This is a genomic window from Amycolatopsis sp. FBCC-B4732, from assembly GCF_023008405.1.
Taxonomy (GTDB): Bacteria; Actinomycetota; Actinomycetes; order Mycobacteriales; family Pseudonocardiaceae; genus Amycolatopsis; species Amycolatopsis pretoriensis_A.
The window spans coordinates 10,100,908-10,157,268 of record NZ_CP095376.1; the positions used below are offsets into that span (position 1 = coordinate 10,100,908).

Below are 56,361 nucleotides of genomic sequence, written 5' to 3' on the forward strand. Positions count from 1 at the left end.
CCCGCAGACGATCCGGGCCCGCTTGAAGAAGCTGTCGGAGCTGTTCGGAGCGCGCCTGGACGACCCGGGCGAGCGCCTGCGGCTGGAGTTGGCGCTGTTGGCGGAGCGGGCGTTGCCGGGTCGCGACTGACGCGGTGCTTGCCGCGCCGGATGGCTTGGTCCGGGGCGCGGGATTGGTGCTGGGTCGGATCCGGGGGAGCGGCTGCGGATGGAGCTGGCGCTGGTGGCGGAGCGGGCTCTCCCGGACCGCGACTGGCGAGACGTCATGAACGACTCTTTCCTGTCGTCAGGCGTGGTGAACGACTCGTTCATGACGTTGTCGCGCCGAGTGGTCTGGCGCGGGGCTGGGGCGGACCCGGGAGAGCGCCTGCGGCTGGATCTGGCCCGCTGGCGGAGCGGGCGTTGCCGGGCCGCGAATGGCGAGACGTCATGAACGACTCTTTCCTGTGGTCAGGCGTGGTGAACGACTCGTTCATGACGTCGCCGCGCCGAGTGGTCTGGCGCGGGGCGCGGGGCTGGGCTGGGCCCAGGGGAGCGTCTGCGGCTGGAGTTAGCCCGCTGGCGGAGCGGGCGTTGCCGGGCCGCGACTGGCGAGACGTCATGAACGACTCTTTCCTGCCGTCAGGCGTGGTGAACGACTCGTTCATGACGTCCCCGCCCCGAGTGGCCTGGTCCGGGACGCGGGGATTGGCTCTGGGGAAGGGGCCACGCCGGTCCTAAGCTCCCGGCATGACCGGATCGCGCACCGAGCGGCTGCGGCAGGCCGGCGGCAACGCCGTCGCGATGTGGACCGCGCTGGCCCGGGCTCGCGGGGACGGGGTCCTCGAACGCCCCGGCTTCGCCGCGATCGACGGCCGCCGGTTCCGGATCATGCTGCGCACCGGTGAGCCGGACGGGGACACCACCCGGGAGCTCACCGAACTCGCCCGGGTCAAGCGGGCCGAGGGCCGGGCCGTCGTGGTCGAGGATCCCTTCCGCGTGCTCGAGCTCCACCACCTCGGGATGACCGCGGGGCGGCTGCCGGTCATGGTCCGCGAACCCGCGCCCGTGCCGGACGAAAGGACCGTCACCCGCGTCCGGACCGCCGCGGAGCTGGCCGTGGCCGAAGCTGTCGTCGTCGACGGCTTCCCGCTGGAGGAGTACCAGCCCCTCGAACCCGGCACGGTCTTCCCCCACGTGCTCCTGGACCAAGCCGTCTTCGTCAAGGGCGGCGAAGGCGCCTGCGTCACCATGGATCACGGCGGCGTCGGCGGCGTCTACTGGGTCACCACACTGCCGGAACACCGCTCGAAGGACGTCGGGCGGGCGCTCATGCACGCCGTCCTACGGCACTTCGAGGACCGTCCCGTCACGCTGACCGCGGCCCGGGCCGGGAAGTCGCTCTACGACAAGCTCGGGTTCACCGAACTGGGGGACGCCAACTGGTGGCGCTGACCGCGGGAAGACCCACCGCCGGTAGCCGTACCAGCGGAACGCCGTCCCGCACAGCGTGCCCAGCACCATCCCCGCGACGAAGTCCGCGATCTCCTGCGCCAGGAAGCCCACGTGCGGCTCCTCCAGCCGCAGCACGTACCGCGACACCAGCGGCGGCACCAGGTTCACGGCCACCGCACCCGCGTTGACCACGAAGAACAGCGTCGCCTCGCGCAGCCGCTGGTGGCCGCCGCGGCCGGCGAACGACCAGCGGCGCGACAGCAGGTAGGCGAACGCCGTCGAGGCGATCGTGGCGAGCGCGAGCGCCGTCACCGGCTTCTCCCGGAACACGGTGAGCTTCAGGCTGTAGTCGCCCAGTAGGGTGACCCCGTACGCGGCCAAGCCGACGACGGCGAAGCGGAGCAGCTCTCGCGGCTCGGGCATGGTTCCTCCAGGTGACGCCGACAGGGTGGAGGTCTTTCGATGGCACGCAAGGGCGAGGGGAGCGAGCTGCCCTCGGTCGCCGAACTGGTGGACCTCTCGCAGACGAGGCCGCTGATGATCCGCGGTGACCTCGACGCGAAGCTCGCCGAGGAGCCCGCGCCAGAACCGGAGACCAAGCCCGACCCGCTCGCCATCCTCGACGCCGAACTGGCGGCGCCGGAGCCCGCGGACGAGCGCCCGCAGGACGCTCCGCCCGCCGACACCTCGCGCCGGACCAAGCCGTTCATCCTCGCCGCCGGCGGGGTCGTCGCGCTCGGGCTGGCCGCCGTCGTGCTGTTCCAGCCGCACCAGGTCGGCGGGACGGCCGTGCCGCCGCCCGGGGCCGGCGCCCCCGTTCCGCCGCCGACCTCCAGCGAGGCGGTGGAGACGATGAGCGCGTCCGCCGAAGCGCCGCCGCTCACCGCGGAGGTGCACGACTCCCCGGCCAGGAAGCCGAGCGCGCCCGCCGTCGCGGGCCGCAAACCCGCGGGTCCCGCGACGACGGCGCCGCCACCGCCGGACCAGCAGGACCAGTGGCGCGAATACGTCAGCTCGGTGATCAGCTCGTGGCAGCAGCGCCCGCACGGCGGGCGCACCCGCTGATCAGCAGTTCGAGCTCGCCGGCTTGCCGTCGATCCGGTCCTTGACGAAGGCCAGGACGTCGGCGTTGCCGGTGTAGACCAGCGTGATGTGGTCGGTGTCGTAGGTCTTCCACGTCTCGGCGACACCGGCCGCGCAGTACGCCTTGTGCAGCGCGTCGGCCTGCGCGAACTGCACCAGCTGGTCGCCGGTGCCGTGGTACTGGAACACCGGCACCTTCGGCGGGGTGCCGCCGAGCTTGTTCTCGTTCAGCCGGGCCACCCACGCGGGCTTGATGTAGCCCGGGCCGGTCGTGTAGTCCGCGATCTTCTGGTTCGCGTACGTCGTGAGCAGCTCGAACGTGCATGCGCTCTGCTTCATTTCGGCGAGCTTCGCGCGGCCGTTGTCGCTGAGGAACGAGTCGAGCTGCAGCTCGGGGTAGGCCTGGTCGAGGCCCACCAGTGCGTAGGCGAACACGCCGAACCCGAACTTCCCGTCGAGCTGCAGCGTCACCTGGACCAGGTCCGCGGGCACCCCGCCGGCCGCGATCCCGACGAGGTTCAGCTCGGGTGCGTACGCCGGCTGCAGCTCGCCGGCCCACGCCGCGGCGCCGCCGCCCTGGGAGTAGCCGCGGAAGACGACCTTCGCCGCCGGGGACAGCCCGGCCGCGGTGAGCCGCTGAGCCGCGCGGACGCCGTCGATCACCGCCGGACCTTCGGCGCGGCCCACGACGTAGGTCGTCTTCGGCGTGCTCTGGTAGCCCTCGTAGTCCGGGACGGTGACGGCGTAGCCCGCGTCGAGCAGGTCGTCGAGGCCGGGCTGCTCGTAGAACGCGCCGATGTCGATCATCTTCGACGGCGTGCACGCGAACGCGGGGCCGTGCGTGCCCGGGTCGAACGAGACGATCGGGGCGGTGGCGCGGTTCGCGGTCTTCGGCACCAGCACGGTGCCGGTGACCGCGTCGGGCTGCCCGAGCGCGTTCGTCGACAGGTACATCACCTGCCACGCGTCGACCGACGCCTTGCGCGGGCCCGCGTTCGACGGGCGCCAGCGGAGCACGTCGCCCGGCTTGCCCGCAGGCAGCGGGGACGGCGGCGTGTAGAAGGAGTCGTCGGCCGGCCCGGTCCCGGCCGCGGGCGCGGGGGCCGCCGAAGCGGCGGGGGCGAGCGCCGTCGCGAGGACCAGCGCCACCAGCGCGGCGAGTCCGCGGCGGGCGCTCACGCGCCGCTCCCGTAGACGCGCTTGCAGGTCGCGGACTCGCTGAAGGCCAGGTCCAGCTCGGGGTTGGCCTTGAGGTCCTTGATCGGGCCCTCCGGGTCGGCGAGCTGCCCCATGGTGGCGTCGGCTTCGGAGATGACCTTCCGCAGGCTGGCGTCGTCGGTGACCTTCGCCTGCTCCATCTTGGCCTTCGTCTCGCCGACCTTGGTCTTGGTCGCGGTGAGGTTGCCGGTGGCCTTGTCCACTGCGGACTGTCCATCCGGGACGGGCGGGACGCCGGCGCCGCGGATGCCGCCCGCCATGTCGTCGAGGGCGGAGCCGAGCCTGCTCAGGAAGTCGACCATCGCGTCGCGGGTCTTCACCGGGTCGGCGCTGTCGACCGCCGGTGGCTGCGAAAGCTTCGCCGAGCCCGCCGCCACCCCGGTGCACACCTTGTCGACCCAGGCGAGCGCCGCGGGGTCGGCGTGGCGGCCGGGGTCGGCCGCCGGGGCGTCCGAGCCACAGGCGGCGCACGACAGAAGTGCGGCCGCCGCCATTGCGAGCACCGCGCTGTGCATTCTTTTCATGGGTTTCGAAGCTACGCGGCGCGGTTGTCCGCGAGCAAGGAGAGAATGACCGGTTGGCACCTCCGTCAACATTCGGCGGCGGGGACTTGTCACGTGCGTCAGCGGTTCGGTGACGGCGCTGTGCTGGGGAAACCTTCCTCCGTCTGCTAGGAACCCGGCCCGGCCGACGTGCCCGTGTGACAATTTGCGGGTGTGGCGTGGCGTTTTCACCAAAAGCTCTTGATTGCCGCCATCCGCGCTCGTTAGCTTACGGTCGGTCGCGATTCTCGCAGAATGTGCGCGCCGTTTCGTATCACTGTTGATACACGGAAGGACCATCGTGAGTCACCCAAGAGGCAAGAAGAAGACGGTCGCGGCCGCCGCGGCCACGGCGGCGGTGGGGCTGGTCGCCACGGCACTCGTGCTCGGGGCGCAGACCAGTGCCGCCGACCCGATCTCGCTGACGCTGAACTACCACTGCACGCTCCCGCTGGTGGGTTCGCAGTCGCTGAAGGTGGTGATCAACACCGATCTGCCGACCACCGTCAACACCGGCCAGCCGACCGGCGCGTTCGACATCAAGGCCGTGTCCACGATCAACGCGGACACCGTCGCCGGCCTCAGCCTGATCGGTGCCACGACGATCGAGGGCACCGCGACGGCGGCCGCGACCGTCGCCGCGCCGAGCCTCAACCTGCCGGTGAACGTCCCGATCACGCTGGAGAAGACGAACATCCCGGCTTCGGGTGAGCTGAACATCAACGCGTCGGGCAAGACGCCGTCGCTGACGTTCACCCAGCCCGGGCAGGCGAAGATCACCGTCGGCGACCTGAACCTCAAGGTCACCCCGCGCAAGGCCGACGGCTCGGTCACCGGCATCACGCCGGACGGCACCATCGACGCGCCCTGCACGCAGGACGCCGGCCAGAACAACACCCTGGCCACGATCACCATCGCGGGCGGTGGCGGCACGACCCCGCCGACCACGACCCCGCCGGTGACCACGCCCCCGACCACCACCCCGCCGGTGACCACGCCGCCCACCACGACCCCGCCGGGCGGCGGCATCAAGTACTCCTTCGGCATCACCGGCCAGACCGCGCTGAAGTCCCTCGGCAGCACCGCGCCGATCAAGGGTTCGTTCGACGCCGACGTCAACCTGTCGGCCAAAACGTTCGTCGGCGACCTGAAGCTGGACCCGACGCACACCGACTTCAAGCTCCTCGGCTTCCTGCCGGGCAGCTCGGACGTCAAGGTCGTGCAGAACGGCCCGCAGACCGGTGAACTCGTCGGCACCGGTTTCAAGGCGCACATCAAGTTCGACACGTTCCTCACGCAGGTCAACCTGTTCGGCTTCCCGATCAGCAGCGACCCGAAGTGCGGCACGGTCAGCCCATCGACCAGCGAGATGACCACCGGCCCCGACTTCGACCTGCTCAAGGGCGGGAAGCTCTCGGGCACCTACTCGCTGTCCGCGCTGCAGAACTGCGGCGCGTTCAACGACTACATCAGCGCGTTCGCCAAGAGCGACGGCAACTCGCTGGACCTGGTGCTCGCCAAGAAGTGACCCGAACTGCCGGCCCCCGTCGCGCCGCGGCGGGGGCCGGTGCCATGCCCTCGAAGGGAGAGCCCGTGCGGAAAGCCCGGTCGTTGCTCGCGGCGGCCCTCGCCTGCCTGGTGCTGCCGCTCGCGGCCGTGCCCGCGCACGCGTCGACGCCGATCACCAAGAAGCTGAGCTACACCTGCCCGTTCCCGTTGATCGGGCGGCAGAAGCTGGACGTCGAGATCAAGGCAGCGTTCGACGTCCCGTCCGCGCCGGGGGGCACGTTCACCACGGCGGACCTCGCGGTCTCGGTGACCGTGCCCGACAAGTCCACCCGCGGCCTGGCACTGGTCGGCGCGGCGAGCATCGAAGGGACGGCGTCCGCAGGGGTGACGCTGACCAACGGCCCGCTGACGCTGCCGCTGGCCCTGCCGCTCACGGTGGCGAAGACGGCGGTGCCGTCGTCGGGGCCGTTCACCACGCCGGCGACCGGCTCGGTCCCGCCGGTGCAGCTGCCGAACGCGGGCAAGACCGCGCTGACGATCGGCGGCTTCAGCACGCGCCTCACGCCGAAGAAGGCCGACGGGTCGTTCACCGGGCTCGGCTCGTTCACCTCGGACTGCACGCTCGACGCCGGCCAGGACCCGGTGCTGCTGAGCTTCGACCTCGGCAGCACGCAGACCCGGCACGACTACGGCGTGACCGGCTCGACGACGCTCAAGGCCCTGGGGGCGACGGCGCCGCTCACCGGGTCGTTCGCCGTCCCGGGCTTCGCCGCGGCGTTCGACCCGGCGAAGGCGGAGTTCAAGGTCTTCGGGTTCGTCCCCGGGACGGCGGATCTGCGGTTCACCCCCGACGGCCCGCAGACCGGCGAACTCACCGGGGACGGGTTCGTCGCGCACGCGAACCTCGCGCTGGCGGTGCCGCAGGTGACGCTGTTCGGCCTGCCGGTCGCCGACGCGGGCTGCCGGGCGAGCGCACCGATCTCGGTGGACCTGCGCACGGGCACCGGCTTCGCGCTCGCCACCGGCGGCCCGGTGACCGGCGGGTTCGCGATCCCGGCGCTGACCGGCTGCGGCACGTTCACCGCGTACCTGAGTTCGCTGTTCCAAGGCGACGGCAACACGTTCGCCGTCACCTTGGCCGCGCGCTGACCGGCCGGCACGCGTACGTCGCCGAGACGAACTCCGGACGTCCGTTGTTCCGAGCTGTCGATTTCGCCGACTCTCGCGTGACGGGGTAGGAAAGGACCACGACGAGAGGAACGGACTTGCCGAAGGAGATCGTGGACCGGCACATCGGGCTGCCGGACCGGATCGGCGAGCCGGGCGGGAAGGTGACCGCGGGCTTGGCGCTGCAGCCCGACGAGACGGCCACCGCCCTCCGCGGCGACCTCGTCACCGACGGGCCGTTCGTGGAGACCAGGGAGGTGCTGGCCGGGGTGTACCTGCTCGAGGCCCACGACCTCGTCCACGCGCTCGCCTGCGCGAAGCTGACGCCGGTCGCCGAGGGCGGCGTCGAGGTCCGGCCGCTGATCGACTTCCAGGTGGTGCCGGACTGCGTCCCGCCGCGGACGCCGTCGCCGCGGCGGTGCGGGTCACCCGCGACCTCGACGAGGCCGAGGAGGCCGTGCAGGACGCCTGCCTGCAGGCGCTGCAGCGCCGGGCGCGCGACGGCGTCCCGGACCGGCCCGGCGCGTGGCTGACCACGGTCGCGCGCCGGACCGCGCTCAACGGCGTCCGGCACCGGGAAGTGCTGCGGCGCAAGCTGCCGCTGCTGGTCGAGCCCGAGGCGACCGAGCCGCCGGAGCCGGCCGGCCCGATCCCGGACGACCGCCTGCGGCTCGTCTTCACCTGCTGCCACCCGGCGCTCGCGCAGGAGGCCCAGATCGCGCTGACGCTGCGGCTGGTGTGCGGGGTGGCGACCGCCGACATCGCGCACGCGTTCCTGGTGCCGGAGCCGACGATGGCCGCGCGGATCACGCGGGCGAAGAAGAAGATCGCGGCCGCGAGCATCCCGTACGCGGTGCCGTCGGCCGCGGACCTGCCCGCGCGGGTGTCGGTCGTGCTGACCGTCGTCCACCTGCTGTTCTCGGCCGGGCACACCGCGTCCACCGGCACCGGCCTGGTCCGCGACGAGCTGACCGGCCGCGCCCTCGACCTGGCGCGGATGCTGCGGGCCCTGCTGCCGGCCGACACCGAGGTCGCCGGCCTGCTGGCGCTCCTGCTCGTCCACCAGGCCCGCCGCACGACCCGGACCGACGGCACGGGCCGGTTGCTGCGGTTGGCGGAGCAGGACCGCACCCGCTGGGACACCGCGTCGATCGCCGAGGCCGACCGGCTCGTCGTCGAAGCGCTCAAGAGCGGGCCGCCGGGGCGGTTCAGCGTCCAGGCGGCGATCGCGGCACCGCACGCGCTGGGCTTGGGGCCGTCCCCGGTGGTGGCGCTCGACCGCGCGGTCGCACTGTCCATGGTGGACGGTCTGGCGGCGGCACTCGGCGAGCTCACCCGCCTGGAGTCCGACGGCAGGCTGGTCGGCTACCGCTCCTTGCCCGCCACGAAGGCGGACCTGCTGCACCGCCTCGGCCCTCCTGAACACTCACGAGGGCCTGAACAGCAGGACGAAGCCCGCGCCCGAAAGGACCAGCGCGGCCAGGAAGAACGCGCCGTGCCCGTAGGAGCGCGTCACGACGTCGCCGACCAGCTGCACCACCAGGTCCACGATGCCGAGCGCGCCCACGACCGCCAGCGCCGTCCGCATCCCCTTGACCCCGCGGTGCACGCCGTACACCAGAAGCGCGAAAAGCCCCGCGCAAAGCACGTACGCCAGCACCACGACCGGCATCGGCAGAGCCGCCTCCACCGGGGTGCGCCGGCCGCCCAGCAGGGAGCCGAGGAGCCAGCACGCGGTGGCTCCCCACCAGGCGAAAGCGGCTCGGGACGCGGGCACGCCCGGAGCGTAGGCCGGGCGAGCCCGGATCCGGCACGGCCACGAACCGAACCGTTACCCACCCGGTGTCGCATCGGGGTGCTATAAAGCGCTACCCCGGTGAGACCGGTTCCGCGGCCGTAGTGGGCCGGCGCCGGTGCCGCTAGGGTTGATCGTCTGGATGTGCTGGCTCGAGGGCAGCCGAACGGGAGAAGCCGGTGACCGCCGCGCACGACTCATCGTGGAATCCCGGCACCCGCCTGCGGGTGCTGCTGATCGAGGACGACGACGGCGACGCGCTGCTGGTCGAGGAGATGCTGGCGGACACGTCCGTGCCGTTCTCGCTCGAACGCGTCGAAACGCTCGCCGCCGCGCTGGTCGCCCCGCTCACGGCCGACTGCGTCGTGCTCGACCTCCAGCTGCCCGACGCGATGGGCCTCAGCGGGCTGACGAAGCTCGTCCAGCACGCGCCCGGGGTCGCCGTGGTCGTCCTGACCGGGCAGCACGACCAGGCCACCGGCGTCGCCGCGGTCGCCGCCGGCGCGCAGGACTACCTCGTCAAGGACCAGGTGGACGGGCCGCTGCTGGTGAAGGCGCTGCGCTTCGCCCGTGAACGCAAGCGCGCCGAGCAGGTCGAGCAGCAGTTCCTCCAGCAGCAGCTGCTCGCCCGGGAGAACGCGCGGCTCGAACGCGGCCTGCTGCCCGTCCCGCTGCTGCGCGACCCGCACCTCGACCTCGCCTCCCGCTACCGCCCCGGCCGCAACGGCTCCCTGCTGGGCGGCGACTTCTACGACGCCGTCGAGCTCGCCGACGGCAGCGTGCACATGATGATCGGCGACGTCTGCGGCCACGGCCCGGACGAAGCCGCGCTCGGCGTCGCGCTGCGGATCGCGTGGCGCTCGCTCGTGATGGCCGGCCTGCCGATGGCCGACGTGCTGAGCATGGTCGAGCGGGTACTGGTGAACGAGCGGATCGAGCCGCTGTTCGCGACCGTCTGCATGGTCGTCGTCGCGCCGGACCGAAGATCCTTGCGCCTGTCGCTGGCCGGGCACCTGCCGCCGCTGCTGCTCACCCCCGGCGACGGGCACCTGCTCGACGGCGGGCGCGTCGGCGTCCCGCTCGGCATCGTCGAGGGCGCGAAGTGGGACTCCCTCGACGTCCAGCTGGAACCGGGGTGGTCGCTGCTGCTCTACACCGACGGCGTCTTCGAGGGCCGCGTCGGCGCCGGGTCCGAACGGCTGGGCCACGAGCGGATGGCCGAGCTCGTGCTCGACATCCTGCACCGCGGCGGGCTCGACGGCACCGACCTGCTCGACGAACTGATCGCCCGCGCCGAGCGGTTCAACTCCGGCCCGCTCGACGACGACGTCGCCCTCGCCCTGCTCAGCCACGACCCCGGGGAGCCAGCCCGATGACCGCTGACGCACGGGGCTGGTCGATCGGCCGCTGGCTGACCCTGCTCGCCGTCGCCGAAACCGTCCTGCTCCTGGCCGCGCTGATCGGCGGCGGGATCGCGCTCAACAACCTCACCGACGCCCGCAACCGCCTGCTCGACGTGATCGGCCCGCAGCGGCTGGCCGCCCTCCAGCTGTCGACGGCGCTGCTGAACCAGGAAACCGGCGTCCGCGGCTACCAGCTCGGCCGGCAGCCGGACTTCCTCACGCCCTACACCGACGGCGTCCGGGCCCAGGCCGACGCCGTCGGCCAGCTGCGGCAGTCCGGCGTGGTCCCGGGCACCGAGCTCGGCGACGACCTCGACGCCGTGCTGCGGGCGGCCCAGACGTGGCAGGCCACCGCCGCGCCCACCCTCCTGCCGGGCGCGCCGGTCGTGACGCCGGCCGAGGTCGAGCGCGGCCGGGAGCAGTTCGACGCGGTGCGCGCCGCGATGACCGCCCAGCTCGACCACCTCTCCGCCGTCCGCGACGCCGGGCGCGCCCAGCTCGACGCCGCGGCGGACCTGCTGACCGCGATGCTCGTCGCCATCGCCGCGCTGCTCGTGGTGCTGTTCACGGTGCTGTCCATCGGGCTGCGGCGGGTCATCACCCGGCCGATCCTCGACCTGGCCGGCGAGGTCCGGCAGGTCGCCGACCAGGACGTCCACCACCCGGTGCACGGCAGCGGGCCGCGGGAGATCGCGCAGCTCGGCGCCGACGTCGAAGCCATGCGGCAGCGCATCCTCGACGAGGTCGCCGAGCTGGAGCGCGCGCACGCGCTGCTCGACAAGCGCACGCGCGAGCTGGAGCGGTCCAACGCCGATCTGGAGCAGTTCGCCTACGTCGCTTCGCACGACTTGCAGGAACCGCTGCGGAAGGTGGCCAGCTTCTGCCAGCTGCTCCAGCGGCGCTACCAGGGCCTGCTCGACGAGCGCGGCGACCAGTACATCGAGTTCGCCGTCGACGGCGCGAAGCGGATGCAGGTCCTCATCAACGACCTGCTCGCGTTCTCGCGGGTCGGCCGCAAACCGGGCGAGCACGTCCTCGTCGGCGCGGACCGGCTGGTCGACGACGCGCTGGCGAACCTGGAGGTCGCGCTCTCGCTGAGCGGCGGCAAGGTCGCCCACGTCGACCTGCCCGAGGTGCGCGTCGAACCGGCGCTGATGACGGCGGTGTTCCAGAACCTGATCGGCAACGCGCTGAAGTTCAAGGGCGAGGCGCCGCCGGAGGTGCGGGTCACCGCCGAGCGCGACGGCGGCGACTGGGTGTTCTCGGTGTCGGACAACGGGATCGGCATCGACGCGGAGTACGCCGAACGGGTGTTCGCGCTGTTCCAGCGCCTGCACACGAGGTCCGCCTACCCGGGCACCGGCATCGGTCTCGCCCTGTGCCGCCGGATCGTCGAATACCACGGCGGCCGGATCTGGCTCGACACCGAAGCCACCGAAACGACCTTCCGGTTCACCTTGCCGGCCCGAGCGGACAATGGGGAAGCATGACGCAGGCACCTGCTCCGATCGACATCCTGCTCGTCGAGGACGACCCCGGCGACGTGCTGATGACGCAGGAAGCGTTCGAGCACCACAAGATCCGCAACGCGCTGCACATCGCGGCCGACGGTGTCGAGGCGCTCGAGTTCCTCAACCGCGAGGGCCGGTTCCGGGAAGCGCCGCGGCCCGGGCTGATCCTGCTCGACCTCAACCTGCCCCGCAAGGACGGGCGGGAGGTGCTCGGGGAGATCAAGCGGGACCCGGACCTGCGCACGATCCCGGTCGTCGTGCTGACGACGTCCGAGGCGGAGGAGGACATCGTGCGCAGCTACGAGCTGCACGCCAACGCCTACGTCACCAAACCGGTCGACTTCGAGAAGTTCATCGAAGTGGTCCGGAAGATCGACGACTTCTGGGTCACCGTCGTGCAGCTCCCGCACCGGTAGCCGTTTGCCCGGGAGTGGTGCACCATAAGGGGCCGTGACGCCTTCCTCCCGGGATCTCCCCGCCACCGACCTGGCGGTCACGCTCGACTGGCGGGGCCGGGCCGCCGTGCTGGGCGTGGCGGGGGAGATCGATCTGCTCAGCGCGCCGGAGTTCGAGGAAGTCGTCGACGCGGTGCTGGCCGAGGGTCCGGAGACGCTGGTGGTCGACCTGCGGTCGGTGACGTTCTTCTGCTCGGCGGGCCTGCAGGTGCTCGCCTCGGCGCACCGCAGGCTGGCCGAGCGCGCGCTGCGGGTGGTGAGCGATTCCCCGGTGACGTCCGGCCCGCTCAAGACGACCGGCCTCGACACGTGGATCAGCGTCCACCCGACGGTCGGCGAAGCGCTCGGATGACGGCCCCCGGTACGGAAGAAGGGCGAGCCCCGATGCACGAACCCGCCGGGTCGTTCCGCCGCCACGGCGTCGAAGCGGCCCCCGAGGCACTGCGGCGGCTCCGCCACGACCTGATGGCGTGGGTGCTGGCGGCGGGCGTCGACGAGGCCCGGGCGCGCGACATCGTGCTGGCCGCCTACGAAGCACTGGCGAACGTGGCCGACCACGCCTACGACGGCGCGGGCCCCGGCGTGGTCGACCTGGACGCGCGGGCGCACGAGGACCGGATCGAAGTGGTGATCAGCGACCACGGCCAGTGGCGCACCCCGGTGGTCGACCCGCGCCCGGTCTCCCCGCGGGGCCGCGGGTTGCTGCTGCTGCGCGCGAGCGCGGACCGCGCGGACATCGCCTCCGGCGAGGGCGGCACGGTGGTCACCCTGACCTGGGACCTCAAGCCTTCCGCCGCGGCCGGTCGTGAGTGAGAAACGGTGTTCTGACCCGGTTTCCCACTCACGACCCGCGGACTAGCTGTGGGTCACCGCACCCGTCTTCGGGTCGAGGGTGACCTTCTTGGCGCGGGGCCACCAGAAGTCGAACATCCCGTCCAGCGATCCCGCGCGGGAGTCGAACGACGAGTCGCCGATCCGGCCGGCGAACCAGTTGTCCTCGATGAACTTCAGCACCGAGGTCTGGTCCGTCAGCGTGTGGTCGACGTGGTTCACCTTGCTGTACGGCGAAATGACCAGCAGCGGCAGCCGCGGGCCGTAGCCGCAGCGGTCCGCGTAACCGCCCAGCTTCGCCGGCTTGCCCGTGCAGACCGCCTGGTCCTGCGCGGCGTCGTGCGAGCCGTTGATCACCTTCGGCGCCTGGTGGTCGTACCAGCCGTCGGAGTCGTCGTACGCCAGCACGATCGCCGTCGACTTCCAGTCCGGGGACTGCTGGATCTTGTTGATCTCGCCGGCCACGAACTGCTGCTCGTCGAGCGGGTCCGAGTAGCCCGCGTGGCCGTCCTGGTACTCCGGAGCCTTCAGGAAGCTCACCGCGGGCATCGAGCCGGCCTTGAGCGAGTCGTCGAAGTCCGAAATGTCGTACTGGTGGTTCGCGCGGTCGGTCTGGCCGATCGCCTGCACCGACGACGGCGCGAGGTGCTTCGGGTTCGCCGTCGACGGGTAGTACTGGAACGGCTCGTGGTGCGGGCTGTAGTCCACGACCGCGTTGCCGCCGACGTTCGTGTGGGTCTGACCGCACACCGCGTAGCCGTTGGCCGAACCCGTCGGGCGGAAGCCGCCCTGGAACCAGCCCCACGTGACACGGCGCTGGTTGAGCAGGTCACCGATGTTCCGGCCGTGCATCGTGGCCAGGTTGTCCTTGCTCGTGTGGTTCTTGCCCGAGCAGTCGTCCCACGCCGGGTCCGGGTCGTTGATCATCGTGCCGACGCCGTTCGCGTCCGGCGACTGCACGGCGTAGGCGTCGCTGACCGGCTCGTGCGTCACCGGGTCGACCGCCTGCACGCCGTGGGTGTTGCCCGAGATCAGGTTCAGCGCGCCCGGCGTCGACGGCCCGAAGTTCGTGTCGAACGAGTTGTCGTTCAGCGCGTAGTTCTGGGCGTAGTTCCACATGCCGGTGACGGTGTTGCCGTCGTAGTAGTCCATCACCAGGCCGGGCTCGCCGAACAGGACCGGCTGGCCGGTGCACTTGTCCGTTTCGGTCTTCTCGACGAACTTGTCCATCTTGCCGCCGTTGAACGCGGCCTGCTCGGCGCCGTAGTTGTGGTTCTGGTCGCAGGTCAGCGCCTGCTCGTGGGTGAGCCGCTTCGGGTTGTACGCGTTCGGGTTGTCGGTCAGCAGCTTCTTGTCGAGGCCGTTGACCTTCGGGGTGCCGTGCGCGGCGGTGAACGGGGTGCCGTCGGTGTTGGCCGCGTTCGGGTAGGTGCCGAAGTAGTGGTCGAACGAGATGTTCTCGCCGAAGATGACCACGACGTGCTTGATCGGCGTCGACGTCGGGATCCAGTGCGCGGGGAAGAGGTTCAGTGGTTGGGCTTCCGCCGCGGTCGACGCGGAGCCGGTGACGATGGCCAGCGTGGCCACCGAGGCGAGGGCCCCGGCGCCGAGCAGGCCACGCCGTCGCCGGCGGGTTCTCTTGTCCACAGTGGAGATTCCTTTCGTGGTGGGATCGCTTGTCAGGCGAGCAAAGTGCGGCCGAAGTGGTCGTCCGGGCCGGTGACGCCCGGCAGCGCGAAGAAGTAGCCGCCGCCGAACGGGGAGATGTAGTCGGTCAGGGGTTCGTCGGCCAGCCGCGTCTGGACCGCCTCGAACTGACGCTCCAGGTCCTGCTGGTAGCAGACGAAGATCAGGCCCATGTCGAGGTTGCCGTTGCTGTCGACGCCGCGGTCGTAGTTCACCGCGCGGCGCAGGATCCGGCTGGCGTCGGTCTCCGGCGTGCGCGGGTTGGCCTTGCGGATGTGGCAGGTCAGCGGGATCACCGTGCCGATCGGGTCGTCGGCGTAGCGCGGGGCGTCGGTCTCCTCGGTGCCGTCGAGCGGGGCACCGGTGTCGCGGCGGCGGCCGAACATGTTCTCCTGCTCGGCCAGCGATACCCGGTCCCAGAACTCCACGAGCATCCGGATCAGCCGGACCACCTGGTAGCTGCCGCCCGCGGTCCACGCGGGTTCGCCGGCCCCGGTCGTCCACACCAGACCGTCCACTTCGGACCCGGTCGGATTGGCGGTGCCGTCCTTGAAGCCCATCAGGTTGCGCGGGGTGCCCGCCGGGCGCGGCGGGGAGCTGAACCCGGAGAGCTTCCAGCGCGGCTGCATGCCGCCGCGGGTCGCGCGGGCGATGTCGCGCAGCGCGTGCAGCACGGTGTCGGTCGAGTTCGCCGACAGCGTCAGGCTGAGGTCGCCGTGGCACTGCGCGGGGTCGAGGGCGTCGTGGGGGAACGTCGTCATCGGCTTGAGCTTGGCCGGTTTGAGCTTCGCCAGGCCGAAGCGGTCGTCGAACAGCGACGAGCCCGCGCCGAGGATCACGCCCAGGTCGCCGCCGGGCACGACGGGCCCGAGCACCCCGGAGTCGGCGGGCGGCGCGCTGATGCCGAGCGCCGCGGGAGCTCCGCCGGTGGTGAGGAACCGGGCCCGGTCGGTGATCGCGCGGAAGAGGTCGGTCAGCTCCGCTTTGGACTCCGCGACGACGTCGAACGAGGCGACGATCGTCTGCGCCGGCGGGTTCCGCAGGATGGCGGCCTGATTCCGGCCGTGGAACGGAACGGGCGCCGCGCTGTCGATGACGGCGGAGGACGCGCCGAGCCCGGCCCCGGCGGCGACGGTCAGGCCCGCGCCCACGGCGGCGCGACGCAGGAAGGAACGGCGCGGCAGGCCGGTCACGAGACCCTCCTCGGCTCGGCGATCGCGGCGATCGGGGCCAGCAGCTCGGTCAGCTCGCCGACGTCGGCGTTAAGCTTTTGGCGCTGCGGCTGGGAAAGCCGCGCCAGTGGGGTCCAGTTGCCGTCCGGGTGGTGCGCGGCGTCCAAAGCGGACTGCGTGCGCGTCAGCCAGCTGTCCACCTTGGACAGCTCCGGGTAGCGCGGGGCCAGCAGCGGGCGGAGGACGTCGAGCACCGCGCGCGTGCCGTCGAGGTTCGCGCGGGCCGTGGCCAGGGTGGTGCCGCTGCCGTAGTCGGTGCGGCCGGTGAGTTCGAACTGCAGCGTGTTCTCCATGATCTCGTGCGCGCGCAGCCCGAGGTCGTTGCCGTCGACCTGGCTGTCGCCGAAGGACGTCCGCAGCGCGTGGGCGTCGGTGTCGAGCCGGTCGGCGACGGCAGCGAGCGCGCCGAGGTCTTCGCCGTGCCAAAGGCCCTGCTCCAGGCGGTGGAAGCCGGTGAACCCGGGGTCGGCCGGGCCGGCGGGCAGGCCGTCGGCGGTGCCGTTGAGGGCGCCGTCGGAGTCGCCGAACGCGTCGTAGGCGGCGCCGAGGCGTTCGTAGGTCAGGTGCGCGGTCAGCCAGGCGGCCTCGCTCGCCGCGCGGTCGCCGCCGTGGACGGCGTCCTTCAGCGCGCCGGTGTTCGCGACCAGCTCGCCGAGCCCGGTCGTGACGTGCTGCTGGTAGGCCTTGAGCGGGCCGAGCAGGTCGTTGTGCGTCACCGGCGCGACGCCCGGCCCGGTCCGGTCGGCCCCGCCGCTGACCCGCACGGCCGGCCCGACGATCGCGCTCGAGTCCTCGGGCAGGCAGCGGAACGCGTAGCTGCCGTTGCCGAGGTTGACCTGCAGCGGCCGGGTGGTGTCCGGACCGAGGCCCTCGACCTCGCCGTAGATCACGCCGGTCGCCGGGTCGATCAGGTCGATTTCGGCGGTCACCGAGCCGGTGTTGTGCAGCCGGAACGTCTGCGGCCCGGGCTTCGGCTCCGACCAGCCGGTGCCGCACGCCGAGCGCGAAACCGCGATCTCCGGATCCCCGGCGGCTGTGCTGCCGGGCCACCACACCACGGCAGCACCCGCCACGACGGCGAGCACGACCGCCGCCACGATCCAGCGAGCACGTACTGACCCCGGCACGCGCACTCTCCCGTCACTCGATCGGACCATCACCGGTCACGGATTATGCGAGCCTAACGCCCGCGAAACCGCATCGGATGGCGTCGATCGGAGGGAATTCACCCGGACTTCAGCCGGCCGCCCACGAAAGGGGGAGGATTCAGACTTTTCCGTGTGCCAGATCTGTCGTGTTCAGGAGGTTCGACCGATTGGCCGGGATCACGGAAGGGGGACGCCGGTTTCCAGCAGCGTCTTCAGGCTGGACAGCAGCGCGGGCCAGCCCTGGCTGCACATCGCCAGCGTCGTGCTGTCGTCGTCGAAGCCGTCGTGCAGCACGGTCAGCTTCACCAGTTCGCCCTGCGGTTCGAGGGTGAACGTGACCTTGGTGCGGCTTTCACCCTGCAGTTTCGCGAGCGTTTCCGCGTCGATTCCGTTACCGTTCGCCCATTCCGCAGTGAAGGTGTGCCACGTGTAGGAAAGCCGGCGGAACGGATCCGATTCGAGGACGACCTGGTCCGGGTGTTCCGTTTTCGCGCCGCTTTCGCGCCAGATCATCGGCGAACCCTTTTTCCAGTCGGTTTCGAAGGAAACGCCCCAGTACTGGCGGGTGAAGGCCGGGTCGGTAAGCGCTTGCCAGAGCTTCTCCGGCGTCGTGTTGATGTAGGTCGTGTACGCGAATTCGTTCATCGGTCCGGACTCCAGCGCTCGTTTCAGGTCGGCCAGCGCGCCGGCCCGCCTGTGGTCGTAGCGGGTCATCCAGCGGTCGGCGATCGCGTTGATCGGGGCGGCGTCGAGGTGGTGCAGCTTTTCCCGGCCGCGCCAGGTCGTCGTGACCAGCCCGGCCGCCTCGAGCACGGCCAGGTGCTTGCTCACCGACTGGCGGGCCATCGCCAGTACCGCGCAGAGTTCGCGCAGGGTCTGGCCGTTGCGCTCGTTGAGCGCGTCCAGCAGCCGGCGGCGGCTGGGGTCGGCCAGTGCCTTGAAGACCTCGTCCATCGCGCTCGCTTCCGCGGTGTCCCGGCAAACGTGCAGCCGGTTGGGTGCCTTTCCGACGATAGGCAGCCAACCGGCTGCCTGTCAACCGGGGACTACCGGAAGCGGATCGCCGTGATGCCGGCGAGGACGAAGAACACGAGGACGACCAGCGTGCCGGTCTGGCCGCCGGACGAGCGGGTGACGACCTGGTCGACGGCCCCGGTCAGCCGCACCCCGCACTCGGCGACGACGGTGTGCCGCCCGGCTTCGATGCGGGTGAACTCGACGGGTGCGGTGAACGCGCCGGAGCTGTCGGTGCGGGCCTCGCCGACCTCGGCGCCGTCGGAGGTGAGCGTGACCGTGCGGTCGGGCTGGCAGCCCCGGCCCGACGCCGCGAGGGTCTCCCCGGGCTGGATGCTCGGCCGGTCGAGCACGAGTTCACCGGGCTTGGGCACGGTGCTGGTCGCGGTGGGGGTGCCGGGCGTGCCGGGCGTGCCGGGCGGCGTGGTGGTGGTCGTCGTCGGCGGGGTCGTCGTGGTGGACGGCGGCGGGGTGGTGGTGCCGGGCGGGGTCGTGGTGGTGCCGGGCCGGGTCGGGCGCGTGGTCACGACCGGCGGGGTGGTGGCCGGGGGCGGCGGGGTCGTGGTTGTGGTGACCCCCGTGACGACGAAGGTCCCGCTGGCGGTCTGCTTCTGGCTCGTGCAAGTCGCGGTCACCGTGTAGGAGCCGGGCTTCGCGGAGGCTGGAACGGTGGCCGGGATCTGCCCGCTGGTCGCGGGCGCCACCTTCTGGGTGAGCGCGGCGCCCGCCCAGAAGAAATTGATGATCCGGCAGGTCGGGAAACCGTTCCAGGAAATGGTGAAAGAACTGCCTGCCGGCCCGCTCGACGGTTTCAAACCAACCGAAGATGTGTATTGTGCGTTGGCGTTGCCCGCGAACGTGAGCAGCAGCAACGTTCCGGCAACGGCGCCCAAAAACAGCCGAACCACGAATCTCATCGGACGTCCCTCCCCGGTGTGTGCTCGCTGTAGCATTCCGGACCAGTCGGATAACGCAAGTAGGGGATGCCCAATGGGACGTGTCATCGCGGCGGGGGTTGCGTTGGGTTTGTGCGCGGTGGTGCTCGGCGCGCCGGCCGCGTCGGCCGATTCCGGCTCGCTCGACGTGCAGGTGTCGATCGACCAGCGGCCGGTCGAGGACGCCACCGTCCCGATCGACCCGGCGAGCCAGGTCGAACTGAAGGTCGTGGCCACCAACTCCGGCACCGCGCCGGTGAAGGTCCGCAGCGTGCGGCTGTCGGGGGTCGCCCTCGCGCTGACGTTCTTCGCCTACGACACGACGGCGCCGTTCGAGGTGCCGGCCCGGGGCTCGGCGACCCGGACGTTCGTGCTCGACCTCGGTGACCTCAGCGGCCAGGCGACGGGGCTGCTTCCCTCGTCCGTGGAGCTGCTCGACGGCCAGCGCGTCACGCTCGGTGAAGCGACGACGGTCGCCGACGTCCGCGGCTCCGTCTGGTCGGTGTACGGCGTGTTCGGCCTGGCGATGCTCGTGCTGACGGTGCTCGCCTGGGCGGCCGCGCTGCTCGCGCTGGCCCGCCACCGGCTGGCGCCCAACCGCTGGCGCCGCGGCTTGCGCTTCCTGCCCGCCGGGTTCGGCACCGGCCTGGTCGCGGTGATCAGCCTGTCGGTGCTGCGGCTCGTCCCGCCGGAGCCGGCGGTCGAGATCCCGGTCGTGCTGGGCGCGGCGGCGATCGCGTTCCTGCTCGGCTACCTGACCCCGCACCCGGCACCCCCGGCGGTCACGCCCGCCGAAGACGGCGCCACGGTCCGGCTGCCGCTGCCGTCCACGCAGGAATTCACCCGATGAGCGCACCGGCCGAGCTGATCGCCGCCCTGCCGCAGTACGACATCGGGGCGGAGATCGGCGAAGGCGGCATGGGCGTGGTCTTCGCGGGGGTGCACCGGACGCTCGGCCGCAGCGTCGCGATCAAGCAGCTGCCCTGGGACATCCTCGACCACGCGTCGAGCAGCGCGCTCTTCGACCGCGAGGCGCGGGTGCTCGCCAGCCTCGACCACCCGCACATCGTCCCGGTGTACGACTACGTCCGCACGGGCCGCGAGCACCTGCTGGTGATGGAGCGCCTCGACGGCGGCACGGTCCACAGCCGCTTCCACGGCGGCGGCGTCAGCGGCGAGCAGGCGTGCGCGATCGGCCTGGCGATGCTGGCCGGCCTGCACGCGGCGCACCGGGCCGGCGTGCTGCACCTCGACGTCAAGCCGCGCAACCTGCTGTTCAGCACGCAGGGCGTGGTGAAGGTGGCCGACTTCGGCATCGCGCGCGTGATCAGCGAGGGCGCGACCCTGGTGACCCACGGCGGCGAGATCCTCGGCACGCCGGCGTACATCGCACCGGAGCAGGCGATGGGCAACGCGCTCAGCCCGGCGGCGGACGTCTACGCGGCGGGCACGGTGCTGTACGAGCTGCTGTCGGGCCGGTTGCCGTTCGACAACACCCGCGGCGCGATCAGCATGATGCGCCAGCACATGTTCACCGACCCGGCGCCGATCGCGGGCGTGCCGATGCCGATCGCCGGTGTGGTGATGCGGAGCCTGGCTCGCGAGCTGGACTCCCGGTACCGGGAAGCGGAGTCGTTGGCGGCGGATCTGGCGTCCGCGGCGACGGCGGTTTACGGGCCCGGGTGGCTGGAGCGGTCCGGGGTGCCGGTGCTGCACCTGACGCCGAGGGTGATCGCGGGGCTCAACTCCCCGACGGGCCCGACCCCGCAGGCCGCGGCCCTCGGCGCGGCGGCCGGCGGTGCCGGCTTGGCGGGTGGCCCCGGCGCGCCTGGTTCCGCGGGCGGCGGCCCGGCGGCACCCGATCCCGCCCGGACCCGTCCCGTGCAGCGGCCCGGCGGGCCCAACCCCACCTTGGCCGCGCCGTACGACCACCTCGACCCGAACCCGACCGGCGGCTCGACCGGCCCGTCGCCCGAAAGCTCGTCCGCCGCCATCGTCTGGCTTCGGGTCGGCGCCGCCGTCGCCGCTCTCGTGCTGGTCGTCCTCGCGCTGCTCAACCCCGAACGGCTGCCGCATTCGGCGTCGCCGAGCCTGAACCTCGGGGGGACCGCCGTGTCGGCTCCGGTCGAGGTGGACCTCAGCAAGCCGCTCATCTTCAGCGGGCCCGGGAACCCGGGGCCGGTCGCGGTCGAGCTGTCGGCGGCCGGGATTCCGCTCGGTTCGGCCGAAACCGCCGCGAAGGCCGAGGGCAACGGCTTCACCGCGGAGCTCACCCTGCCCGGGATCGCGCGGTGGATCGTCGGCGGCGCGGTCACGGCGACCGTCCGGACCGGGCCGATCACCCAGACCTTCACGCTCCTCACCAGCCAGCACCCGCTGGCCAGCGCGATGGGCGCGGGCAGCCTCATCCTGGCGCTGTTCGCGCTGGCCTACCTCGAATCCGGGCTGCGCACGATCCGCAACGGCCACCGCTGGCGCGGCGCGCCGGTCGGCGGCCCGGTGCTGGGCATCCTGTTCGGCGCCGCGGTGTGGCTCTGCGTTTCGGTGCTGCGCCTGCACGAGCCGTCGCCGGGGTTCGGCGCCGGGTGCGCGGTGGCGGGGGCGCTCGCGGCCGGGCTGGTCGTCGCCGCGGCGCGGCGCCGGGCGTCCACAGTGGTCAGTCGACCATCCGGACGGTGACGTGCGGGCTGTAGCTCTTCCGCCTGCTCCACCCGGATTCGGCGCAGAGGCCCAGCTGGATGGCGCGGTCGGCGGGCGCCCAGTAGCCCGTGCGGACGAAGTAGCCCTCCATCGTGGTGAGCGCGCCCAGGCGTTTGCGGGCCGAGCACATTTCCCAGCCCCACTGCCGCCCGGTCTTTTCGACGCCGTTGCGCCGGACGGACAGGCACGGGTTGCCGACCGCGCGGATGTCGGCGTCACCCTCCGTGACGTAGACGACGCCGTCGATCTTGTAGAAGCGGTTGTTGTCGAGCAGGGAAACCTGCCCGGACAACGTGACCGCGACCTGGCGGCCTTCCTCGCCCGCGAGTGTCCAATCGAGACAGAATTCCTGGACCGGGAGTTCCAGCGACTGGGTCATGACGAGTTCCCCTGTTCTAGCCGTGTCCCTTCCCGAAGATAGGGATTTTCCGGGCGCCGGGAAGGGGTGGGCGCGATCTTCACCCGAAGCGGGCGTCACGGACCGTGAAAAATGGTAAAGGAACCATTACCTTCGGCCGGGCGTTGAGCGGGCATGAGCGAGCCCTCTGTCATCGAACTCGGGCCACGCGACATGCTGGTCGTGGCGGGTCTCCCGGGCGCGGGCAAGACGACGATGCTCCGCCACGCGGCGACGGGCCTGCCGGTGCTGGACTCCGACCAGGTCCGCGAGCGCCTCGGGGCGGCGGTCCCGTCGGTGCCGTACCGCTGCTACCGGCCGGTGGTGCACGCGTGGCACCGCGCGCGGATCGTCGGCCGCGCGCTCGGGGCGACGGGCCCGATCGTGGTCCACGAGCCTTCGACGCGGGCGTCGACTCGTGCGCTGCTGGCGTTGGTCGGCGCGGTGAGCGGGCGGCCGGTGCGGTTGCTGTTCCTCGACGTGCCGGCGGAGCAGGCTCTGGAGGGTCAGCGGCGGCGGGGCCGGGTGGTGCGGCCGCGGTCGTTCGCGCGGCACGTGCGGCGGGTGGGGAAGTGGCGCGAGGACCTGCTCGCCGAGCGGGTTCCGGCGGGGTGGAGCAGCGTGCAGGTGATCGACCGGTCCCGCGCGGGACGCACCCGGCTGGTGGCGAAGCTTCTGGTGGAACTGGGTTCTTGAGCGGCCCGGTGCGGATTTGCCGTACCCGGTGCCCCGCTCACCCTCCGTTGGTCTGGACATTTTACATATTGGTCTAGACAATATCGGGTAACTCCCCGACTGGAGGACCCGATGAGGCGTTCCAGACTGTCCGCAACCCTCGCCGCCTTCGTGCTCGCGCTCTCCGGTCTCGTGACCGGGCAAGCCGAAGCCGCCAACCTCCTCACGAACCCCGGTTTCGAAGTCGGCTCGCTCTCCGGCTGGTCCTGTGCCAACGCCACCGCCGTCAGCACCCCCGTGCACGGCGGTGGGTACGCCCTCGCCGGCACGCCCGTCGGTGCCGACTACGCCCAGTGCGCGCAAACCGTGTCCGTTCAGCCGAACACCACCTACACCGTTTCCGCCTGGGTGCGCGGGAATCCCGTCTACCTCGGCATCACCGGCGGTGCCTCCACCTGGTCCGGCAACTCGGGCGCCTACAACCAGCTGCAACTCACCTTCACCACCGGCAACCAGACCTCCGCCCAGCTCTACCTCCACGGCTGGTACGGCGCCGGCACCTACTACGCCGACGACGTCGTCCTCGACGGGCCCGGTGGGAACACGCCCGGCACCCCCGGTGCGCCCGGGACCCCGGCCACCGGCGGCATCACGAACAACTCCATCGCCCTCGGCTGGGCCGCTGCCGCCGGCACCGTCACCGGGTACCGCGTCTACGAAGGCAGCACCGTCGTCGCCACCACGACCGGGACCAGCGCCACCATCGGCGGTCTGAAGGCCTGCGAAACCCACAGCTACGCCGTTGCCGCGTACAACTCCGCCGGGGAGTCGCCGAAATCCGCGACGAACAGTGCCACCACCACCGGCTGCGTCGACACCGGCCTGCCCAAGCACGCGCTCGTCGGCTACCTGCACGCCAGCTTCGCGAACGGCTCCGGCTACGTCCGGATGGCCGACGTGCCCGCCGCCTGGGACATCATCGACCTCGCCTTCGGGGAACCGACCTCGGTCACCTCGGGCGACATCCGCTTCACCCGGTGCCCCGTCGCCGAATGCCCGAACGTCGAGAGCGACGCCGACTTCACCGCCGCCATCAAGGCGAAGCAGGCGCAGGGCAAGAAGGTCGTCATCTCCATCGGCGGGCAGAACGGCCAGGTCCAGCTGACCACGACCGCCGCGCGGGACAAGTTCGTCAGCTCCGTCTCGGCGATCATCGACAAGTACGGGCTCAACGGCCTCGACGTCGACTTCGAGGGCCACTCGCTCTCGCTCAACGCCGGGGACACCGACTTCCGCAACCCGACCACGCCGGTGATCGTCAACCTGATCTCCGCGCTGAAGTCGCTCAAGGCCAAGTACGGCTCGGGGTTCGTCCTCACGATGGCACCGGAGACGTTCTTCGTGCAGGTCGGCTACCAGTTCTACGGCGGCTCGGGTGCCGGTGACGCGCGGACCGGCGCGTACCTGCCGGTCATCCACGCGCTGCGGGACTCGCTCACCGTGCTGCACGTCCAGGACTACAACTCCGGCCCGGTCATGGGCCTGGACAACCAGTACCACAACATGGGCGGCGCCGAGTTCCACATCGCGATGACCGACATGCTCAAGGCCGGCTTCAGCGTCGCGAACACCGGGCAGTTCTTCCCCGGGCTGCGGCCGGACCAGATCGCGATCGGCCTGCCCGCCGCGGTCAGCGCGGGCAACGGCTACACCTCGCCCGCGGACGTCCAGACGGCGGTCAACTGCCTGGTCAAGGGCAGCGGCTGCGGCTCGTACACCTTGCGCGGCGGCACCTCGCCCAGTCTCCGCGGGCTGATGACCTGGTCGATCAACTGGGACAAGTACTACAACTGGGAGTTCCAGAACAGCCACGAGCCGTTCCTGAACTCGCTGCCCTGACGCGTCGCGGTGTGCCCTGGCCATGGCTGGGGCACACTGCCTGACGTGGTGAAACGCGACTCCGTGCTGACGCGCGTCGTCCGGATCTTCGAGACCTTCGAACCGGACGCGCCCGCGCTGCGCGTCACCGACATCGCGCGGCGGACCGGGCTGCACGTCGCGACGGCGTCGCGGCTGATCGAGGAGCTGGTCGGGCACGGCTGGCTGCGGCGCGACACCGATCGGAGGGTCCGGGTGGGCGTCCGCTTGTGGGAACTGGCTTCGCGCGCCTCACCGACGCTGGGGCTGCGGGAGGCGGCGCTGCCCTTCATGGAAGACCTGCACGCCGTCGTAGGGCACCACACGCAGCTCGCCGTGCTCGAGGACCGCGAGGTGCTGTTCGTCGAACGCCTTTCCGCGCCCGGGGCCGTCGTCAACGTGACGCGGGTGGCCGGGCGGCTGCCGCTGCACGCGTCGTCGTCCGGGCTCGTGCTGCTCGCCCACGCGCCCGCCGACCTGCAGGAACAGGTGCTGGCCGGCCCGCTCGGCGCGTTCCGCCGGACGACGCTGACCGAGCCGGCGCGGCTGCGGCGCTTCCTCGCCGACGTCCGGCGGGACGGCTACGCGTTCTGTGCGGGCTTCATCGACGAGGAGACCACGGGGATCGCCGTCCCGCTGCGGGGACGCGGCGGTGACGTCGTCGCGGCGCTGTCGGTGATCGTGCCCAACGACGACTCCGCGCGGATGCAGATCCCGGCGCTGCGCGCGGCGGCCCGCGGAATCTCTCGGACACTCTCTCACTGAATGAGAGTGCGGTGGTGGGGGCCGGGCCCGCCGGGAGATGCTCGGGGCTCTTCGCGTGAAAGGACGTTCCCGTGCGCACCCAGGTCGCCATCGTCGGCGCCGGCCCGGCCGGGCTGCTGCTGTCCCACCTGCTCGGTCTCGAAGGCATCGACTCGGTGCTGCTCGAACGGCAGACCCCCGGCTACGTCCAGGCGCGCATCCGCGCCGGCATGCTCGAGGCGGGCACGGTCGGGCTCCTGCGCGAAACCGGGCTCGGCGGCCGGCTCGACGTCGAGGGCATGGAGCACCGGGGCATCCACCTGCAGTGGCCCGGCGAGCGGCACCACCTGGACTTCGTCGACCTCGTCGGCCGGTCGGTGACGATCTACGGGCAGACCGAGATCACCAAGGACCTGATGGCGGCACGGGAAAAGGCCGGCCGCCCGGCGTACTACTCGGCGTCCGACGTCACCCTCCACGACGTCACCGGGAAGCCGCACGTGACCTTCGTGGACGACGGCGGGCGGGCGCGGCGGGTCGACGCGGACGTCGTCGTCGGCTGCGACGGCTTCCACGGGCCGAGCCGCGCGGCCATCCCGGACGCCGCGATCTGGGAGCGCGCGTACCCGTTCGCGTGGCTCGGCGTGCTGGCCGACGTCGCGCCGTCGGCCGACGAGCTGATCTACGCCTGGCACCCGGACGGCTTCGCGATGCACAGCATGCGCTCGCCGCGCGTGAGCCGGTTCTACCTGCAGGTGGCGCCGGACGAAGACATCGCCGCGTGGAGCGACGAGCGGATCTGGGACGCGCTCGCCCAGCGGCTGGGCCACCCCGGCTGGGCGCTGGAAACCGGGCCGATCACCGAGAAGAGCGTGCTGCCGATGCGCAGTTTCGTCGCGACGCCGATGCGGCACGGGAACCTCTACCTCGCCGGGGACGCCGCGCACATCGTGCCGCCGACCGGGGCGAAGGGGCTGAACCTGGCCGTCGCCGACGTCGCCCTGCTGGCGAAGGCGCTCACCGCGTCCCTCAAGGACGGCACGGACGAGCTCGTCGACGCGTACTCGGACACGGCGCTGCGGCGGGTCTGGCGCAGCACGCACTTCTCCTGGTGGATGACGTCGATGCTGCACCGCCACGGCGACGACTTCGACGCCCAGCTCCAGCTGGCCCAGCTCCGCCGCACGGTGACGTCGGCGGCCGCGGCGACCGAGCTCGCGGACAACTATTCCGGGTTGCCGCTGTAACGACCGATTCCTTTCCGGCTCGCGCGTTGTCCAACCCTCGGCAGAACGCGAAGCGAGCCGCGAGGAGTCCCGAGTGCGCGTCGAAACCCCGCCCACACCGGCGGTACCGGAAACAGGAACGGCGAAGCGAAGGTGGGTCCTGGCGATCACCTCGATCGCCTCGATGATGGTCGTGTTCGACGCGCTGGTCGTGGCGACCGCCTTGACCGCGATCAAGGCCGGCACCGGCGCGTCGGTCGCCGAGCTCGAATGGACGGTCAACGCCTACGGCCTGAGCTTCGCCGTCCTGCTCATGACGGCCGCGGCCGCCGGGGACCGCTGGGGGCGGCGGCGGGTGTTCACGGCCGGGGTGAGCGTGTTCGCGCTGGCCTCGCTGGTCTGCGCCCTCGCGCCGGACGCCGGCACGCTGATCGCCGGGCGGGTGCTGCAGGGCGCGGGCGCCGCGTTCGTCGTGCCGCTCGCGCTGGCGCTGCTGGGCGCGGCCTTCCCGCCGGAGCTGCGGCCGAAGGCGCTCGGCGTCTTCGCGAGCGTGAGCGGGGCGGCGGTCCCGCTCGGGCCGCTGCTGGGTGGCGCCGTCGTGGCGGGCATCTCCTGGCCGTGGATCTTCTGGATCAACGTCCCCGTCGGCGCGGTCCTGGTCGTCCTCGCCCTGACCCGGGTCGAGGAGAGCCACGGGCCCGATCGCGCCCTCGACGTGCCGGGGCTGCTGCTGGCCGGCGCCGGGTCGTTCGGGGTGGTGTGGGGGCTGGCGCAGGTCGGCACCGCGGGCTGGACCGGCGTCGCGGCACCGCTCGCGGCCGGGCTGATCGCGCTCGGCGCGTTCGTCGCCTGGCAGCGGCGGGCGGCGCACCCGATGCTCCCGCCGCGGCTGTTCCGCTCGCGCCGGTTCTCGGCGGGCAACGCGGTGATCTTCTTCCACTGGGCCTCGGCGCTGGGCGCGACCTTCTTCATGGCCCAGTTCCTGCAGGAGGGGCTCGGGTACGGGCCGCTGGCCGCCGGGGCCGGGCTGGCGCCGTGGGGGCTGACCACCGTGGTCGTCCCGCAGCTGGCCGGGCGGCTGGTCGGCCGGTTCGGCGAGCGGCCGTTCATCGTCGCGGGGCTGGGGCTGCACGGCCTGGCCATGCTCTGGATCGCCGCGGTCGCCGGGCCGTCGACGACGTACTGGGTGCTCGCCGCGCCGCTGGTGCTGTCGGGCACGGGCATCGCGATGTGCCTGCCCGCCGTGCAGAGCGCGGTGCTGACCTCGGCCGGGCCGCGGTTCCTCGGCAAGGCGTCCGGCGCGTTCAGCGCGATGCGGCAGCTCGGCGGCGCCTTCGGCGTGGCCGTCCTGGTCGCCGGGTTCTCGCTGGCCGGCGGCTACGAGGCGTTCACCGGGGGGTTCACGGCCGCCGTCGTGCTCAGCGCCGCCCTCGCCGCCGCCGGTGCGCTGGCCGGCTGTTTCGTCCCCCGCCTCGAACCGAAGGAGTGCTGAATCATGACCGACCTGAAAGCCCACGCCGACCTGCTGCGCGAACTGCACCACGGCGACCTGCTCGTGCTGCCGAACGCCTGGGACGAAGCCAGCGCCGAACTCGTCGTCGAGACCGGGTTCCCGGTGGTGGCGACGTCCAGCGCCGCCGTGGCCGACGTGCTGGGGTTCCAGGACGGCGAAGCGGCGCCGTGGCGGGAGATGTTCGCGGCGGCCGCCCGGATCGCCCGCGCCGTGGGAGTTCCGGTGACGGTGGACGCCGAAGCCGGCTACGGGCTGGCACCGGGTGAGCTGGTGGACCGGCTCCTCGAAGCCGGGGCGGCCGGGTGCAACCTCGAGGACACCGACCACCGCGCCGGCGGGCTCGCGGACGCCGAGGCGCACGCGGACTGGCTCGCGGAAGTGCGCGCGGCCGCCGACGCGAGCGGCGTCCCGCTGGTCGTCAACGCGCGGATCGACGTGTTCCTGCCGCCCGCCGGGGTGCCCGAGGCGGACCGGGTGGCGGCGGCCGTCCGGCGTGCCCGCGGCTACCGGGAGGCGGGCGCGGACTGCGTGTACCCGATCGGCGCGCCCGGCGACGCGCTCGCGCGGGTCGTCGCCGAAGTCCCCGGCCCGGTCAACGGCAACACGAACCCGGCGCTGGACCTGGCCGGGCTGGCGGCGCTCGGGGTGGCCCGGGTTTCGTACGGGCCCCGGTTCCACCGCTCGGGGTTCGCCGGGATGCGGGAAGCTTTGGTGGCCATCCACGAGCGGGGAGTGCGCGATGTCAGCTGAGGTGCTGGTCGGGAGCGCGCGGCTGCGGGACGAGTTCGACTCGCACCGCCCCGCGCTGCTCGCCCACTGCTACCGGATGACCGGGTCCTACCAGGACGCGGAAGACGTCGTCCAGGAGACGTACCTGCGGGCGGCGCGCGGGGTCGGCGCGTTCGAAGGGCGTTCGTCGCTGAAGACGTGGCTGTACCGGATCGCGACCAACACGTGCCTGACCGAGCTGAAGCACCGGCGCGTGCTGCCCGCCGGGCTGGGGGCGCCGTCGAGCGATCCGGACGCCCGGGTCTTCGAGGGCGGGTCGCACGCGTGGCTCGGGCCGCTGCCCGACGCGGTGCTCGGCGACCCGGGCGAGGTCGTCGTCCGGCGCGAGTCGGTGCGGCTGGCGCTGATCGCGGCCCTCCAGCACCTGCCGGCGCGGCAGCGGGCGGCGTTCCTGCTGCGGGAGGTCCTGTCGTGGTCCGCCGCCGAGATCGCGGAGACGCTCGACATCAGCGTCCCCGCGGTGAAGAGCCTGCTGCAGCGGGCCCGGCAGCGGCTCGACGAACTCGACCTCGACGCGCCGCCACCGGACGTGGCGGTCGAACGGGCGCTGCTCGACCGCTACCTGGCGGCGTTCGAGGCCCAGGACACCGCGGCCATCCGGACCGTCATCCACGACGACTTCAGCCTCGAAGCCGTGCCGCACCCGGTGTGGTTCAAGGGGGTCAGCGTGTGCCTGCCGTTCCTGGAGCGCTACGCGTTCCAGTCGGACCGGGCGATCCGGCTGCGGCCCACGCGCGCCAACGGCCAGCCCGCGGCGGGCAGCTACCGCCCGGACGCCGGGGGAGTCCTGCGCGCGGAGGGGCTGTGGGTGTTCACGGTGACGGGGGAGCGCCTGTCGCGGGCGGTCAAGTTCCCCGGCCCGGAGCTCGTCACGGCCGCGGGGCTGCCAGCCCGGCTGGCTTGACCCAGGGAGTCCACGCGAGCAGTGCGACCAGACCGGTCAGTATGAAAACCGGTCCCAGTCCGAAGGCGCCGGCCGCGGCCCCGGCCAGCGGGGCGGCGGCGGTCTGCCCGGCGCCGAGGCCGACGAAGGACCAGGTGACGCCGCGGGCGGGCCGCGCGGGGGACACGCGGGCCGCCCAGACGATGCACAGTCCGGTCAGCGCCATGTACGTGCTGCCGAAGAGCGCGCTCGAGATCAGTGCGCTCTTCGGCCCGAGGCCCGGGACGCCCAGGAGGGCGAGACCGGCCGCGGCGAGCGTCCAGGTGGCGAGGTTGGCGGCCCGGAGCCCGACGCGGTCGGCGACCCGGCCGGCGAGCCCGCCGAGCAGCCCGGCCACCCCGATCGCGAACCAGCACCAGGTGGCGGCGACCGGGCTCAGTCCGGCTTCGGCGAGTCGGGAGCCGGAGAAGGTCCAGTAGGGCGCGCTCGTCACGCCGATGAGGACGGAGTTGAGCACGAGCGGCGTGGTGTTCGTGCTGCCGGCGGTCGCCGGCTGGGGGGTGGTGTGCGGCAGCGTCCGCCAGGCGAGCAGCGTCATGGCCGCGCCGAGGCCGGCGAAGGCGGCCCAGACGACGGGCCAGCCGAGGGCCAGGAGCGGGGTGAACGCCGATGCGGCGAGCCCGAGGCCGGTGCCGGTGTTGGCCCAGGTCTGGGCCCGGGCCGGGTTTTCGCTCTCGCTCTCGCTGATGAGCTGGGCGACGCCGGGTGAGACCAGTCCCGCGCCGGCGCCGGCGACCACGATGCCGGCGGCGAAGACGGTGACGTGCGGGGCCGCCGCCATGAGTGCCAGCCCGGTGGTGGCGGCCGCTCCGGCGAGCAGGACGGTGCCGCGGGCCGAGCGTGCCGAAGTCTTCGGGGCGAGGAGCAGTCCCGCCGCGTAGCCGGCGGTCGACAGTCCGCCGAGGACGCCGATGCCGACGGTGGTGAGCCCGAACGTCTCGGTGAAGCGGGGGACGAACAGTCCGTAGGCGTAGCGCGCGAACCCGTAGCAGAGGGCGATGACCCCCGCGCCGGCTGCGGCGAGGGGCCACCAGGACGTCGTTTCTCGTGTCTTGGTCGCCATGGGTCCATCAGACAGACCGGTCTGTTGACTGTCAAGCTCTGCTAGGCTTGGGCCAGGTATTCGGGTAGACCGAAGGGTATGGAGGCGAGATGGGCCGGACTCGCCCCGGCGACGCGCGGGGGAAGGTGCTCGAGGCGGCCTCGACGCTGTTCTACCGGGACGGCATCCACGTGGTCGGCGTCGACACGGTGGCCGCCGAGGCGGGCGTGACGAAGGCGGCTCTGTACGGGAACTTCGGTTCGAAGGGCCGGCTCGTGGTGGCGTACCTGCGGGAGCGCGATCGTTTGTGGCAGGAGCAGGTCGACGAGATCACGGCGGCCTGTCCGGACCCGCGGGAGCGGGTGCTGGCGGTGTTCGACGCCTACGAGGCTTGGTCGTCCCGCGACGGGTATCGCGGTTGCGCGTTCCTGAACGCGACTTCGGAGTTCCCGGACCCGGCCGATCCCGTGCGTGAGGTCGTCCGCCACCACAAGACTGCGCTGCACGGGTACCTGCGGGCGCAGGTCACGCGCGCGGGGGAGCCCGACGGGCTGGCCGACGAGCTGATGCTCCTGCTGGAGGGAGCCACGGTCCGGTCGGTGGTCGCCCAGAACGCGGAGCCGTTCCGCACGGCCAAGCGGTTGGCCGCCAGGCTGATCGGCAACCAGCCCGTCTGAGTTCTCGCGTCACGCGTCCGAGGTTCGCCCGGACCGCGAACGAACCCGCGACGCATCGACACTGATGCGGATCCCGCTCGCGGCGGCCCCCGTATCCGGCCCGCGCCCGTCTTCATCGACCACGCTGTCCGGTTCTGCCTCTTGACTCGTCACCTTCCCCGTGCGCACCATACCCGCGTAGTAATTCGAATTATCATCCTCGGGAAGGCTTCATGACGGAACTGGGCACCGAGATTCTCGTCGTCGGTGGTGGACTCGGCGGGGTCGCCGCCGCGCTGGCCGCGGCGAGCCACGGCCGCCGGGTCGTGCTGACCGAAGAGACCGACTGGCTCGGCGGCCAGCTCACCGCGCAAGCCGTTCCGCCGGACGAAAATCCGTGGATCGAGCGGTTCGGGTCCACTCGCACCTACCGCGAGCTGCGCACCGGGATCCGCGACCACTACCGCCGCCATTACCCGCTCCGCGCCGAAGCCGCGAAGCGGGCGGAGCTCAACCCCGGGGCCGGGCGGGTCAGCAAGCTCTGCCACGAGCCGCGGGTGGCGCTGGCCGTGCTCGAAGCCATGCTCGCGCCGCACGTCAGTGCCGGGCGGATCCGCGTCCTGCGCGACCACCGGCCCGTCGAGGTGCACACCGACGGGGATCGCGTCGACGCCGTGACGCTCGAAAGCGGCCCCGACCGGCTCACCGTCCGGGCCCGGTACGTCCTCGACGCCACCGAGAACGGCGACCTCCTGCCGCTCGCCGGCACCGAGCACGTCACCGGCGCCGAAGCCAAGAGCACGCACGGCGAACCCCACGCCCCCGGCGAAGCCGACCCGGCCAACCTGCAGGGCATCACCTACTGCTTCGCGGTTTCCCACCACGAAGGCGAAAACCACGTCGTCGACCGGCCCGCGATGTACAGCTTCTGGCGCGACTACCAGCCGGGCTTCTGGCCCGGCCCGCTCCTCGGTTTCGTCGCCCCGGACCCACGGACGCTCGAGCCGGTCAAACGCACCTTCGTCCCCAACCCGCCCGGCGACCCCCTCGCCGTGGCCGCCGACCAGAGCGCCGACGCCGGGGACAAGGAACTGTGGGCCTTCCGCCGCATCCTCGCCCGCAACCTGCACACCGACGGCGCCTTCGACTCCGACATCACGCTCGTCAACTGGCCGCTCAACGACTACTGGCTCAAGCCCGCGCTCACCATCCCCGGTCACACGACCGAAGCGGACGTGGCGAAAGCGCACGAGGAAGCCAAACAGCTGAGCCTCTCCGTCCTGTACTGGCTCCAGACCGAGGCACCCCGCGCCGACGGCGGCACCGGCTTCCCCGGGCTCAAGCTCCGCCCCGACGTCACCGGCACGAGGGACGGGCTCGCGAAGTCCGCGTACGTCCGCGAAGCCCGCCGCATCAAGGCCGTCACGACCGTCACCGAACACGACGTCTCGGCCGAGATCCTCGGCGTCGATGGCCGCGTGCGCCGCGAAGACGCCGTCGGGGTCGGGAGCTACCGGATCGACCTGCACCCGTCGACCGGCGGGGACGGCTACATCGACGTCGCCAGCGTGCCGTACGAGATCCCGCTCGGGGCGCTGCTGCCCGTCCGCACCACCAACCTGCTGCCCGCCGGCAAGAACATCGGCACCACGCACATCACGAACGGCTGCTTCCGGCTGCACCCCGTGGAGTGGAACATCGGCGAGGTCGCCGGGCTGCTCGCCGCTTTCGCCCTCGGCGAGGACGTCGAACCGAAAGCCGTGCGCGAGGACGCCCGGCTCTTCGAGGACTTCGCGCGGGTACTGGACGTCGCCGGGGTGGAACGCCGGTGGCCGGAAGTGCGGGGGTACTGACCGTGCCGCCGGTAGGGTCTGCCGGAGAACGGCGGGAGGGAGTCACGGATGACGGCGGGTTCGGGCCGGGTCACGCAGGCCCAGGTGGCGCGCCTGGCCGGCGTCTCGCAGGCCGTCGTGTCCATGGTGCTCAACGGCTCCGACAGCCTGCGCATCACCCCGGAGACCCGCGACCGCGTGCAGCAGGTGCTCCGCGAAACCGGGTACACCGTGGACATCATGGGCCGTCGCCTGCGCGGCGGGTCCAACCAGATCCTCGGCGTCTTCACCTACGAGTCGGTGTTCCCGTCCGGGGTGGCCGACTTCTACCGGCCGTTCCTGCTCGGCATCGAGGAGGAAGCCGAGCAGCAGGGCTTCGACCTGCTGCTGTTCACCAGCGGTGGCCGCCGCGACGGGCGCCGCCGCATCTACGAATCCGGCACGAACCGGCTGCGCATCGCCGACGGCTCGATCCTGCTGGGCCGGCACAACGACCCGCAGGAGCTCGCGCAGCTGGTCGAGGAGCAGTTCCCGTTCGTGTTCGTCGGCCGCCGCGAGTCGCCGACCGGGCCGATCAGCTACGTCGGGGCGGACTACGTCGCCGCCACCCGTGAGGTCCACGAGTGGCTGTGGGGGCTCGGGCACCGCCGGATCGGGCTGCTCAGCGTCACCGAGGAGAACGAGCCGACGCTCGACCGCCGCGCCGGCTACGAGGCCGCCGCGCGCAAGCACCGCCGTCCGCCGCTCGTCTTCCTGGCCGAAGACCCGGCGGTCGCGCTGCGGCAGGCGCTCGACGAGGGTGTCACGGCGTTGCTCGTCGAGAGCTCGGCGATGGCCGACGGCATCCTGGCGTGCGCGCACGACCTGGGGCTGACCGTGCCCGAGGACCTTTCGCTCGTCGTGCTGGGCGACGCCGACCCGTCGCAGCAGCCGCACGCGCACGCCGTGCCGAGCACCGCGACCGACTGGTCGATGTTCCGCATCCCGCGCCACGAAATGGGCGTGCACGCCGTGCGCGTGCTCGTCGAGCTGTTGAAGAACCCCCGGTCGCGCCAGCTGCTCCTGCCGTGCCGGATCCACGAGGGCGCCACCGCGGCCGGACCCTCCACAACAGACTCCCACTGAGGCTCAAGTGGCCTGTTGACAGTGCAGGGGGCGACGCTTACCGTCCCTGCTAATTCGAATAACCAGGAGGCATCGTGGCCTACCGGAGAATCCGGCTGCTCGCCGCGGCCCTGTCCGTCGTCGCACTGGCTTCGACGGCGTGCTCGGGCGGCGCCGGCGACGACCAGAACATCGCACTGCGCATGACCGTCTGGACGACGGACAAGAACCAGCTCGCCCTCTTCGACTCCATCGCCACCGAGTACCGCAAGACCCACCCCGAGGTCGCGTCGGTCAAGTTCGACGTCGTCCCGGGTGACACGAGCGCTTACTCCGCCGCGCTCACCACCCAGCTCTCCGGCGGCAACCCGCCGGACCTCGCGTGGATCCTGGAACGCGACGCCCCCGACTTCGTCCAGTCCGGCGCGCTCACCGACCTCAAGCCCACATTGGACACTGCCGCCGGGTACAACGCGGGCGAACTGGTCCCGTCGGCGACGAAGCTGTGGACCAAGGACAGCGGCCTGTACGCCTACCCGTTCTCGACGTCGCCGTTCGGCATGTTCTACAACAAGAACCTGCTGGCCCAGGCCGGGATCACCGAGACGCCCGACCGGCTGGTCGCGAGTGGACAGTGGACGTGGGACGCCGCCAAGCGGATCGCCGCGCAGGTCGCCGCCAAGGACACCGGCAAGGCGGGCCTGGTCATCCGCGAGTTCGAGTACAAGCAGTGGGTGCTGCTCGCCTCGGTGTGGCGCGGTTTCGGCGCCGACGCCTGGGGCCCGGACGGCAAGACGTGCGGGTTCGCCTCGCCGGAGATGACGTCCGCGATGACGTTCCTGCACCAGGCGATCTTCACCGACAAAGCCCTGCCCGGCCCGGGGACGACGGCGGACTTCTTCGCCGGCGAAAGCGGGCTGACCATCGCGCAGATCAGCCGCGCCGGGCTGCTGAAGGCCAAGCCGTTCGAGTGGGGCATCGTCCCGCTGCCCGCCGGGCCCAAGGCGAACGCGCAGGTCATCGGCCAGGCCGGGATCGGCGTGCCGGTCAAGGGCAAGCACGCCAAGGCCGCGGCGGACTTCCTCGCGTTCTTCACCAACCCGGCCAACTCGGCGAAGCTCGGCCAGTACTTCCCGCCGGCCCGCGACAGCCTGCTCAACGCGGCCACGCTGGCCAAGGCGAACCCGCTGTTCAGCCAGGACCAGCTGCAGAACGTGGTGGTGAACGGGATCAAGAACGGTGCGGTGCTGCCGTCGCACACCGGCAGCGCGCGGATCGCGTCGCTCGTCCAGTCCGCTTTGGACCCGATGTGGAAGCCGGACGCGAACGTGCCCGCCGCGCTGGCCGGGGTCTGCCAGGCCATCGACCCGGCACTGAGCCGATGACGTGGACGTCGAGGAAGCGCGAGGAACTGGCAGGGTGGCTCTTCATCGCCCCGCAAGCCCTCGGGTTCCTCGCCTTCGTCGTGGCGCCGCTGGTCGCGGTGGTCTGGTACAGCTTCCAGGACGTGAACCTGCTCGCCGGGACGTCGTCGTTCGCGGGCGCGGGCAACTACGCCAAGCTCTTCGACGACCCGACCGCGCCGAAGGTCGCCCGCGCGACGGCGATCTTCTGCGTCGGCCTGGTCGTGCTCAACCTGGTGCTGGCGCTGTCGCTGGCGTTGCTGCTGAATCTGAAGCTGCGCGGTACCACGGTGTTCCGCACGGTCTTCTTCTCGCCGGTGGTCGTCACGCTCGTCGCCTGGACGATCGTGTGGAACTTCCTCCTGCAGGACAACGGCGGCGTCAACGCGCTGCTGCAGACGATCGGCGTCGACGGGCCGAACTGGCTGCGCGGCAACGGCACCGCGATGCTGTCGGTGATCGTGGTGCAGGTGCTGAAAAACGTCGGCCTCAACATGGTGCTGTTCCTGGCCGCGCTGCAGGGGATCCCGGCGTCGATCACGGAGGCGTCGCAATTGGACGGTGCCGGGCCGTGGCGGCGGTTCCGCTCGGTGATCCTGCCGATGATCAGCCCGACCACGCTGCTCACCGCGATCATCACCGTCGCCGGTGCGCTGCAGGTGTTCGCGCAGATCCAGGTGCTGACCCTCGGTGGCCCCGCCGACAGCACCAACGTCCTGGTGTTCTACTTCTACCAGCAGGCTTTCGCCAACCACGACCTCGGCTACGGCTCCGCGCTGGCCGTCGTGCTGTTCCTCGTCATCCTCGTGCTCACGCTGCTGCAGTGGCGGATGCGGAAGCGGTGGGTGTTCCATGAGTCGTAGGGCGAAGATCGCCTGCTACGCGGTGATGGTCGTGCTGGCCGTGCCGTTCGTGTTCCCCACCTGGTGGATGATCACGGCGTCGCTGCTGCCGGCCAACGAAGTCCTCGCGTACCCGCCGAAGCTGTTCCCGGACCAGCCGCAGTGGGAGAACTACCGGGTCGCGTTCACCGGCTTCCCGTTGGCGCGGCAGTACTTCAACAGCCTTTACATCGCCGTGCTCGTCACGCTCGGCACGATGTTCTTCTCCTCGCTCGCCGGGTACGCGTTCGCCCGCATCCGGTTCCGCGGCGAGAAGCTGTTCGCGCTGATCCTCATCGGGCTGATGGTGCCCAGCGAAGTCACGATCATCCCGCTGTTCCGGGTGGTCGACGACCTCGGCCTGACGAACACGCACTGGCCGCTCATCGTCGTCCCGATCTTCGGGGCGCCGAGCGTGCTGGCGACGTTCGTGATGCGCCAGTTCTTCATCACGATCCCCGGCGAACTCGAAGAAGCGGGCCGGCTCGACGGCCTTTCGCGGTTCGGGCTCTACCGGCGTGTCGCCCTGCCGATCGCGAAACCCGCACTGGCCGCGGTGGCGATCTTCACCTTCCTCAACACCTGGAACTTCTTCCTGGAACCGCTGGTCTACCTGACCGACAAGGACATGTTCACCCTGCCGGTGGCGCTGACGCAGTACGTCGACGTCTACGGCGGTCACCTCTGGAACGTCCAGCTCGCCGCCGCGGCCACGACCGTCGTGCCGGTGCTGGTCGTGTTCATCATCGCGCAACGCCAGTTCGTCGAAGGCCTCGCCCAAAGCGGCCTCAAAGGCTAGGCGCGTAGCTTTCACGTGAAAGCTACGCCCGGGGGAAGTGGACGGTGAACGTCGATCCGCTGTCCACTTCGGACTCGACGGTCACCGTGCCGCCGTGGGCGTGCACGAGGTGGCGCACGATGGCGAGGCCGAGCCCGCTGCCGCCGGTCTGGCGGCTGCGGGACTTCTCGGCCCGCCAGAACCGGTCGAACACGTGCGGCAGGTCCGCGGCGGCGATCCCGGTGCCGGTGTCCGCCACGGCGAGCACCACTTCGTCCACAGTGGAGGAAACGTGGATCGTCACCCGGCCGCCGGCGGGGGTGTGCCGGATCGCGTTCGTCACCAGGTTGCCGACGACCTGCCGCAGCCGCACCGGATCGGCGGCCAGCGCGGTGTCGCCGGCGGCCTCGACGGTGAGCCCGACACCGGCCGCGGCGGCCCGGTCGGCCTGCGCGACGACGACGTGCCCGGCCAGCTCGGCCGCGTCGAGCGGCTCGGGGTGCAGCCGGAGCTGCCCGGCGTCGGCCGCGGCGAGGTCCTGCAGGTCGTCGACGATGTGCTGCAGCAGCACGGTTTCCTCGAGCAGCGACGCGCTCAGGGCGTGGTCGAAGGGCAGGTGGCCGTCCTCGGCGGCCTCCAGCCGGCCGCGGATGACGTTGAGCGGGTTGCGCAGCTCGTGCGCGATGTCGCTGACCATCGCCTTGCGTAGCTCCTCGATGCGCTCCCGCCGCGCGGTGAGGTCGTTGAACGCGGTCGCGAGGTACCCCACTTCGTCGCGGGACTTGACCGGCGCCGGGCGGTCCTGTTGCGCCGCTTCGGTCAGCGCCCGCAGCGGGCGGGACAGCCGGGTCGCCACCAGCACCGTGAGCGCGACGGCCAGCACCAGCACGCCGCCGGTCACCGCGAGGATCCGGGTCAGGTTCTCCCGGGACAGCGTGAACGTCGGCAGCTGCGACCCGCCCGGGCCGAGCGTGAACAGCAACGCGGGCGGCGCGACGAACGGCGTCAGCTGCTCGCGGCGGGCCGAGTCGAGGCAGCCCTGGGTCGGCCGCTGGTCGGGGACGTCGAGGACCTCCAGGTCGAGGCCCAGTTTCACCGGGTCCGCGCCCTGGCTCCGCAGGCAGCGGTTCACGGTTTCGTCGAGGCTGCGGAGCGCGCTTTCCTCGGTCGGCGTCGGCGCGGCCAGCTCGTACAGGCCGCACTTCGAAGCGAAGTAGCGAGCGGACAGCGGGTCCAGCCCGGTGAGCTGCGCCCGCCCGCTCGGCGACTCCCGCACCTGGCTGGGAAGGCCGACCATGGCGAGGCAGGCGGTGGCCTTCCGGGCCACGGCGGCGAGCTCGTCGCGTTCGGACTGCGGCAGCCGGAACGGGCCGGCCGCCCGCGGGTCGATCCCGCTCGTGCCGGCCTGCGGCAGCAGCACCGGGTCGACGTGCAGCGGGTCGACCGACGCGGTCGCCTTGACCGGCAGCGTGACCGGGGTGCCGCCGGAGTCGCCGAGGACGTGCCGGTCGAGGGTGGTCAGCACGATCCGGCGGCCGGTCTGCTCGGACAGCGCTTTCAGCCGCGGGCCGACCTGGCCCCACGTGTGGTTGGCCGCCGCGTAGCCGAGCAGCTCGGTGTAGATCGTCGCGTCGCCGGAGAGCGCCTGGCCCTGCTCCTGCTGGATCGCGCGCGTGGTGGTCTGCACCGCGAGCCACGCGGTCGCGGCGATCGAGGCGAGCGCGATGAGCAGCGAGACGCCGGTGAGCCGGACGACGAGGCTGCGCCGCCGGGGGAAGCTACGCGTCATGTTCCGCCGTCAGCTTGTAGCCCACGCCGAACACGGTCCGCAGGTAGACCGGCTTCTGCGGGTCGGGCTCGAGCTTCTTGCGCAGGTTGAGCACGTGGACGTCGATGATCCGGGTGCTGACGAACCGGTCGTCGCCGCGGGTCAGCTCCAGCAGCTGGCGGCGGGTGAAGACCCGGCCCGGCTGCCGGATCAGCGTCTCGAGCAGCTGGAACTCGCCCGGGGTGGTCTCCACCGCGCGGCCGCCGACCGACACCTCGTGCCGGACCGGGTCGAGCCGCAGCGCGCCGGCCCGCAACGCCGGGTCCGGTGGTTCCCGCCGGCCGGCGGTCCGCCGCAGCAGCGTGCGGACCCGGGCCATCAGCTCGCGCGGGCTGTACGGCTTGGTCAGGTAGTCGTCCGCGCCGAGGTCGAGGCCGAGCAGCAGGTCGTCCTCGGTGGCGCGGGCGGTGAGCATCAGCACCGCCACGTCGGACTCCTGCCGCAGGATCCGGCAGACGTCGAGGCCGTCGACCTTCGGCATCATCACGTCGAGGACCAGCAGGTCGGGCCGTTCGCGGCGGGCTTCGTCGAGGGCCGCCCGGCCGTCCGGGGCCAGCACGACGGTGTGGCCCTCGCTTTCGAGGTAGAGCCGGAGGACCTCGGCCTGCTTCTCGTCGTCCTCGGCGACCAGTACACGTGCGCACACCGCGTCGAGGTTAGGCGCCCTGACACGGCCACCACCCGATCCTGACCGGATCTTCATACGTTGAGGGCACGAGCCAGGTCTTTGTCAAAGTGTTGACCCGGAGGTGCGGCGCAGGCAAAGGTCGGATGACAAGGCTGTCGGCTCTGGGAGGCACCGGGTGCGGTACAGGTTCATGGCGGCGCTGGTCGCGACGGCGGTGATCGGGGTGCCCGCGGTCGCTGCGGCGACGCCGACAACGTTGTCACCGCTGGTCGGGGACCCGGCGGCCTACGTCGACACCTTGATCGGGACCGGTCGCGGCGGGAGCTCGGTCGGCGAAATCAACAACTTCCCCGGCCCGGCGGCGCCGTTCGGGATGATGCAGTTCTCGCCGGACACCCAGGGCGCGTACGCCGGCTACCAGTACCACTCCGATCAGATCCGAGGTTTCAGCCTCGACCACGCCTCGGTCGGCTGCAACGCGTTCGGGGACGTGCCGATCCTGCCGGTCACCGGCGACGTCGGCAGCGCGCCCTGGGACCGGACCGAGCACTTCGGCCACGACGGTGAGCAGGCCGAGCCGGGCTACTACGCCGTGACGCTGGCCGACTCGAACGTCCGGGCCGAGCTGACCGCCACGACCCGCACCGGGCTCGCGACGTTCACCTACCCGGCCGGCTCGACGCCGCAGGTGCTCGTCAAGGGCGGTGCCAGCCTGGCGGGGAACTCCGCCGCCACCCTGAAGGTCACCGGTGACCGCGAGGTGAGCGGGTCGGCGACCACCGGCAACTTCTGCGGCAAGCCGAACAAGTACACGGTCTTCTACGACATCACGTTCGACCAGCCGTTCACCGCGCACGGCACGTGGGACGGCTCGTCGGTGAAACCGGGCACCGACAGCGTCGACTCGCCGCGGGCGGGCGCTTACCTGACGTTCGGCTCGGGCACGGTGCACGCGAAGGTGGCGATGTCCTATGTGGGCGTCGACGGCGCGAAGGCCAACGCGGCCGCGGAAGTCCCCGGCTGGGACTTCGGCGCGGTCCGGAAGTCCACTCGCGACAAGTGGACCCAGGCGCTGGGGAAGATCCGCGTCGCGGGCCGCGACACCGCGCAGCTCAAGACGTTCTACACCTCGCTGTACCACTCGCTGCTGCACCCCAACACGTTCGACGACGCCGACGGCCGGTACATCGGCTTCGACGACCAGATCCGGACCTTGCCGAAGGGGCGCCACCAGTACGCGAACTTCTCCGACTGGGACACCTACCGCTCGCTCGCGCCCCTGCACGCCATGCTCTTCCCGAAGGAAGCCGGCGACATGGCTCAGTCGCTGACGAACGACGCCGTCCAGGGCGGCTGGTGGCCGCGCTGGCCGATGGCGAACGACTACACCGGGCAGATGACCGGCGACAGCTCGGTCGCGCTGATTTCGAACCTGTACGCGTTCGGCGCGCGGGACTTCGACGTCAAGACGGCGCTGAAGTACCTGGTCAAGGGTGCGACTTCGGTGGACGGAACGCCTGGGGCGTACCAGGAACGGCGGGGCATCGCGGACTACGTGGCCCGCGGGTACCTGCCGAACAACGACGCTTCCCGCGGCGACCACGCCCGCGTCGGCGCGTCGATCACCCTGGAGTGGGCGATCGACGACTTCGCGATCGCGCAGTTCGCGCAGGGCATCGGTGACCGCGACGTCGCGCGCGAGTTCACGAAACGCGGGCAGAACTGGCAGAACCTCTTCAACCCGCTCACCGGCCACCTCCAGCCGCGCGGGCAGGACGGGCGCTTCCCGGACGGTCCGGCGTACGTCCCGCCGCCGCCCGGCAAGTTCGGCCAGGACGGGTTCGACGAGGGCAACGCGGCGCAGTACACGTGGCTGGTGCCGCAGGACCCGGCCGGCCTGGTGACGGCGATGGGCGGCCCGGCCGCGGTGTCGTCCCGGTTGGACACGTTCTTCCAGAAGCTGAACGTCGGCCCCAACGAGCCGTACATGTGGGCGGGCAACGAGCCCGACTTCGGCGTCCCGTGGCTGTACAACCACGTCGGGCAGCCGTGGAAGACTCAGCAGGTGGTCCGCGAGATCGCGACGACGCTGTTCAGCGCGACCCCGGACGGCGAGCCGGGCAACGACGACCTCGGCGCGCAGTCGTCGTGGTACGTCTGGGCCGCGCTCGGCATCTACCCGGCCACGCCGGGGACGCCGGACCTGGTCGTGCACAGCCCGCTGTTCGAGCGGGCGGTGCTGTCGCTGCCGTCCGGGCGGACGCTCGACATCCGGGCGCCGCAGGCGCCGGCGACGTACGTCCATTCGCTTTCCTTGAACGGCCGTGACTGGAACCGGACGTCCTTGCCCGCGAACACCGTGCGGGACGGCGGGCGGCTGGACTTCTCGCTGGTGTCCACTCCGGACAAGCGCTGGGCGTCGAACTCGGTGCCACCGTCCTATCGGGACGGTGAGCGGCCGTACCTGACGTCGGTGACCAACCAGGTCGCCGTCGCGCCGGGGACCAGCGGCGAGTTCACGGTCAGCGGGCAGCGGCTCGCCGGGCGTGAGCGGGCGCTGGACGTGTCCACGCGGGCGCCGGCCGGGCTGTCGGTGACCGGGCCGCGGCAGGTCCGGCTCGACGACCGGACCGGGAGCGGTACGGCGAAGCTGAGCGTGGCGGTGGCCGCCGGGACGGCCGAGGGGTACTACCAGGTGCCGGTGACCGTCGGCGGGAGCAAGACTTCGGTGATCGTGCTGGTCGCGCCTCCGGGCGGCCTGGCGGCCGCGTACGCGAACGTGGGCATCTCCGACGACGGTGACGCCGGTTCGGCGGACATCGACGGCGCCGGCAACAGCCTCTCGCGGCAGGCGCTGGCCGCGGCCGGCCTGGTCGGCGGCAAGCCGGCGTCGGTGTCCGGCACGACGTTCACCTGGCCCGCGGCGCCGGCCGGACGTCCCGACAACGCGGCGGCGGCCGGGCAGGTCGTCCAGGTGTCCGGAACCCGCCTGTCGTTCATCGGCACGGCCTCGAACGGCGACCACCGGGGGTCGGCGACGGTGACGTTCACCGACGGCACGACCGCGACCGCGGACCTGTCCTTCGGCGACTGGGTCTTCCCGGGCGGCGGCACGGACCCGGTGTTCGGCAACACGCTGGTGGCCCGCGCGGACCACCGCAACCAGCCGGGCGGCCAAGGCGGCGGGGCGTCGGTGTACGCGACCGCGCCGTTCGACGCCCCGGCCGGCAAGACGATCGCCTCGGTGACCCTGCCTTCGGACCGCGACCTGCACGTCTTCGCGATCGGCCTCGCCTAGCCCGGGAGGTGCTGGGTCAGGAAGAGGGCGGCGCGGTCGAGGGCCTGATCGGCCTCGTCCAAGACCCCGGCGAAGCACTGGAACACGTGCGGGACGTCGGCGGTGACGTCGAGGACGACGTCCACCCCGGCGGCTCGCGCGCGGGCGGCCAGGCGCGTCGAGTCGTCCAGGAGCAGTTCGTTGGTGCCCACCTGGAGCAGCATCGGCGGGAAGCCGGTCAGGTCGGCCAGCACCGCGGGGCTGATCAGCTCCTGGCGCGGGTCCTGGCCCGCGAAGTACATCGCGCCCGTGCGGTCCAGGCCCTCGCGCGTCAGGATCGGGTCGGCGGCCGCCTTCGTCCGCATGCTTTCGCCGGTCCGGGTGCCGTCGAGCCCGGGGGAGAAGGCCACGATCGCCGCCGGCAGCGGGAGGCCGGCGGCGCGGGCGCGCAGGCAGGTCGTGACCGCGAGGCCACCGCCGGCGGAATCCCCGGCGAACGCGACGGCCGACGGGTCCTCGCCGCTTTCGAGCAGCGCCCGGTAGGCCTCGAGCGAGTCGTCGCTCGCGGCCGGGAACGGGTGCTCCGGCGCCAGCCGGTAGTCCGGCGAGAGCGCCGGGAACCCGGTCCTGGCCACCAGGTTCCCGGTCAGCGAGAGCGCGGTCTCGGGCGAGCCGAACACGAACGAACCGCCGTGGAAGTACAGGATCGTCCCGGGACGCGGCCCGCCGGCCGGCTCGACCCGCAGGGCCCGGCGGCCGCCGAGCGTGGCTTCCGCGGTCCGGATGTCCTTCGGCACGATCATCGTGGCCATCAGCGCCGCGAACCCCGACCGGATCTCCTCGACCGATCGCGGCCCCTCGGGTGCCGGTGCGCGCAGCATCGCGTCGATCTTCGCGCGTTGGTCCTTGCTCATCGTCGTCCTCCGATTTAGATGCCGCTACAGTATATTCCGTGGCATCTAAATCGGGGGACCCCTACGTCTTCTTCTCCGACCTCGTCCGCTGTGAGACGCGCCTCTACAACGCGCTCAACGACCGGCTGCGCGAGCGGCACGGAATCGTCACCTCGCAGTACGAATTCCTGCGCCACCTGCGCGAACACCCCGGCGCCCGGGTAGCCGACCTGGCCGCCGAGTTCGCCATCGGCATCGGCGCGACCAGCAAGGGCATCGACCGCCTGGAACGGCACGGGTGGATCGCCCGGCAGCCGAACCCGGCCGACCGCCGGTCGTCCCTGCTGGTGCTGACCGCCGAAGGCGCGAGCCTGACCGAGGCGGCCGGCCGGACCTTCACCGAGGTGCTGACCGAGCTGGTCGGCGACGCCTTCGACGACACCGCCGTCCAGGCCGTGTCCCGGCTGCGCGCGAGCCTCGAGCGCGACCGGATCGGCTTGCCGACGGGCTGACTCAGCCCGGGGAACCCACCGCGCAGACCTTGATCGGGGTGGCGTGAGCCGGGTCGAGGGCGTTGCGGACCAGGTGCCAGACGTTCAGGTCGTACGCCTCGCCGATGTGGCCGACCGGGTCGAAGGGGCACGAGTCCTGGACGTAGCGGTTGTGGACGCCCGGCTCGCGGATGAACGACGTCTCCGTCGGGGTCACCAGCTCGTCGTAGCGGGAGGTGATCACCGTGTAGTCGATGCCGGGCTGGGCGACCGGGCCGGTGTTGAGGGCGACGATCGCCGCGCCGCCGTCCAGCTCGTCGGCGAAGATCGGCAGGCCGATCGTCTTCACGATCGTGTCCCACGTGCTCTTGCCCAGCAGCGTGTAGGCCAGCGTCAGCAGGCCGGACGCGTTGGCGCCGTGCGTCGGCGGGGCGATCGCGACGACCTTGCCGATCTCGCTCTGGATGCCCTGCATCTTGGCCAGGTAGATCGACTGGAGGCCGCCTTCGGAGTGCCCGACGACGTCGACCTTCGCCGCGCCGGTGGCCGCGCGGACGCGCTCGACGAAGTTCTTGATCTCCAGTGACGACTCCGCGACCGGCTTGAGGCCGCCGACGAAGGGGAACTGGGGGTAGGCGCCGTAGGTCAGGGAGAACGTGCAGTAGCCGCGGGCAGCCAGGTCGGCCTGGAGGAAGTTCAGGTCCTCGTAGTAGGTGGCGAAGGTGCCGTGGAGCAGCACGACCGGGTTCGGGTGGGCGGCGCCCGGACGGCACGCGAAGTCGTTGTTGCCCCCGGCCGCGGCCGCCTGGGCCGGGACCGCCGCGCTCAGCGCCAGTGCGCCCGCCAGGCCGATCGCGGCCAGCCATCGTTTCGTTCCCCGCGCCATTGCGAAGTCCCTTCGTCTGGTTGTCATGCACAGCATGCGCTCCTTGATCAACGCTGTCTGCTGGCAAAACGCGCAGAAACTTGCCCTGGCCGTTTGTGCACGGTGACAATGCCGGGCATGGACGCCGTCGACGCGCTGTTCCCGCGAGCGGGGGAGATCGCGGCCGCGATGATCGCGAAGTGCGCCGCCGAGATCCCCGCGTACCGGCTGCTGCCGGCGAGCGTGCTGGAAGGCGACCTGGTCGCCAACGCGCGGGCGGTGTTCGAGCTGTTCCTGACGACGGTCGCCGAGGATCGCCGGCCGACCGCGCCGGAGCTGGCGCTGCCGATCGCGTGGGGTGCCGAGCGGGCCCGCGACGGCCTGCCGCTGGACGCCGTGCTGAAGATCTACCCGCTGGCCGCGAGCGTCGCCTGGGACCTGGCGGCCGGCGACCGCGCGCTGCTCGGCGCGCGGATGCTGGACTTCCTCGGCGAGGTGATGCCCCGGGTGGCGGAGGCGTACCTGAAGGAGCGCGACGACCTCGACTGGGAGCGGCGCGAGGACCGCCAGAACCTGGCGGCGAGCCTGCTCGCCGGCCGTCCGGTGCGCCGGATCGACCTGGCCGAGAGCTACGACGTCGTCGTCTTCCACCTGCCTTCACTGCCCGCTTCGGCGGGTTCCCGCGCGGCGACGGACCTCTTCCGCGCGGTTCGGTCCGATTTGGACACCCAGCCCGGCGTGCTGGTGACGTTCAAAGGGGACGGTGGCGTGCTCCTGGTCCCCGCCGGGGTCGCGGCCGACGCCGTCGCGGCACGGGTCGACCGCGTCTGCGGGCGCCCGTGCACCGCCGCGGCCGCCCACGCGCGGACGCTCGCGGACATCCCGGCCGCGCACGCCGAAGCCGGCGAAGTCCTCGGGCTGGCGGAGAGCCTGCGCCGGGCGCCCCGGCTGTACCGCTTGGCGGACCTGGCGATCGAGTACCAGCTGGCCCGGCCGAGCCCGGCGCGGGAAGCGCTCGCCGCCGTCCTGCTGCCGCTCGAAGATCACCCGCACCTGATCGACGCCCTGCGTGCGTTCGTGATTTCGGGTTACAACCGCGGTGAGGCGGCGACCGCGTTGAACATCCACCGCAACACGCTCACCTACCGCCTCGGACGCATCCAGCTGATCACCGGCTACGACGCGACGCGGCCCGCGGACGCCCGCCACCTGACCGCCGCGATGACCGCGTACGACATTTCCCGTCAAGAGTTGTCGGGATAACGCTTGCGTCGCGGTTCGCCGGATCCGTTGCGGATCCCGCCGGCCGCCCGATTCCAGGGAGCGGACACGGAAGAAGGTGATGGCCGTGAACGCGACCAGAATCGCCGTGGCCGCCCTGGTGCTGCTGGGTGCGACCGCGTGCGGGATCCCGGTGACCGGCGTGCCCGTGCCGGTCACGGTGGTGCCCCAGGCACCGGTCACCAGCACCGCGACGGTCGCGGTGCCCGCACCGGTGTACGTCCAGCCGCCGGTTTCGTTGCCACCACGGGAAAACCCGGGGGCGGCGGCCACAGTGATCGCGTACTACGACGCGATCAACCGGCGTGACTTCGCCACGGCGTGGTCTCTCGGCGGCAGCCGCATCGCGGGCGGCGGCGGGTACACCAAGTACGCGGGCGGTTTCGCGACGACGGCGTGGGACACGCTGACCGTCACCGACATCCGCGGCAGCACCGTCTACGTCGTCCTGTCGGCGGCCCAGACCGACGGCACGACCCGCACTTTCTCCGGCACATACACCGTTTCCGGCGGCGTCATCGTCGGGAGTCACATGACCAGGACGGGATGAGAACCGCCATGCGTACACTTCGGACAGTCGCGGCGCTTTCCGCCGTGCTCGCGTTGGCGTCGTGCGGGTTGCCGCGCACGATCGCCGGAAGCGCCTCCCAGGCACCGGTTTCGACGGCGACGGTCACCGCGCCGAGCACGCCGACGGTGACCGCGCCGGTGCCGCAGACCGTCTACGTGCCCCCGCCGCAGACGGTGACCGCGGCCCCGGTGGGCGTCGCCGCGACGAGCCAGTGGTACGCCCAGCCGGGCTGGATCAACGCCCAGTCGTGGATCGCGATCACGCCGTCGGCCGGGCAGACCCCGTGCCAGTGGCTGCGCGCGAGGGGGTACAGCTACGCACAGGCCTACGCGGCGTGGGCGCAGAACGGCTACCCGGCGAGCTGGTCGGCGACGAACGACGGCTACCCGTGCCAGAAGTCCTACGGCATGCAGCACTGAGCGACCCAGGCACAGACCACTTCACCCAGGACTTTCAGCGGCAGGGGACCGCTGCCCAGCACGACGCCGTGGAAGTCCTTGAGGGAACGCGGCACCGAGGGCCCGTGACGCGAACCGGCGCAGGCGTTCGATCTCCAGCCGCCCGGTCGTGTAGGCCAGTGCCTGGCCCGGGCACTCGATGTACCGGTCTCTTTCGGACTGCACCTCGGCTTCGCTCAGCACGGTGTGCGCGCGGAGGAACTCGACGCACTGCTCGCGGGTCCAGCGCCGGGAGTGCAGGCCCGTGTCGGCCACCAGCCGGGCGGCGCGGACCGAGTCTTCGGCCACCATGCCGAGCCGCATGAGGTCACCGGAGAACAAGCCCATCTCGTCGGCGAGGCGTTCGCTGTAGAGCGCCCAGCCTTCGTGGAAGGCGGTGATCAGCGCGACCCGGCGCAGCCGCGGCAGCCCGGTGAGCTCCTGCGCCAGCGATTCCGCGAAGTGGTGGCCCGGCACGGCTTCGTGGAACGCCACGGTCTCGGCGATGAACCGGTCCCGTTCGCGCACCTCGTGGGTGTTGGTGTAGTAGACGCCCGGACGGGAACCGTCGTCGGCGGGCGGCAGGTAGTACGCCGCGGCCGCGACCGGCGCGTCCGCGGCCGGCACCGGCCGGACCACGCAGCCGGCCGACGGCACCCGCGGGAACCACGCCGGTGCGGCGGCGGCCGCCCGCGCGACAGCGGCGCGGGCGGCTTCGAGCATTTCGTCGGCGTCGCGCCAGCGGAGGGTTTCGTCGGTCCGCAGCCGGCGGCGCACCGCGGCCGGGTCGGTCAGCCCGAACACGCGGCGGCCGAGTTCGGCGTACTCGGTCTCGAGCCCGGCGAGGAGGTCCAGGCCGAGCCGGTGCAGTTCTCCGGGCGAGTGGTCGGTGGTCGTGTGCGTGCGCGCCAGGGCGGCGTAGTGCGCGTCGCCGTCGTCCAGCCCGCAGATCCCGGGGCGGCCGTGCCCGGCCAGTTCGGTCGCGACGAACTCGCGGTACCGGGCGAGCGCGGGCCGGACCGCCCCGGCCACCAGCCGGTCTCGGCGATCAGCCCGGTCAGCGGGTGCGGGAACGGTTTCTCTTGCTCGAGGAAACGGTCGAGGAAGCCGACCGCGCGGTGCGCCATGCGGTCCACGGGCGACCGCCCGGCGCCCAGCCCGGTGCGCTGGCGTTCGGCGAGGGCTTCGTAGCACGCCGGGAACGCGGCCAGCCGGGCGAGGAAGTCGTCTTCGGCTTGTTCGAGCTGCGGCAGGAAGGAAAGCGGCGTCATGCCGGTCGCGAACATCGGGTCGGCGAGGGTGAACTCCACGACGTTCGCGCCGAGCTGCGCGAGCAAGCCCTCCGCCTGCTGGACGACGACGCCGAGCGTCACGCGGTCCGGATCGGCCGACGCCCGAGCTCGGGCGAGGATCCGGCGGCCTTGGCGCGTAGCCGTTCGTGGCCGGCCTCGCTCGGATCGGGCAGTTCGGTGTCGTGCCCGGGAACGCCGGTGAAGGTCGCTTCGAACGGCGTCCAGGTGCCCAGCGCGTCCAGGAGTTCGTCGGCGAGCGCGGCGGCTTCGGTCGGCATCACCCCAACCTGTCGGCGTCGCTCAGCACCCGTCCAGCGGGTTTCGCCGGGAAAAAGACCGGGCCGGGAGCTTCGCGCTCCCGGCCCGGTCCGGTACCTAGGTCAAACTCGAACAAGGTCTCGCATCAGGATCTTTCGCCCCGTTCGGCACCCACCGCACGTTCGCGAACGACGCCTGGAACGCGGCGTCGGTGTACACCAGGAACGGCGTGTTGATGTGCTCGAAGTCCAGCCCGTTGTTGAAGCAGGACACCGGGATCTTCACCGTCGTCTTCGCGCCGCCGGCCAGGTCGGTGAACAGCTTGGTCGCGTTCACCTCGGAGAAGCACGGGTAGACGCAGTGCATGCTGATCACCGTCCGGTTGACCGGTGCCTGCTGCACGATCGTGTCGAACTCCAGCGCCGCGTCGGCGTTGAGGTAGCCGCGCAGGTCGTTCGTGCCCGCTGTGTTCTGCATGTACAGCTGGGCCGCGCCGGTGCCCGTCCAGGTCGCCTTGAGGCCGTCGGCCTGCACGTTGACGTCCGTCGGGACGACGTTGATCTCGCTGTGCGCCGCGGTCGCGTCCGGGCCGATAACCGTGCCGCCCCAGTTCTCCGCCGAGCCGATCTGGCTCGTGTACGGCGGCACGTCGGTGCGGTCGAAGATCGACAGGTCCTCGGTCGCCGTCCCGCCGCCGCCGGTGGAGCCGCACGTCGCCGGGCCCGGGGTCTCGTCCAGCTGGCCGATCGTCGTGCGCTGACCGCTCTTCAGGCCGTAGCCCAGCTTGAACAGCGGGTCGTAGTCCGGGGACCACGGGTTGAGCGGCGACTGGCACGCGCTCTTCGGCCACGAGTAGCTCAGCGTGCCCTGGTAGCCGGTGCCGTCCTTGCCCTTGACCAGCATGTCGGCGACGCCGCCGCCCTCGGTGCCGGGCAGCCAGGCCGCCACGAACGCGTCGGAGCGGTTGATCTCCTTGTTCATGTACAGCGGGCGCCCGCCGACGTAGACGGTGACGACCGGGGTGCCCTTGCCGCTGACCTTGTCCAGCACGGCCAGGTCCTCGGGGTAGAGCTTCGACGCCTCGAGGGTCTTGCGGGTCAGGTCGCCCACGCCCTCGGCGTATGGCGTCTCACCGATGACCGCGATGACCGCGTCGTACCCCTTCGGGTCCACGCTGCCGGTGGCGTCGAACGTGACGTTCGCGTCGCCGAGGTCCTGCTTGATCCCGGTCAGGATCGAGGTGGCGTTCGGGAAGTCGGCGTTGGTGTTGCCGGTGCCCTGCCAGCTCAACGTCCAGCCGCCGGTCTGGTTCTGGATGTTGTCGGCGCTCTTGCCGACCACCAGCACCTTCGAGGACGGCTTCAGCGGCAGCACGTTGCCGTTGTTCTTCAGCAGCGTCTGCGACGCGCGGGCCGCGTCACGGGCCAGCCAGTTGTCCTTCAGCGCCTCGTCGGAGTTCGCGTAGGAGCGGTCGGACGGCTTCTGCGACTCGAAGAGCCCGTCGCGGAGCTTGACGCGCAGGATGCGGGTCACGGCGTCGTCGATGCGCGCCATCGGGATCTGGCCGCTCTGCACCTGGGCGATCGTGTTGGTGATGAACGCCTTCCAGTCGGCGGGCACCATCACGATGTCGATGCCGGCGTTGATCGCCTGCGGGCACGAGGAGTTCGTGCAGCCGGTGACCTGGCCGATGCCGTTCCAGTCGGACACGACCAGGCCGTCGAAGCCCATCTTGCCCTTGAGGATCTGGTTCAGCGCCTTGTCGCTGCCGTGCAGCTTGCCCTCGTTGATGCCGAGGTCGGCGTTGGTCCAGCTGTTGAACGACACCATCACGGTCTGGCTGCCGGCGGCGAGCGCGCCGTAGTAGCCCTGGCCGTGGATGTTGATCATGTCGGCTTCGGAGGAGGGGTTGACGCCCTGGTCCTGGCCCTTGAGCGTGCCGCCGTCACCGATGAAGTGCTTCGCGGTGGCGATCACGCCGTTGTAGCCGATGCGCTTGGTGGCGCCGTCCTGGAGGCCGTCGATGGCCTCGAAGCCGTAGGAGCGCGTGATCCGCGGGTCCTCGGAGAAGCCTTCGTAGGTGCGGCCCCAGCGGTCGTCCTGGACGACGGCGAGGGTGGGCGAGAAGGCCCAGTCCTGGCCGGTGGCGCGGATCTGCCGCGCGGTGGCGCCGGCGACGTCGCGGACGAGGCACGGGTCGTGCGCCGCGCCGAGGCCGATGTTGTGCGGGAAGACGGTGGCGCCGTAGACGTTGTTGTTGCCGTGCACGGCGTCGATGCCCCAGATGACGGGGATCTTGGTGCGGCTGGTCTTGGAGGCGTTCCAGTAGGCGTCGGCGAGGTTCAGCCAGTCCTGCTGGGTGGCGTGCTTGTTGCCGCCGGGCCACGCGCCGCCGCCGTTGAGGACGGAGCCGATGGCGTACTGCTTGACCTCGTCGGGGGTGATCGAGGTGATCTCGGGCTGCGTCATCTGCCCGACCTTCTCCTCGAGGGTCATCCCGGAGAGGATCTGGGCGATGCGCGCCTCGTCGTCGGCCTTGCCCTTGAACCGGCTGTCGACCTTGGGCCAGTCCGCGAGGGTGGGGAGGCTCTTCTCGATCTTGGCGCAGCCGTTCTTGTCCTTGACGGGCTGGCCGATCACGGGCTGGGCGGGTGCGTCTGCTTGGGCCGGCGTCGCCGAGGCGATCCCGCCCAGCAGACTCAGGCTCATCAGCGTGACGAGCGAACTTCGGCGCGCACGGGACCACGCGCGGGATCTTCTGGCCATGGTCTGGTCCATTCTGCGATGAACGGCGGACCGGCCGATCCTCACTGGGTGAGGGGAGCGGCGTCAATAGGTTTCGGGGTAGTTATTTCTCGACATAAAATAAGAGTCGCCCGGCGACGAGGTCACGTGGTGTCCTGCCTAATCGGTGGGGTGCTGAAAGACAAGGGTGCTTGCGGGCAGCGGTTTTGCCCGCGTGTCGGAGAGTGCGCTTGGGCCGTTCGGCTCAGCTCAGCACCGACCCGGGAAGTTCCTCGAAGATCAGCCACGTCCGCGTCGAGCGCACCCCCTCCAGCGCCTGCAGCCGCTCCAGCACCACGTCCCGCAGCGTCTGGTTGTCCGGTGTCCGCACCAGCAACAGGATGTCGAAGTCCCCGCCCACCAGCGCCACGTGGTCCACGTACGGGATCTCGTGCAGATCCGTCGCCATCGTCCGCCACGACGTCTGCTCGACCGTCACCATGATGTACGCCGACGTCCCCAGCCCCGCCCGGCGCGGGTCGATCCGGGCGCCGAAGCCCGTGATCACCCCCTCCGCCATCAGTCTTTCCAACCGTGCGTAAGCGTTCGTGCGCGAAATGTGCAGCTTCTCCGCCAGCGCCCGCACCGCCAGCCGGCCGTCGGCCGACAGCTCCGCCAGCATCGCGCGGTCGACGTCGTCCAGCGCCGGGGCCGTTCGTCCCGGAAGGCCGCCGTGAGCCAGGCCACCGGTGGACGTTTGGTCGCCGGAAGACCCTGCTGAAGACTGTTTGTCGCTCATTTTGCCGAACCCTTGAACACAACACCGCCGAGAACCACCATTTCAGCATCATATGTCTGCGAGAGGTGGTGTCCGTGAAGACCTTGTTGCCGTCCGCGACCCCGGTGCGGTTCCTGGCCGAGGACGGGAGCCGCGTCGAGCTGCACGAGGGGTACGCCGAGCCCGCCGAAGACCGGCTGAAAGCGGCCTACCGGCTGATGGTCCTGGGGCGCCGGTTCGACGTCCAGGCCACCGCGCTCACCAAGCAGGGCCGGCTCGCCGTCTACCCCTCCAGCGCCGGCCAGGAAGCCTGCCAGGTCGCCGCCGCGCTCACGCTGAGCGAGCAGGACTGGCTCTTCCCCACCTACCGGGACTCGGTCGCCCTCATCGCGCGCGGCCTCCAGCCCGGCGAAGTCCTGACGCTGCTTCGCGGCGACGCGCACTGCGGCTACGACCCGGCCGAGACGCGCGTAGCGCCGCAGTGCACTCCGCTCGCCACGCAGACCCTGCACGCCGCCGGGCTCGCGCACGCGATGCAGCGCCGCGGCGAGGACGCCGTCGCGCTCGCGCTCATCGGGGACGGCGCCACCAGTGAGGGAGATTTCCACGAGGCGCTCAACTTCGCCGCCGTCTTCAAGGCGCCCGCGGTGTTCTTCGTGCAGAACAACCGCTACGCCATCTCCGTCCCCTTCGAGAAGCAGAGCGCCGCGGAAGCGTTGGCGTACAAGGGCATCGGCTACGGCATGCGCGCGGAGCAGGTCGACGGCAACGACGCCGTCGCGGTCCTCGCCGTCCTCGACGACGCCGTGAGGCACGCCCGCGAAGGCAAGGGCCCGGTGCTCGTCGAGGCGCACACCTACCGCATCGACGCCCACACCAACGCCGACGACGCCACCCGCTACCGCGAAGCCGGCGAAGTCGAGAAGTGGCGCGAAGCGGACCCGCTGCGGCGGCTCGAGACGTACCTCAAGGGCCGGAACGCCTTGAGCGAGAACGAAATCGAGCTCTGCCACGCCGAAGCCGAAGAGTTCGCCCAGACCGTCCGCGACACCCTGAACGCCGAGCCCGAGCTCGACCCGCTGTCGCTGTTCGACCACGTCTACGCCGAACCGACCCGCCAGCTGGCGGCCCAGCGGGCGGCGCTCGAAGCCGAGCTGGAGGCCTGATGACGACGACGATGGCGCAGGCGCTCAACGCCGCCCTGCGGGACGCGCTCAAGGACGACGACCGGGTGCTCGTGTTCGGCGAGGACGTCGGCGCGCTCGGCGGGGTCTTCCGGGTCACCGACGGGATCACCGCCGACTTCGGCGAGAGCCGCTGCTTCGACACGCCGCTCGCCGAGTCCGGGATCGTCGGGTTCGCCGTCGGGATGGCCATGGGCGGGTTCCGCCCGGTCGTCGAGATGCAGTTCGACGCCTTCGCCTACCCCGCCTTCGAGCAGATCACGTCGCACGTGGCGAAGCTGCGCAACCGCACCCGCGGCGCGCTCTCGCTGCCGATGGTCATCCGGATCCCCTACGCCGGCGGCATCGGCGGCGTCGAGCACCACTGCGACTCCAGCGAGGCCTACTACACGCACACGCCGGGCCTGCGCGTCGTCACGCCGGGCACCGCGCAGGACGCCTACGACCTGCTCCGCGACGCCATCGAGTCGCCGGACCCGGTCGTGTTCCTCGAACCCAAGGCGCGCTACTGGTCCGGCGAAGAGGTTTCGTTCGCCCGGAAGAGCCCGCCCATGGACAAGGCCGTGGTGCGCCGCCACGGCAAGGACGTCACGCTCATCGCGTACGGCCCGATGGTCGCCACCGCGCTGGAAACCGCGGAGGCCGCGAAGGACGAGGGCTGGGACGTCGAGGTCGTCGACCTGCGCTCGCTCTCGCCGTTCGACGACGAGACCGTGACGGCGTCGGTGCGCCGCACCGGCCGCGCGGTGGTCGTGCACGAGGCCGCGGGCTTCGGCGGCTACGGCGCCGAGGTCGTCGCGCGCGTCACCGAACAGTGCTTCCACCAGCTGCACGCGCCCGTCCTGCGGGTGACCGGGCTCGACATCCCCTACCCGGCGCCGAAGCTGGAGCGGCACACGCTGCCCGACGTCGACCGGATCCTCGACACCGTCGCGCGCCTGCAGTGGAACGACACCCCGGTGGTGGCCGGTGCCTGACTTCCTGCTGCCGGACCTCGGCGAAGGCCTGACCGAGGCGGCCATCCTCACCTGGCACGTCAACGTGGGCGACACGGTGAAGGTCGACCAGATCGTCGTCGAGGTCGAGACGGCGAAGGCCGCGGTCGAGGTGCCGGTGCCGTTCGCCGGCGTGGTGTCCGCGCTGCACGGCACGCCGGGGCAGCTGCTGCCGGTCGGCGCGCCGCTGCTGAGCGTCGGCGGGTTCGCCGAGCCCGGCGTCACGACCTCCGCCGGCAGCGGCAACGTCCTCATCGGCTACGGCACCGCGCCGTCGACGCGGCGCAAGCGCGTGCGGCGTCCCGAAGCACCCGCCCCGAAGGCCAAGGCGCCCGGCGTCATCTCGCCGTTCGTCCGGAAGCTGGCCGCCGACAACGGGCTCGACCTCGCGAAGGTCACCGCCTCCGGCGCGGACGGCATCATCCGCCGCGCGGACGTCGAGGCGGCGCTGAAGAAGCCCGTCGCGAAGGGGAAGCGGATCCCGCTGACCGGCGTGCGCAAGGCCGTCGCCGACAAGCTGACGACGTCCCGGCGCGAGATCCCGGAGGCCACGGTCTGGGTCGACGTCGACGCGACCGGGCTGGTCGCCGCGCGGGCGGCCCTCAACGCCGGGACGGACCGGCCGGTGAGCCTGCTCGGGCTGATCGCGCGGTTCGCCGTCGCCGGGCTGCGCAAGTACCCGGAGCTGAACTCGCGCGTCGAGGGCGACGAGATCGTCGTGCTGGACGAGATCCACCTCGGGTTCGCCGCGCAGACCGACCGCGGGCTCGTCGTGCCGGTGGTGCGCGACGCCGGCGCGCTGTCCACCCGCGACCTTTCGGCGGCGATCGGCGACCGCGCCCGCACCGCGCGGGACGGGAAGCTGGCCCCCGCGGACCTGACCGGCGGCACCTTCACCGTCAACAACTACGGCGTCTTCGGCGTCGACGGCTCGGCCGCGATCATCAACCACCCCGAGGCCGCGATCCTCGGCATCGGCCGGATCATCGACCGGCCGTGGGTGGTCGACGGCGCGCTGGCGGTGCGGAAGGTCTGCGAGCTGACGCTGGCCTTCGACCACCGCGTGTGCGACGGCGGCACGGCGGGCGGGTTCCTGCGGTTCGTCGCCGACTGCGTGGAGTCACCCGTCACCGCCCTCGGTGATTTGTAGACGCACCGGCGGCGTTGGCCGGTGGTGACGGATCTGGCACTTATGGTGTCCGCGTGACGACTCCAGCCCAGCACGACCGCGACCTGGCGGAAGGCCGGGTGACCCGGCTCAAGCAGGACCTGCGCGACGGGCTGGCGACCCCGCCC

Annotated in this window: 55 protein-coding genes (2 of these 55 cut by a window edge); 37 read left to right on the forward strand and 18 right to left on the reverse strand. The window is 71.6% G+C overall.

Annotation, left to right across the window (positions count from 1 at the left end; all coding sequences use genetic code 11):
- Positions 1-130, forward strand: the end of a protein-coding gene (locus MUY14_RS46310; protein ID WP_247019435.1) for a helix-turn-helix domain-containing protein. It extends 1,067 nt beyond the left edge of the window; 130 of the gene's 1,197 nt are visible here — the last part of the coding sequence; the start codon falls outside the window, past its left edge; it ends in the stop codon at positions 128-130.
- Positions 131-729: 599 nt separating this feature from the next.
- Positions 730-1,434, forward strand: coding sequence for a GNAT family N-acetyltransferase (locus MUY14_RS46315; RefSeq protein ID WP_247019436.1), 705 nt, complete (start codon positions 730-732; stop codon positions 1,432-1,434).
- Here MUY14_RS46315 and MUY14_RS46320 read toward each other — a convergent pair.
- The gene (locus MUY14_RS46320) at positions 1,324-1,857 is read right to left on the reverse strand and encodes a GtrA family protein (RefSeq protein WP_247019437.1); all 534 of its coding nucleotides are present in this window, start codon (positions 1,855-1,857) and stop codon (positions 1,324-1,326) included. The two genes, MUY14_RS46315 and MUY14_RS46320, sit on opposite strands and share 111 nt — an antisense overlap.
- A 39-nt stretch (positions 1,858-1,896) precedes the next feature.
- Between MUY14_RS46320 and MUY14_RS46325 the strand changes: the two genes are divergently transcribed.
- Positions 1,897-2,499, forward strand: a complete 603-nt coding sequence (locus tag MUY14_RS46325; RefSeq protein WP_247019438.1) for a hypothetical protein — start codon at positions 1,897-1,899, stop codon at positions 2,497-2,499.
- Here MUY14_RS46325 and MUY14_RS46330 read toward each other — a convergent pair whose 3' ends face one another.
- Both MUY14_RS46330 and MUY14_RS46335 read right to left on the reverse strand, forming a co-directional pair.
- Complete coding sequence (locus MUY14_RS46330; RefSeq protein WP_247019439.1) at positions 2,500-3,696, reverse strand: lipase family protein; 1,197 nt, start codon at positions 3,694-3,696, stop codon at positions 2,500-2,502.
- Complete coding sequence (locus MUY14_RS46335; protein WP_247019441.1) at positions 3,693-4,259, reverse strand: hypothetical protein; 567 nt, start codon at positions 4,257-4,259, stop codon at positions 3,693-3,695. The genes MUY14_RS46330 and MUY14_RS46335 overlap by 4 nt, the downstream gene beginning before the upstream one ends.
- 319 nt (positions 4,260-4,578) lie before the next feature.
- On the opposite strand from MUY14_RS46335, the gene MUY14_RS46340 reads away from it, so the two are divergent.
- The 9 genes from MUY14_RS46340 (at position 4,579) to MUY14_RS46380 (ending at position 12,930) form a co-directional block, all read left to right on the forward strand.
- Positions 4,579-5,805 (forward strand): DUF6801 domain-containing protein, encoded by a 1,227-nt coding sequence (locus MUY14_RS46340; protein ID WP_247019443.1) that lies wholly within the window; start codon positions 4,579-4,581, stop codon positions 5,803-5,805.
- Between the two features lie 65 nt (positions 5,806-5,870).
- Positions 5,871-6,935: a DUF6801 domain-containing protein gene (locus MUY14_RS46345; RefSeq protein ID WP_247019445.1), complete on the forward strand. Its 1,065-nt coding sequence runs from the start codon at positions 5,871-5,873 to the stop codon at positions 6,933-6,935.
- 116 nt (positions 6,936-7,051) lie between these two features.
- Complete coding sequence (locus MUY14_RS46350) at positions 7,052-7,486, forward strand: YciI family protein (protein WP_247019447.1); 435 nt, start codon at positions 7,052-7,054, stop codon at positions 7,484-7,486.
- On the forward strand, positions 7,372-8,817 hold the full coding sequence (locus MUY14_RS46355; protein ID WP_247019449.1) for an RNA polymerase sigma factor: 1,446 nt from the start codon (positions 7,372-7,374) through the stop codon (positions 8,815-8,817). Before MUY14_RS46350 ends, MUY14_RS46355 begins: the two co-directional genes overlap by 115 nt.
- A 110-nt stretch (positions 8,818-8,927) precedes the next feature.
- Complete coding sequence (locus tag MUY14_RS46360) at positions 8,928-10,124, forward strand: PP2C family protein-serine/threonine phosphatase (protein WP_247019450.1); 1,197 nt, start codon at positions 8,928-8,930, stop codon at positions 10,122-10,124.
- On the forward strand, positions 10,121-11,641 hold the full coding sequence (locus MUY14_RS46365; RefSeq protein ID WP_247019451.1) for an ATP-binding protein: 1,521 nt from the start codon (positions 10,121-10,123) through the stop codon (positions 11,639-11,641). The genes MUY14_RS46360 and MUY14_RS46365 overlap by 4 nt, the downstream gene beginning before the upstream one ends.
- Positions 11,638-12,078, forward strand: a complete 441-nt coding sequence (locus MUY14_RS46370) for a response regulator (RefSeq protein WP_247019452.1) — start codon at positions 11,638-11,640, stop codon at positions 12,076-12,078. The genes MUY14_RS46365 and MUY14_RS46370 overlap by 4 nt, the downstream gene beginning before the upstream one ends.
- Positions 12,079-12,112: 34 nt before the next feature.
- Complete coding sequence (locus MUY14_RS46375; protein WP_247019453.1) at positions 12,113-12,469, forward strand: STAS domain-containing protein; 357 nt, start codon at positions 12,113-12,115, stop codon at positions 12,467-12,469.
- Between the two features lie 32 nt (positions 12,470-12,501).
- A complete protein-coding gene (locus MUY14_RS46380) occupies positions 12,502-12,930 on the forward strand; it encodes an ATP-binding protein (RefSeq protein WP_247019454.1) in 429 nt (142 codons plus the stop codon).
- 42 nt (positions 12,931-12,972) lie between these two features.
- Here MUY14_RS46380 and MUY14_RS46385 read toward each other — a convergent pair whose 3' ends face one another.
- The 5 genes from MUY14_RS46385 to MUY14_RS46405 form a co-directional block, all read right to left on the reverse strand.
- Positions 12,973-14,595 (reverse strand): phospholipase C, encoded by a 1,623-nt coding sequence (locus MUY14_RS46385; protein WP_247019455.1) that lies wholly within the window; start codon positions 14,593-14,595, stop codon positions 12,973-12,975.
- A 32-nt stretch (positions 14,596-14,627) separates the two neighbouring features.
- Complete coding sequence (locus tag MUY14_RS46390) at positions 14,628-15,827, reverse strand: Dyp-type peroxidase (protein ID WP_247019456.1); 1,200 nt, start codon at positions 15,825-15,827, stop codon at positions 14,628-14,630.
- Positions 15,824-16,993, reverse strand: coding sequence for an EfeM/EfeO family lipoprotein (locus MUY14_RS46395; protein WP_247019458.1), 1,170 nt, complete (start codon positions 16,991-16,993; stop codon positions 15,824-15,826). The genes MUY14_RS46390 and MUY14_RS46395 overlap by 4 nt, the downstream gene beginning before the upstream one ends.
- Positions 16,994-17,191: 198 nt before the next feature.
- The gene (locus MUY14_RS46400; protein WP_247019459.1) at positions 17,192-17,968 is read right to left on the reverse strand and encodes a metalloregulator ArsR/SmtB family transcription factor; all 777 of its coding nucleotides are present in this window, start codon (positions 17,966-17,968) and stop codon (positions 17,192-17,194) included.
- A gap of 92 nt (positions 17,969-18,060) precedes the next feature.
- Positions 18,061-18,402: a hypothetical protein gene (locus MUY14_RS46405; protein WP_247019460.1), complete on the reverse strand. Its 342-nt coding sequence runs from the start codon at positions 18,400-18,402 to the stop codon at positions 18,061-18,063.
- Here MUY14_RS46405 and MUY14_RS46410 point away from each other — a divergent pair.
- From MUY14_RS46410 to MUY14_RS46420, 3 genes are all read left to right on the forward strand, one after another.
- The gene (locus tag MUY14_RS46410; protein ID WP_247019461.1) at positions 18,395-18,670 is read left to right on the forward strand and encodes a hypothetical protein; all 276 of its coding nucleotides are present in this window, start codon (positions 18,395-18,397) and stop codon (positions 18,668-18,670) included. The two genes, MUY14_RS46405 and MUY14_RS46410, sit on opposite strands and share 8 nt — an antisense overlap.
- A gap of 348 nt (positions 18,671-19,018) precedes the next feature.
- Entirely contained in the window at positions 19,019-19,813 is a 795-nt protein-coding gene (locus MUY14_RS46415; protein ID WP_247019462.1) for a hypothetical protein, read from the forward strand.
- A complete protein-coding gene (locus tag MUY14_RS46420) occupies positions 19,810-21,642 on the forward strand; it encodes a serine/threonine-protein kinase (RefSeq protein ID WP_247019463.1) in 1,833 nt (610 codons plus the stop codon). The genes MUY14_RS46415 and MUY14_RS46420 overlap by 4 nt, the downstream gene beginning before the upstream one ends.
- Here MUY14_RS46420 and MUY14_RS46425 read toward each other — a convergent pair.
- A complete protein-coding gene (locus tag MUY14_RS46425; protein ID WP_247019464.1) occupies positions 21,620-22,042 on the reverse strand; it encodes a hypothetical protein in 423 nt (140 codons plus the stop codon). The genes MUY14_RS46420 and MUY14_RS46425 overlap by 23 nt on opposite strands.
- 153 nt (positions 22,043-22,195) lie before the next feature.
- On the opposite strand from MUY14_RS46425, the gene MUY14_RS46430 reads away from it, so the two are divergent.
- The 7 genes from MUY14_RS46430 (at position 22,196) to MUY14_RS46460 (ending at position 29,828) form a co-directional block, all read left to right on the forward strand.
- A complete protein-coding gene (locus MUY14_RS46430; RefSeq protein WP_247019465.1) occupies positions 22,196-22,756 on the forward strand; it encodes an AAA family ATPase in 561 nt (186 codons plus the stop codon).
- A gap of 111 nt (positions 22,757-22,867) precedes the next feature.
- Positions 22,868-24,634: a chitinase gene (locus MUY14_RS46435; RefSeq protein ID WP_247019467.1), complete on the forward strand. Its 1,767-nt coding sequence runs from the start codon at positions 22,868-22,870 to the stop codon at positions 24,632-24,634.
- A 45-nt stretch (positions 24,635-24,679) separates the two neighbouring features.
- Entirely contained in the window at positions 24,680-25,417 is a 738-nt protein-coding gene (locus tag MUY14_RS46440) for an IclR family transcriptional regulator (RefSeq protein WP_396126673.1), read from the forward strand.
- A gap of 71 nt (positions 25,418-25,488) precedes the next feature.
- Positions 25,489-26,643, forward strand: coding sequence for a 4-hydroxybenzoate 3-monooxygenase (locus tag MUY14_RS46445; protein ID WP_247019469.1), 1,155 nt, complete (start codon positions 25,489-25,491; stop codon positions 26,641-26,643).
- 73 nt (positions 26,644-26,716) lie between these two features.
- Positions 26,717-28,114: a DHA2 family efflux MFS transporter permease subunit gene (locus MUY14_RS46450; protein ID WP_247019471.1), complete on the forward strand. Its 1,398-nt coding sequence runs from the start codon at positions 26,717-26,719 to the stop codon at positions 28,112-28,114.
- Between the two features lie 3 nt (positions 28,115-28,117).
- Positions 28,118-28,885: an isocitrate lyase/phosphoenolpyruvate mutase family protein gene (locus MUY14_RS46455; protein ID WP_247019473.1), complete on the forward strand. Its 768-nt coding sequence runs from the start codon at positions 28,118-28,120 to the stop codon at positions 28,883-28,885.
- On the forward strand, positions 28,875-29,828 hold the full coding sequence (locus tag MUY14_RS46460; RefSeq protein ID WP_247019475.1) for an RNA polymerase subunit sigma-70: 954 nt from the start codon (positions 28,875-28,877) through the stop codon (positions 29,826-29,828). The genes MUY14_RS46455 and MUY14_RS46460 overlap by 11 nt, the downstream gene beginning before the upstream one ends.
- Here MUY14_RS46460 and MUY14_RS46465 read toward each other — a convergent pair.
- Entirely contained in the window at positions 29,794-30,930 is a 1,137-nt protein-coding gene (locus MUY14_RS46465) for an MFS transporter (RefSeq protein ID WP_247019477.1), read from the reverse strand. The two genes, MUY14_RS46460 and MUY14_RS46465, sit on opposite strands and share 35 nt — an antisense overlap.
- A gap of 89 nt (positions 30,931-31,019) precedes the next feature.
- On the opposite strand from MUY14_RS46465, the gene MUY14_RS46470 reads away from it, so the two are divergent.
- The 6 genes from MUY14_RS46470 to MUY14_RS46495 all read left to right on the forward strand — a co-directional run bounded on the left by MUY14_RS46470 (position 31,020) and on the right by MUY14_RS46495 (position 37,584).
- Positions 31,020-31,586, forward strand: a complete 567-nt coding sequence (locus MUY14_RS46470) for a TetR/AcrR family transcriptional regulator (protein WP_247019479.1) — start codon at positions 31,020-31,022, stop codon at positions 31,584-31,586.
- A gap of 212 nt (positions 31,587-31,798) precedes the next feature.
- Complete coding sequence (locus MUY14_RS46475; protein ID WP_247019481.1) at positions 31,799-33,418, forward strand: FAD-dependent oxidoreductase; 1,620 nt, start codon at positions 31,799-31,801, stop codon at positions 33,416-33,418.
- A 48-nt stretch (positions 33,419-33,466) separates the two neighbouring features.
- Positions 33,467-34,522 carry a LacI family DNA-binding transcriptional regulator gene (locus MUY14_RS46480; RefSeq protein WP_247019483.1) on the forward strand — a complete coding sequence of 352 codons (1,056 nt, stop codon included), beginning with the start codon at positions 33,467-33,469 and terminating at the stop codon, positions 34,520-34,522.
- Positions 34,523-34,596: 74 nt separating this feature from the next.
- The gene (locus MUY14_RS46485; protein WP_247019484.1) at positions 34,597-35,886 is read left to right on the forward strand and encodes a sugar ABC transporter substrate-binding protein; all 1,290 of its coding nucleotides are present in this window, start codon (positions 34,597-34,599) and stop codon (positions 35,884-35,886) included.
- Positions 35,883-36,767, forward strand: coding sequence for a carbohydrate ABC transporter permease (locus tag MUY14_RS46490; RefSeq protein WP_247019485.1), 885 nt, complete (start codon positions 35,883-35,885; stop codon positions 36,765-36,767). The genes MUY14_RS46485 and MUY14_RS46490 overlap by 4 nt, the downstream gene beginning before the upstream one ends.
- Positions 36,757-37,584 carry a carbohydrate ABC transporter permease gene (locus MUY14_RS46495; protein WP_247019486.1) on the forward strand — a complete coding sequence of 276 codons (828 nt, stop codon included), beginning with the start codon at positions 36,757-36,759 and terminating at the stop codon, positions 37,582-37,584. Before MUY14_RS46490 ends, MUY14_RS46495 begins: the two co-directional genes overlap by 11 nt.
- Before the next feature lie 22 nt (positions 37,585-37,606).
- Here MUY14_RS46495 and MUY14_RS46500 read toward each other — a convergent pair whose 3' ends face one another.
- Both MUY14_RS46500 and MUY14_RS46505 read right to left on the reverse strand, forming a co-directional pair.
- Positions 37,607-39,352 (reverse strand): cell wall metabolism sensor histidine kinase WalK, encoded by a 1,746-nt coding sequence (locus MUY14_RS46500; protein WP_247019487.1) that lies wholly within the window; start codon positions 39,350-39,352, stop codon positions 37,607-37,609.
- Positions 39,342-40,037, reverse strand: coding sequence for a response regulator transcription factor (locus MUY14_RS46505; RefSeq protein ID WP_247019488.1), 696 nt, complete (start codon positions 40,035-40,037; stop codon positions 39,342-39,344). Before MUY14_RS46505 ends, MUY14_RS46500 begins: the two co-directional genes overlap by 11 nt.
- Before the next feature lie 157 nt (positions 40,038-40,194).
- On the opposite strand from MUY14_RS46505, the gene MUY14_RS46510 reads away from it, so the two are divergent.
- Positions 40,195-43,317, forward strand: coding sequence for a GH92 family glycosyl hydrolase (locus tag MUY14_RS46510; RefSeq protein WP_247019489.1), 3,123 nt, complete (start codon positions 40,195-40,197; stop codon positions 43,315-43,317).
- Here the strand turns inward: MUY14_RS46510 and MUY14_RS46515 are convergent.
- The gene (locus MUY14_RS46515; protein ID WP_247019491.1) at positions 43,314-44,210 is read right to left on the reverse strand and encodes an alpha/beta hydrolase; all 897 of its coding nucleotides are present in this window, start codon (positions 44,208-44,210) and stop codon (positions 43,314-43,316) included. The genes MUY14_RS46510 and MUY14_RS46515 overlap by 4 nt on opposite strands.
- A 38-nt stretch (positions 44,211-44,248) precedes the next feature.
- Between MUY14_RS46515 and MUY14_RS46520 the strand changes: the two genes are divergently transcribed.
- On the forward strand, positions 44,249-44,701 hold the full coding sequence (locus tag MUY14_RS46520) for a MarR family winged helix-turn-helix transcriptional regulator (RefSeq protein WP_247019493.1): 453 nt from the start codon (positions 44,249-44,251) through the stop codon (positions 44,699-44,701).
- A 1-nt stretch (position 44,702) separates the two neighbouring features.
- Here the strand turns inward: MUY14_RS46520 and MUY14_RS46525 are convergent, their stop codons facing one another.
- Positions 44,703-45,566: a triacylglycerol lipase gene (locus tag MUY14_RS46525; protein WP_247019495.1), complete on the reverse strand. Its 864-nt coding sequence runs from the start codon at positions 45,564-45,566 to the stop codon at positions 44,703-44,705.
- Between the two features lie 117 nt (positions 45,567-45,683).
- Here MUY14_RS46525 and MUY14_RS46530 point away from each other — a divergent pair, with 117 nt between their 5' ends.
- The 3 genes from MUY14_RS46530 (at position 45,684) to MUY14_RS46540 (ending at position 47,816) form a co-directional block, all read left to right on the forward strand.
- Positions 45,684-46,808 (forward strand): CdaR family transcriptional regulator, encoded by a 1,125-nt coding sequence (locus MUY14_RS46530; RefSeq protein WP_247019497.1) that lies wholly within the window; start codon positions 45,684-45,686, stop codon positions 46,806-46,808.
- Positions 46,809-46,887: 79 nt separating this feature from the next.
- A complete protein-coding gene (locus MUY14_RS46535; protein WP_247019499.1) occupies positions 46,888-47,376 on the forward strand; it encodes a hypothetical protein in 489 nt (162 codons plus the stop codon).
- 8 nt (positions 47,377-47,384) lie between these two features.
- Positions 47,385-47,816: a hypothetical protein gene (locus MUY14_RS46540; protein ID WP_247019501.1), complete on the forward strand. Its 432-nt coding sequence runs from the start codon at positions 47,385-47,387 to the stop codon at positions 47,814-47,816.
- A 21-nt stretch (positions 47,817-47,837) separates the two neighbouring features.
- Here the strand turns inward: MUY14_RS46540 and MUY14_RS47180 are convergent, their stop codons facing one another.
- From MUY14_RS47180 to MUY14_RS46555, 4 genes are all read right to left on the reverse strand, one after another.
- Positions 47,838-48,866 carry a DUF885 domain-containing protein gene (locus tag MUY14_RS47180; RefSeq protein WP_315863249.1) on the reverse strand — a complete coding sequence of 343 codons (1,029 nt, stop codon included), beginning with the start codon at positions 48,864-48,866 and terminating at the stop codon, positions 47,838-47,840.
- Positions 48,867-49,203: 337 nt separating this feature from the next.
- Positions 49,204-49,404, reverse strand: coding sequence for a hypothetical protein (locus MUY14_RS47185; RefSeq protein WP_315863250.1), 201 nt, complete (start codon positions 49,402-49,404; stop codon positions 49,204-49,206).
- 97 nt (positions 49,405-49,501) lie between these two features.
- Positions 49,502-52,093, reverse strand: coding sequence for an exo 1,3/1,4-beta-D-glucan glucohydrolase (locus tag MUY14_RS46550; protein WP_247019503.1), 2,592 nt, complete (start codon positions 52,091-52,093; stop codon positions 49,502-49,504).
- Positions 52,094-52,373: 280 nt separating this feature from the next.
- Positions 52,374-52,850, reverse strand: a complete 477-nt coding sequence (locus MUY14_RS46555) for an Lrp/AsnC family transcriptional regulator (protein WP_315863311.1) — start codon at positions 52,848-52,850, stop codon at positions 52,374-52,376.
- Positions 52,851-52,975: 125 nt separating this feature from the next.
- On the opposite strand from MUY14_RS46555, the gene pdhA reads away from it, so the two are divergent.
- The 4 genes in view from pdhA to MUY14_RS46575 are tightly spaced (at most 53 nt apart) and all read left to right on the forward strand, a layout consistent with a single transcriptional unit that may run on beyond the window.
- Positions 52,976-54,052 (forward strand): pyruvate dehydrogenase (acetyl-transferring) E1 component subunit alpha, encoded by a 1,077-nt coding sequence (gene pdhA / locus MUY14_RS46560; protein WP_247019507.1) that lies wholly within the window; start codon positions 52,976-52,978, stop codon positions 54,050-54,052.
- Positions 54,052-55,047, forward strand: coding sequence for an alpha-ketoacid dehydrogenase subunit beta (locus MUY14_RS46565; protein ID WP_247019510.1), 996 nt, complete (start codon positions 54,052-54,054; stop codon positions 55,045-55,047). Before pdhA ends, MUY14_RS46565 begins: the two co-directional genes overlap by 1 nt.
- On the forward strand, positions 55,040-56,215 hold the full coding sequence (locus tag MUY14_RS46570) for a dihydrolipoamide acetyltransferase family protein (RefSeq protein WP_247019512.1): 1,176 nt from the start codon (positions 55,040-55,042) through the stop codon (positions 56,213-56,215). Before MUY14_RS46565 ends, MUY14_RS46570 begins: the two co-directional genes overlap by 8 nt.
- Before the next feature lie 53 nt (positions 56,216-56,268).
- On the forward strand, positions 56,269-56,361 hold the start of the coding sequence (locus MUY14_RS46575) for a hypothetical protein (RefSeq protein ID WP_247019514.1). Its footprint extends 456 nt past the window's final position; only the first 93 of its 549 coding nucleotides appear in the window; it begins with the start codon at positions 56,269-56,271; its stop codon lies off the right edge, out of view.

What these genes read in the sequence shown, in the direction of transcription:
- MUY14_RS46380 (WP_247019454.1), top strand. Translation starts at nt 12,502, where the DNA reads ATGCACGAACCCGCCGGGTCGTTCCGCCGCCACGGCGTCGAAGCGGCC.
- MUY14_RS46465 (WP_247019477.1), bottom strand. Translation starts at nt 30,930, where the DNA reads ATGGCGACCAAGACACGAGAAACGACGTCCTGGTGGCCCCTCGCCGCA.
- MUY14_RS46535 (WP_247019499.1), top strand. Translation starts at nt 46,888, where the DNA reads ATGGCCGTGAACGCGACCAGAATCGCCGTGGCCGCCCTGGTGCTGCTG.
- MUY14_RS46495 (WP_247019486.1), top strand. Translation starts at nt 36,757, where the DNA reads ATGAGTCGTAGGGCGAAGATCGCCTGCTACGCGGTGATGGTCGTGCTG.
- MUY14_RS46540 (WP_247019501.1), top strand. Translation starts at nt 47,385, where the DNA reads ATGCGTACACTTCGGACAGTCGCGGCGCTTTCCGCCGTGCTCGCGTTG.
- MUY14_RS46325 (WP_247019438.1), top strand. Translation starts at nt 1,897, where the DNA reads ATGGCACGCAAGGGCGAGGGGAGCGAGCTGCCCTCGGTCGCCGAACTG.
- MUY14_RS46455 (WP_247019473.1), top strand. Translation starts at nt 28,118, where the DNA reads ATGACCGACCTGAAAGCCCACGCCGACCTGCTGCGCGAACTGCACCAC.
- MUY14_RS46335 (WP_247019441.1), bottom strand. Translation starts at nt 4,259, where the DNA reads ATGAAAAGAATGCACAGCGCGGTGCTCGCAATGGCGGCGGCCGCACTT.
- MUY14_RS46490 (WP_247019485.1), top strand. Translation starts at nt 35,883, where the DNA reads ATGACGTGGACGTCGAGGAAGCGCGAGGAACTGGCAGGGTGGCTCTTC.
- MUY14_RS47185 (WP_315863250.1), bottom strand. Translation starts at nt 49,404, where the DNA reads ATGCCGACCGAAGCCGCCGCGCTCGCCGACGAACTCCTGGACGCGCTG.
- MUY14_RS46500 (WP_247019487.1), bottom strand. Translation starts at nt 39,352, where the DNA reads ATGACGCGTAGCTTCCCCCGGCGGCGCAGCCTCGTCGTCCGGCTCACC.
- MUY14_RS46430 (WP_247019465.1), top strand. Translation starts at nt 22,196, where the DNA reads ATGAGCGAGCCCTCTGTCATCGAACTCGGGCCACGCGACATGCTGGTC.
- MUY14_RS46420 (WP_247019463.1), top strand. Translation starts at nt 19,810, where the DNA reads ATGAGCGCACCGGCCGAGCTGATCGCCGCCCTGCCGCAGTACGACATC.
- MUY14_RS46480 (WP_247019483.1), top strand. Translation starts at nt 33,467, where the DNA reads ATGACGGCGGGTTCGGGCCGGGTCACGCAGGCCCAGGTGGCGCGCCTG.
- MUY14_RS46550 (WP_247019503.1), bottom strand. Translation starts at nt 52,093, where the DNA reads ATGAGCCTGAGTCTGCTGGGCGGGATCGCCTCGGCGACGCCGGCCCAA.
- MUY14_RS46425 (WP_247019464.1), bottom strand. Translation starts at nt 22,042, where the DNA reads ATGACCCAGTCGCTGGAACTCCCGGTCCAGGAATTCTGTCTCGATTGG.
- MUY14_RS46470 (WP_247019479.1), top strand. Translation starts at nt 31,020, where the DNA reads ATGGGCCGGACTCGCCCCGGCGACGCGCGGGGGAAGGTGCTCGAGGCG.
- MUY14_RS46370 (WP_247019452.1), top strand. Translation starts at nt 11,638, where the DNA reads ATGACGCAGGCACCTGCTCCGATCGACATCCTGCTCGTCGAGGACGAC.
- MUY14_RS46315 (WP_247019436.1), top strand. Translation starts at nt 730, where the DNA reads ATGACCGGATCGCGCACCGAGCGGCTGCGGCAGGCCGGCGGCAACGCC.
- MUY14_RS46365 (WP_247019451.1), top strand. Translation starts at nt 10,121, where the DNA reads ATGACCGCTGACGCACGGGGCTGGTCGATCGGCCGCTGGCTGACCCTG.
- MUY14_RS46530 (WP_247019497.1), top strand. Translation starts at nt 45,684, where the DNA reads ATGGACGCCGTCGACGCGCTGTTCCCGCGAGCGGGGGAGATCGCGGCC.
- MUY14_RS46525 (WP_247019495.1), bottom strand. Translation starts at nt 45,566, where the DNA reads ATGGCGCGGGGAACGAAACGATGGCTGGCCGCGATCGGCCTGGCGGGC.
- MUY14_RS46565 (WP_247019510.1), top strand. Translation starts at nt 54,052, where the DNA reads ATGACGACGACGATGGCGCAGGCGCTCAACGCCGCCCTGCGGGACGCG.
- MUY14_RS46460 (WP_247019475.1), top strand. Translation starts at nt 28,875, where the DNA reads ATGTCAGCTGAGGTGCTGGTCGGGAGCGCGCGGCTGCGGGACGAGTTC.
- MUY14_RS46415 (WP_247019462.1), top strand. Translation starts at nt 19,019, where the DNA reads ATGGGACGTGTCATCGCGGCGGGGGTTGCGTTGGGTTTGTGCGCGGTG.
- MUY14_RS46515 (WP_247019491.1), bottom strand. Translation starts at nt 44,210, where the DNA reads ATGAGCAAGGACCAACGCGCGAAGATCGACGCGATGCTGCGCGCACCG.
- MUY14_RS46435 (WP_247019467.1), top strand. Translation starts at nt 22,868, where the DNA reads ATGAGGCGTTCCAGACTGTCCGCAACCCTCGCCGCCTTCGTGCTCGCG.
- MUY14_RS46400 (WP_247019459.1), bottom strand. Translation starts at nt 17,968, where the DNA reads ATGGACGAGGTCTTCAAGGCACTGGCCGACCCCAGCCGCCGCCGGCTG.
- MUY14_RS46320 (WP_247019437.1), bottom strand. Translation starts at nt 1,857, where the DNA reads ATGCCCGAGCCGCGAGAGCTGCTCCGCTTCGCCGTCGTCGGCTTGGCC.
- MUY14_RS46475 (WP_247019481.1), top strand. Translation starts at nt 31,799, where the DNA reads ATGACGGAACTGGGCACCGAGATTCTCGTCGTCGGTGGTGGACTCGGC.